Source organism: Thermomonas sp. (assembly GCF_029945965.1).
In the GTDB taxonomy this organism is placed as follows: Bacteria; Pseudomonadota; Gammaproteobacteria; order Xanthomonadales; family Xanthomonadaceae; genus Thermomonas.
The window spans coordinates 1038106-1095776 of the sequence record NZ_JAQSDO010000015.1 but is presented as its reverse complement, the minus strand read 5'-3'; the positions used below and the strand labels follow the sequence as shown (position 1 = coordinate 1095776).

Genomic DNA, 57671 nt, shown 5'->3' with positions numbered 1-57671 from the left:
ACAAACCGGCCAACGTGCGTCCTGCTGAAATGATGCGACTCAATACCTCGATCGCAACGAAGGCTGCCGCGGACCAAAGCAACCTGGGCGCATTGACCGGTGACATTGCAGGCTTCCCGAATGGTCGTCGCCCGGGTGATGACGTGGTCGATATCGAACTGCGCGTCGCGATGGGTGCGTTGCTGCCGAAGGCTGATGCACCGTCCAACGACCTGCCATATACCGATGGCGCGATTGTCAGTGCCAGCGAGTTCCGCAATAGCTTCCCGTACCTCAACACGCCGATCCCGGGTTCGCCGAACAAGTCGGACGAAGCAGCCGCCAAGGTGGCTGCCAAGTAAGCGCCGGCAGATCGGGAGCAATGTCGTGAGGACAGGGATGTCGCTTGGCTCGCAGCACCGGCAGCAGATTTGCTGCCGGTTGCTGCGTTCCAGTTCGAAGATGCCGAACAAATTGTGGAGCTTCATGGTCCTGATCGCCTTGCTGGCGATCGCGATGCCCGCAGCCGCGCAACGCCCGCCGCGAGTGGTGCCGGATCGCGGCGATGCACTGGTAGGCAAACTACCGCGTGGCTATTCCAAGCTCGAACCCATCGCAACTGATGCAACGACTGCCGGCACGATTGATGGATCCGGCGTAGGCCAGCATAAGTCCGCCAAGTCTGCGGATCTGACGCGCATCGGTACGCTACTCGAAGCAGCCTCCATGACCGGCGATACGCGCCTGGTGGCGCGCGCCGACGCCTTGTTATTGCGACAACCCGTTGGCGATGGCAACCCCAACCTGCTTCGCTTGCGTGCGTACAGTGCGCAGCACAAACATGATTTTTCCGGCGCAATTCGCTTGCTCGATGCGTTGGTTGCAGTGGATCCACGCAATGCCGGCGCGCGTTTGTCGCGCGCCGAAATCCAACTGGTCCAGGGCCGCATCCACAAGGCGCGTACGGATTGCCGCGCGCTGGCACTGGGCGTGGATGCCGATACTGGTCTGCTATGCGCCGCATCACTGGCGCTGCGCACCGGTGAATACGCTGCAGCCGCCAGCTTGCTGGACCGCTTGCTGGGCGAATTTCCGCCTGCCGATCCCCGCCGTGCGTTCGCGCTGCTGGCGCGTGCGGAAGTGGCCAGTCGTGCGGGTGAAACCAATGCCGATACCCGCTATCAACAAGCCCTTGCTGCAAGCCCGGGCGACATTCGAACGCGGGTGTCCTATGCCCGCCACCTGCGCCGGGTTGGTCGCGATGCTGAAGTAGAGCAGGTACTTGCTGGCAGTGAACAGAGCGACACCGCGCAACTGCAACGCACGCTTGCAGCGATGGCAGCCAAGCGTTCGGACGCGCAGGCGCTGGTCGCTGCACAGGCGCGCCGCTATGCAATGGCGCACGAACTGGGCAGCCAGCCTGAAATGCGCGACGAGGCGGAGTTCCTGCTCGTGTTGAAGGGACAACCTCGCGAAGCCCTGGCACTGGCGTTGCGCAACTTCGAGCAGCAACGCGATTTCGAAGACGTCGACATCCTGGTGCGTGCGGCTGATACGGCGAGAGAGCCCGCTGCACTCGATGGCTTGCATGCCTGGCAGAAGGCACAAGGCTTGGCATCGTCGAATGCACCACGCAAAGCGATTGAGGCAAAGCGATGAAGCGCACGCCGCCGAAGTGCGCAGCATGGCTGCTGCTCGCGAGCTTGCTCGTATCACTGCCGGTACTGGCGCATACGCTGTCGGTATCGCATGTGGACATCGTGGTGCCGGCCGACGGTTCCGAACCGCAGATCGAGCTTGATCTCGCCATCCGCGATCTCGCCTTGTCGCTGCCGCTGGACGCCAACCACGACGAGCGCGTGACCTGGGATGAATTGCAGGCGATTCGGGAACCGCTGTACGCGATGGTGAAAAGCGGCCTGGCGGTCAGCAGTGGCTCGGCGCCATGCACCTTGCAACCGCAATTGCTGGCGACTCGCCAATATGACGATGGCGCGTATGCCACGGTCGTGATGCGTGCCGACTGTCCTTCAGCCAGTGACCTGAAGGTTCGCTACGGACTGCTGTTCGATGTCGACCCGCAGCATCGCGCGCTGGTGACCTTTCACAACGGCGGCAAGGATGGCACCGGGATTGCGAGCGCCGATGCGCGCGACATCGAGATTGGCTCCGGGCCGGCCAGCCGCAGCAATCCGTTCTTGCAGTTCCTGCGCGAAGGCATCCATCACATCCTGATCGGTTACGACCATCTCGCCTTCTTGCTGTCGTTGTTGTTACCTGCTGCTTTGCTATGGCGTGATCGCCAGTGGCAGCCATCGCCCGGTATTCGGCATTCGCTGGGGCATGTGCTGGGCATCGTCACGGCATTCACGCTGGCACATTCGATCACCCTGACACTGGCTGCGCTGGGCTGGATCACCCCGGCTTCGCGCTGGGTCGAAGCAGCAATCGCAGCCAGCGTGCTGCTGGCCGCGCTCAACAATGTGTGGCCAGTGGTGACCCAACGTGTATGGCTGGTGGGCTTCGGCTTCGGACTGGTGCATGGCTTCGGTTTTGCCGGGGCGTTGTCCGAACTGGGCCTGCCCACCGGCGCGCGCCTGGCATCGTTGGTGGGCTTCAACCTGGGCGTCGAAATCGGCCAGATGGCGGTGGTGGCGTTGGTGCTGCCATTGTTGTTGCTGGTACGCCGCAAGCGCTGGTATGCCCAGACGACGATGCCACTGCTGTCGTTGGCGATTGCCGGGCTTGCAGCTTGGTGGCTGTGGGTACGCCTGCGCGGCTAGGCGCAGGTGCGCAGCGCTCAGTGCCACTGTTCAGTGCTCGCGGCTCAGTGCCCGCCGCCGGGAGGCGCGCCGGCCTTGGCCCCGAACGGTGGTTTGGCGATCCAGACGAACGCGATCACGCACAGGAAGATGATCCCGAGCAGGTGGAAGATCTCGTTGAAGCCGATCTGCAGCGCCTGCTGCGAAATCATCCGGTCGAGCACGTAGGCGCCGCGCTGGAGGTCGCCTGCGCCATAGCGCGTGAGCGTTTCCAGCATCGAGGGATCCGTCGCGCCGATGTGTTCGGTGAGTTGCGCGTGGTGCACGGCGGTTCGCTCCGACCAGGCATAAATGGTCAGGGAGGCAGCGAAGCTGCCTCCGAGCGTGCGTACGAAGGTCATCAGGCCAGATCCCGCGGAGATCTCGTGCGGCTCGAGATCCGACAGCAGGATCTGCAATATGGGCATGAAGAACAACGCGACGCCGAGCCCCTGCAGCAACTGCACATAGGCCACATGCTCGAAATCCACGTCGAGGTTGAAATGCGAGCGCATGAAGCTGGTGCCAGCCATCACGATGAAGGCGAGCGTGGCCAGCATGCGCAGGTCGAACTTGCCTGCGTATTTGCCAATCAGCGGCGCCAGGATGACCGGCAGGAAACCGATCGGCGCGGTGGCGAAACCCGCCCAGATCGCGGTGTAGCCGAGATTTCGCTGCAACCATAGCGGTACCAGGATGCTGACGCTGAAGAAGGCGGAGTAGGCCATCACCATCGCAATGGTGCCGGCAGCGAAATTGCGATGCCGGAACAGGCGTAGGTTGACGATGGGATCCTTGTCGGTCAGTTCCCAGATGATGAAGACGGTTAGCGAAATCGCCGCGACAATCGCGAGGACTACGATCAGCGGCGAGCGGAACCAGTCCTCGTCGTTGCCCAGGTCAAGCATGATCTGCAGCGCACCGACGCCCAGGACCAAAGTCGTCAGGCCGATGTAATCCATCTTCGGCGTTTCGATTTTTTCCGGGCGTCCCTTGAGCTGCGCACCGACCACGAAGCTGGCGAAGATACCCAGTGGGATGTTGATGAAGAAGATCCATTCCCAGCTGTAGTTGTCGGTGATCCAGCCACCCAGGATCGGCCCGGCGATCGGCGCCACCACCGTCACCATGGCCAGCAGGGCAATGGCCTGCCCGCGCCTGGCGGGCGGATAAATCGACAGCAGCAACGCCTGGGTGACCGGGTACATCGGACCGGCGACCAAGCCTTGCAGTGCACGCGCCGCGACCAGCAAGCCCATGCTGTGGGCCAGCCCGCACAGGAACGAGGCGATCACGAACGCCAACGTCGAGACCATGAACAGCTTGCGCTCGCCGAAGCGGCGCGCCAGCCAGCCGGTCAGCGGCAGGGCAATCGCAGTGCTGACCGCGAACGAGGTGATTACCCATGTCGCCTGGTTGGCGCTGCCGCCCAGGTTGCCGGAGATCGCCGGCAACGACACGTTGGCAATCGTGGTGTCGAGCACCTGCATGAAGCTGGCCAAGGCCAGCCCGAAGGTGGTCAGGGCGATATTCGGCGGCGCGAAGGCCAGGCCGTCGGCGCGGGGTGCTGGCGCCGCGGGCGCAGTGGCTGGAGTGCTGGACATGACCGGCTGAGTTCCCGTCAGTTCCCGCTAGTTCCGGCGCGGCGCGTTCCCAGGTTGTCGCTGATGATGCGGTCGATCACCGCATCGGCATCCTTCAACTGCTTGGCATACGCAGTCGTGGTCAGCATCGGCGTGGATGCAGCGGCGGTCGGCAACAGGCCATGCCCGGCGTCGTGCAGGTTGACGTCGACGCTCATCGACAGGCCCAGGCGCAGCGGATGCTCCTGCAGTTCCTTCTTGTCCAGCGCGACGCGCACCGGCACGCGCTGCACGATCTTGATCCAGTTGCCGCTGGCGTTCTGCGCCGGCAGGATCGAGAACGCGCTGCCGGTGCCCATGCCCAGGCTTTCAAGCGTGCCGTGGAAAGTCACGTCCTTGCCGTACAGCTCGGAGTGCAGTTCCACCGGCTGGCCCAGGCGCAGCTGGCGCAGCTGGTTTTCCTTGAAGTTGGCATCCACCCAGACTTCGTCGAGTGGAATGATTGCCATCAGGGGAGTGCCGGGGGCAATGCGTTGGCCCAGTTGCACATTGCGCTTGGCGATGTAGCCCGAGATCGGCGCAATGATCGTATTGCGCTGCTTGTTGAGTAATGCCGCACGCAGTTGCGCCGCTGCGGCCATCACCTGCGGGTTGCCCTTCAGCTCGCTGTTGTCGATCAGCACACGGTTACGTGAGGTCTGTTCGCGCGCACCGGACAGCCCGGCCTGCGCTGCGGCCAGTTGCGCCTTGGCGTGGGCAAGTTCTTCCGCGGACACGGCGCCGCTGGCGACCAGTCCGGCACGGCGATTCACGTCTGCTTGCGCCTGTGTGAGTGCAACTTCGCGGGCGGCGATGTCGGCCTGGCCGGCATCCACCGCGCGATAGATCCCGCGCACCTGGCGCACTGCGCCTGCAAGGTTGGCCACCGCCTGTGCGTAGGCGACCTCGGCATCGCTGGCATCGAAGCTGACCAGGGTCTGCCCGGCCTCCACGCGCATGCCGTCCTCGGCATGGATGTCGATCACGGTGCCGCCGGTCTGTGGGGTTACCGTCACCACGTTGCCCTGCACGTAGGCATCGTCGGTCACTTCGTGCCAGCGGCCGACCATGAAGTAGTAGGCCAGCCAACCGATACCGGCCAGCACCACCACGGCCAGCACGATCAGCAACGCGCGCTTGCGCTTGCTCTTCGGCGGCTTCAGTGAACTTTGCGAAACGGGCAACGGAGCGCCGGCGCCGGTCGAGGTATTGGGTGTGATTTCAGTGGTCATGTCGGAGTCACTTCGTTGCAGTGGTATTCGGAGCGTCGACGGAAAGACCGCCGCCGAGCGCCTGGTCGAGATCAATGGCAGCTGTGCGGCGCTTGGCGTTCAGTGCCGCCAGTTGCTGATCCAGTTGCAGCAGCGGGCGTTGTGCGGCGAGCACATCGAGTTGCGTCGCCAGCCCGGCGCGGTAACGCTGCTGGACCAGCGCATGCGCCTTGCCGGCGGTGTCGCGCGCCTGTTGTGTGGTCACGATTTGCGCACCCAGTGCACGGGCCGCTTGTATCGCGTCAGTGACCTCATGGATCGCACCCAGCAGCGTCTGGTTGTAGCTGGCCACGGCGAGGTCGTAATCGGCATTGGTGGCCATCAATTGATTGCGCAGGCGACCGCCTTCGAAGATCGGCAAGGTCAGGCCAGGGCCGCCATTGACCAGCAGCGCATTGCTGCCGAACAGGTCGCCCAGGTTGCCGGCCGCGAGGCCGACCATCATGCTGAGATTGATCGTGGGATAGAACGCAGCTTTACTGGCGTCGATGCCATGCGCTGCTGCTTCCACCCGCCAGCGCGCGGCCACGATGTCGGCGCGGCGTGCCAGCAGATCGCTGGACAGTAGCGAAGGCAGGCTGATGTCGGGCGTTGCCAGTTTCGGGCGGTCGATCTGCAACCCGCGATCGGGGCCAGCGCCTGCAAGTGCGGCGAGGGCATTGCGCAGCGCATCGATCTGCTGCTGGGCGGCCTGCGCCTGCTGTTTCGCGGATGCCGATGTGCTGCGGTTCTGGTTGAGCGCGATGGTGTTGTCCAGGCCGGCCTTGATCCGTTGCTGGTTGAGCGCGATCAGCGCCTCGGCGCGCGTGGTTTCGGCATTGGCGGCATCCAGCGTATCGAACGCCTGCGCCAGTGCGACATAGGTGCGAGCGATGTTGGCCGCCAGCGTGAGCCGCGCGGCCTGCGCATCGACCTCGCTGGCGCGCGCATTGCCAATCGCGGCCTGCCATTTCGACTTGTCAACGCCCCACAGGTCGGGGTTGTACTTCAGGCTCAGGGTGAGCAGGTTGGCAACGCTGAACTTGCCGCCGATATCCCGACCGGCAAGCGTTTCCGGAATCTGCAAGGCGAGCACCTGCGCGCCTGCACCAAGGATTGGTTTTCGCATTGCATCGGCCAGCCCTGACTGGGCCAGCGCTTTGCGGGTGCGCGCGTCTGCAGCGTCGATCGCGGGGGATGCTGCCAGCGCTTCGCCAATCAGTGCATCCAGTTGCGGATCACCAAGCGTGGTCCACCAACGGTCATCTGGCCATGCGGCACCACCGACATTGACCTTGCCGAGCGCGGCGCTGGCGGACAGTGAGTCGGAGTCGCGCAACTGTGACTGCGTGGTGAGTGCCTCGGTGCTGGCGCATGACGACAACACGAAGGCGCAGGCCGCGATCAAGGCAAGGCGGCGGGGAATGGAGTATCGAAACATGGCTCAGTCCGTGGACGAAGTGAGGTTGTCGCGCACGCGTTCCAGCAGCGCGGTCAGGGTGTTGCGTTCGTGGTCGCTGAGGCCGGCCAGCGCGGTATCGCGCACGCGCATCCCGCACTGGTCGATGTCGCGCCAGATGCTGCGGCCGGCATCGGTAAGGTGGATATGCAGGGCACGGCGGTCGCTGGGATCGGCTTCGCGGGCGACCATGCCCTTGGTTTCGAGCTTGTCGAGCAATCGAGTCATCGCACCCGGATTCAATTCGGCGGCGCGGGCGAGGTCGCTGGCGCCGGCAGTGCCTTCGGCCAGCTTCTTCAGGGTGATGTACTGGCTGAAGGTCAGGTCATGGCCGCTGCGGGCCAGTTCGTCGGCCATCCGCGCCCACATGGCATCGCGGACCTGGCGGAACAGCAGGCCGAGGGTCGAACCGGTGCAGGGGGCAAGGGAGGGGACAGACGTTTGCATGGGGCGTATTTTGCTAGCCCATGCAATAGTTGTCAATGCAATTATTGCAACTGTAAACGTATTCGGCCGTGCATCAGGCGATCAGCCGACCCGATGGAGAATCAGCTCCAGCACGAACTTGCTGCCGAAGAATGCCAGGATCAGCAACGCCATCGCCGCCAGTGTCCAGCGCACGGCAGTAATACCGCGCCAGCCGAACCGCCAGCGGCCCAGCAGCAATGCCCCGAAGGCCAGCCACGACAATACGCTGAGCACGGTCTTGTGCACCAGGTGCTGGGCCAGCAGGTTGTCGACGAACAGCACGCCGGTAAGCAGGGTGCCGCCGAGCAGGACGAAGCCGACCGCAATCGTGCGGAACAGCAGCATCTCGAGTTCCGTCAGCGGCGGCAGTGCGCGCAGCCAACGGTGGAACTCGCGGCGGCGCAACGCGCGTTCTTGAAGCCACAGGAAGACCGCCAGCAATGCCGCAACAGCAAGTGTCGCGTAGGCCAGCAGGGCCAGCCAGGCATGCAGCAGCAGGCGCCAGTCCAGTGGTTCGGGTTGGGTGGCATGGCCGTAGAGCGCATAAACCAGAAGCGCCAACGCCGCCAGCGGGAATACCACTACGCCCAATGCGCGCATGCGCCCCGAAGCGCCGACGATCGCGGTCTGCGTGCTCATGCCCAGCCCGACCAGCGATAGCGCGGCGAAGAAGTGCAGGTCGGTCACGCCGCTCGCGCGCCACGCCAGGTAATGGGTCAATCCGTGCAGGAGCAGCGCCAGGTTGGCCGGGCCCAGCCAGCCGCGCGTGCTGGCCGTGCCATCGCGCTGGACGGCAATCATCAGCCAGCCGGTAGCCAGCAGGTATGACGCGACGGCGATGAGAACGATTGTCATCGAATCAGTGTCGCACAAAGGTCAAAGGCAAGCTGGGCAGGGGGCGCACGCTATACTTCGTGATCCGCAACGCACGCATCGCAGGCTGTCCGCATCATGTTCGAATCCCTGACTCAACGACTGTCCGGCACCGTCGAACGCCTGCGTGGCCGCGGCCGCCTGACCGACTCAAACATCAGCGAGGCCGTGCGCGAGGTGCGCATCGCCCTGCTGGAAGCGGACGTGGCGTTGCCAGTGGTGCAGGCGCTGATCCAGCGTATCAAGGTGCGCGCAGTCGGCCAGGAAGTCATGCGCTCGCTTACGCCCGGCCAGGTGTTGGTGCGGATCGTGCGTGACGAGCTGACAGCGGTAATGGGTTCGCAGGCGTCGGAGTTGAACCTCAACGTGCCGGCGCCAGCGGTGATCCTGATGGCGGGCCTGCAGGGTGCGGGCAAGACCACGACAGTCGCCAAGCTGGCCAAGCACCTCAAGGACAAGCGCAAGAAGAAAGTCATGGTGGTCAGCGCCGACGTCTACCGTCCGGCCGCGATCGAGCAGTTGCAAACCCTGGCCGGCCAGGTCGATGCGATGTTCTTCCCGTCAGATGTGTCGCAAAAGCCAGTAGCCATCGTCAAGGCCGCGATCAATGCCGCGCGCAAGTCGTTCGTCGATGTGCTGATCGTCGATACCGCCGGCCGCACCAGCATTGACGAGGCCATGATGGCCGAGATCAAGGCGCTGCATGCCGCAGTCAATCCGGTCGAGACCCTGTTCGTGGTCGATTCAATGACCGGCCAGGATGCGGCGGTCACCGCAAAGCACTTCGGCGAAGCGTTGCCGCTGACCGGCGTGGTGCTGACCAAGACTGACGGCGATGCGCGTGGTGGTGCTGCGCTGAGCGTGCGCTATATCACCGGCAAGCCGATCAAGTTCATTGGCACCGGCGAGAAGACCGACGGCCTGGACGTGTTCCATCCCGAGCGCATCGCCAGTCGCATCCTCGACATGGGTGACGTGTTGTCGCTGGTCGAGCAGGTCGAGCAGGGCGTCGACCAGGACAAGGCCAGGAAGCTCGCGGAGAAAGTCGCCAAGGGCAAGAAGTTCGACCTCAACGACATGCGCGACCAGCTTGAGCAGATGCAGAACATGGGCGGCCTGTCCGGGTTGATGGACAAGCTGCCCGGCGTCGGCGCGTTGCCCGATCACGTCAAGCAGCAGGTCACCGGCAAGGAAGTGCCGCGGATGATCGCGATCATCAACTCGATGACCAAGAAGGAACGTCGCAACCCGGAACTGCTCAAGGGCTCCCGGCGCGCACGCGTGGCGCGCGGCAGCGGCCTGACCCCGGCCGACGTCAACAAGATGCTCAAGCAGTACCAGCAGATGGAAAAGATGATGGGCAAGCTGGGTCGTGGCGGCATGAAGGGGATGATGCGCGGGCTGAGCGGGATGATGGGAGGCCGCGGCGGCATGCCGCCGATGCGCTGATCGTTGCGCTGCAGCGCCGTTTCCGCGGTGTTACCGCTGCAGTAGACCATGAGGGCGTGGACCCGTCGGCCCCCGTATTCTTGGATACATGACCGGAGGCATCCGATGCATCAGCGCCTGGATTACCAACGGGCCTCGCCCGAAGCCTTCAAGGCCATGCTCCACACCGAGCAGCAGATCCATGCGAGTGGTCTCGAAGAATCACTGCTGGAATTGGTCAAGTCCCTTGCCTCGCAGATCAACGGCTGCGCCTGGTGCCTGGACATGCACACAAAGGATGCACGCGCGCATGGCGAGGCCGAGCAGCGCCTGTACCTGCTTCCGGTCTGGCGCGATGCGCCGTGTTACAGCGATCGTGAGCGCGCCGCGCTGGCGTGGACCGAAGCCGTCACCCGGATCGCCACGCATGAGGTTTCCGATGCGGTGTACACCGAGGTGTGTGTGCATTTCGATGAGAAATCGCTGGTCGATCTGACCCTGGCGATCATTGCGATCAACGGCTGGAACCGGATGAACGTGGCCTTCCGCACGGAGGTTGGCAATTACGTCAGTCCTCACACGGCAAAGCGCTGAAGCACCACGACCCGGGGGGCGCATATGGCAAGCATTGGCGAGGGGATCCGTTTCAACACGTCAGTGGTGAAAGGGTTCGTCACGTTTTCGCAGGTCGTTGGCTGGGCTCTTGTGCTGGTATCGCTGGCAATACTGGCCACCTGGATTAGCGGCGTGGGTCCGTTGCTAGGACTCGTGCAGGCGCACGCAGGTACACATGCGGGCGCAGCTTTTGCCTTCATGCTTGCCGGCTGCGCACTGCTGCTCGGCCAGCGCGCGCCGCGTGCCAGCGTCGCCCTGTCGCTGCTGCTGATGGTGCTCGGCGGTACCGGTTTGTTGGAATTTGCCATTGGCCAAGATGTCGTGATCTGGGGCTGGCTCGACGCGCTGCTGCCGGATTGGCTGGGCAGGCCCATAGGCCGCATGACGGATATTGCTGCAGTGTCCTTCACCTTGCTGGGTGGGGTGGGTGCAGCAGTGGTGATCGGGCGGGCGGTTTGGTTACGCGAGGCCTGCGCACTTGCGGTCATCGTGATCGCCATGGCCACCAGCGCTTCCTACGGTCTGGTGCTGGCAGGCGATAGTACAATCCTGTTGCGCCAGCTGCCGATCATGACCGCAGCCCAGTTTCTGCTGCTTTCGTTGGCATGGATGGCATCCGTCCCGACCACCGGCCTGACCCGCATTGCTGTTGCCGATAGCCTGGGTGGTGCATTTGCGCGTCGCTTGATCCTTCCCGCGCTGCTGCTGCCGTTGCTGTTGACCTTCCTGTTCAAGGCGGTGGAATCGCAGTTGGGGATGTCGGAATCGATGGCGCTTGCGCTGGCCTCGGTTGCGACCGGTGGTGTGGTGACGGTAATGATCATGTGGGTGGCGTTCCTGTTGGACCGCAGCGAGCGTCAGCGGCGCACCGTGCATGTCCTGCGCGAAGATGCCAGAACCGACGCGCTGACCGGGCTCGCCAACCGGCGAAAGTTCGACACGACCTTGGCGCATGCCCTGCAGGACAAGGGCGAGGGTGCATTGGTGCTGCTGATGCTCGACATCGACCATTTCAAGAAATTCAACGACAGTTTCGGCCATCAGGCGGGCGATGAGGTCCTGCGCGAAACCGGCAGGTTGCTGAGCGAGGTGGTGCGCACTCAGGACCTGGCGGCACGCTACGGTGGCGAGGAGTTCGTGATCGTGCTGCCGCACAGCGACGTGTTGACTGCCGAACATGTGGGTCAACGCATCCTTGCTGCATTTCACAGCCACGAGTGGCTGCATCGGGCAGTAACGGTCAGCATTGGCGCTGCCGTTGCCGAGCCGGATGACGGCCCGGAAGACCTGGTGCGCCGCGCCGACGAAGCGCTCTACCACAGCAAGCAGGAAGGCCGCGATCGCCTCACGTTTGCAATGGAGCAGGCCGGGTAAGCACATCCATCGGCATGACGACCGTGCGCAGGGTGTGTTGCCTCTGGATTAAACGGCACTGATGCAAGCAGCGGCCGAGTCATTGGCCCAGGGTGCTGAATCTCGTTATACTTATCTGCTTACCCGGCCATTCCGGCCGCTGGGCAACACCGAGAAAACTGCAATGGTCAAGATTCGCCTTACCCGTGGCGGCGCCAAGAAGCGCCCCTTCTACCACATCATCGTCACCGACAGCCGCAGCGCCCGTGATGGCCGCAACATCGAGCGCGTGGGTTTTTACAACCCCGTCGCCACCGGTGGCGAGAAGCGCGTCGAGCTCAACGTCGAGCGCGTCAAGCACTGGCTGGACAATGGTGCGCAGCTGACCGACAAGGTTGCTGACCTGTACAAGCAGGCCGCCAAGGCCGCCTGATGACGCTGCCGCCCGATCTGGGCGGCGCGCTCTGCCAATGAACGCACCGGACACCAGCCAGCGGATGATCACCGTAGGCCGGTTGCACGGTGCATTTGGCGTGCGTGGCGAACAGAAGCTGGAAAGCTTCACCGACCCGGCTCACGCCATTTCCCGTTACCAGCCCTGGATGTTGCGTGATGCTCATGGCAACACGCGTTCGTGTGAAGGCGTGCAGGTGCGCGTTGGCGGCAAGGGCTTGATCGCGACGATGCCCGGTATTGATGATCGCGATGCCGCCGATGCCTTGCACGGCACCGACGTGCTGGTGCCGCGTTCGGCATTGCCAGCGCCGGCGCCCGGCGAGTACTACTGGGTCGACCTCGAAGGCCTGCGCGTGGTGAATGTGGAGGGCATCGTGTTCGGCACCGTTTCGCACCTGTTTTCGACCGGCGCCAACGACGTGCTGGTGGTGCAGGGCGAGCGCGACAGGATGATCCCGTTCCTGACCCCGGACTATGTGAAGTCGGTGGATTTCGATGCCGGCCTGGTCACGGTCGACTGGGACGCCGATTTTTAACTCCCTCTTCCTCTCCCGCTGCGGCGCCCGTAGGGTGTGCAGGGCTGAGAGGGTTGGGGTGAGGGTGGCAAACATGCGTTTCGACATCATCAGCCTGTTCCCCGAATTCGTTGCGCAAGTCGCCGCGCATGGCGTGGTCGGGCGTGCCGGTGAGCGTGGCCTGCTGTCGATCCACGGCTGGAACCCGCGTGACCATGCCGAAGGCAGTTATCGGCGTGTGGACGATCGTCCATTCGGCGGTGGTCCCGGCATGGTGATGCTGGTCGATCCGCTTCGCGCGGCGATCCAGGCGGCGCGCGATGCCGATCCCGCGCTGGCCAAAGTCATATACCTCAGTCCACAAGGCACGCGCCTGACCCAGGCCAAGGTCCGTGAGCTTGCTGCGCTGCCGCGTCTGGTTCTGTTGTGCGGTCGCTACGAGGGCGTGGACGAGCGCCTGATCCAGGCTGAGGTTGACGAGGAACTGTCGATCGGCGATTACGTGCTTTCCGGTGGAGAACTGGCCGCGGCGGTGCTGATCGATGCCGTCGCACGGCTGCAGGACGGCGCCCTGAACGATGCCGAGTCCGCGCTGCAGGACAGTTTCGAAGGTGATGGAATGCTGGATTGCCCGCATTACACGCGCCCGGTCGAGCATGAACTGGGCGCCGTGCCCGAAGTGCTGCTGTCGGGTAACCATGCGCACATCGCTCGCTGGCGCCGAATGCAGTCGCTTGGCCGCACCTGGCTGCGGCGCCCGGACCTGCTGGACGAGGCGGGCCTGTCGAAGGCGGATCGCGCGTTGCTGGGTGAGTTCCGCGAGCATTTCGTGGATGCGCTGGAAGACTCCAGCGAAGATGCCTAAGCCTATCGCCGCATGTAGGTGCCTACCCATGTAGGGAAAATTGTCGTTATAATGTGCGGCTTGGCTTCACCTATGCTCCACGAAGCGTGCTCCACCAATGCCATGACGCGGGTCCACGTGCACTCGCGCATACAACTACTCCAACAGGCGCGTGCGACTGCACGCAAGAAAGGTGCTCCATGAACAAGCCATCGATCCACACCCTGGTCCAGGAATTCGAATCCGCGCAGGTTACGCGTGAGATGCCGGTCTTCGGCCCGGGCGACACCGTCATCGTCAACGTCAAGGTCAAGGAAGGCACACGCGAGCGCGTACAGGCCTATGAAGGCGTGGTGATCGGCAAGAAGAATGCCGGCCTCAACTCCGCGTTCACCGTGCGCAAGATCTCGCATGGCTTCGGCGTCGAGCGCGTGTTCCAGACCCACAGCGCCACGATCGACTCGGTCACGGTCAAGCGCCGCGGCGACGTCCGTGCCGCCAAGCTCTATTACCTGCGGGGCCTGGAAGGCAAGAAGGCGCGCATCAAGGAAGACCTGGCCGGCAACGCGAAGGCCAAGGCTGCCGCGATTGCAGCTGCAGCCGCCGAAGCAGCCGCCGCACCCGCTGCCGAGTAAGGTCAACGCGGGCGCCGCGCACAGCGGCCACTCGTGCAGCCACCGCATCGGCCACCCTAACGGTCACCTTAGGGTGGCCGTTTTAGTTTCGTCGTGGCCGTTTGCGTTTCTGGCAGGATCCATCCATGCAACCTGACACTTCAGTACCGAGCGTACGTCTGGATCTGTGGCTGTGGGCGGCACGCTTCTTCAAGACGCGTGCGCTGGCCAAGCACGCCATCGAAACTGGCAAGGTTGATGTCGGTGGCCAGCGCGCGAAGCCATCGCGCGGCGTTCGCGTTGGCGATGCGTTGCTTATTGTGCGTGGCGAAGCACGCTTCGAAGCCGAAGTGATTGCGCTCAGCGATATGCGTGGATCGGCCAGCATCGCGCAAGGCCTGTATCGCGAATCCGATGCATCGCGGCTCGCGCGCGAGCAGGCGCGTGCCTTGCGTGCAGCGGAGCGCGCCGGCTTTCGCGCGCCGGAGACCAAGCCGGACAAGCGTGCCCGGCGTTTGATTCGCGCGCTTGGCGACCTCGACTCACTCTGACGCGAAGCACTTCGCGGGCTATTGCTGCATGGCCGTGGCAAGTGCCTGCAACGCTGCGGCAACACCTGCGCCGTAGGCAGGATCAGCCTTGCTGCAATTGTCGATGTGGCGCTGCTTGATGAAGTCCGGCGCATCGCCCATCGCGCGTGCAGTGTTGTCGAACAGCACTTGTTGCTGCGCCGGCGTCATCAACCGGAACAGGTCTCCGGGCTGCTTGTAGTAGTCGGCATCGTCTTCGCGGAAATCCCAGTGGTCTGCATTGCCGCTGATCTTCAGCGGCGGCTCGCGGTACTGCGGCTGTTCCTGCCACTGGTGGAAACTGTTGGGTTCGTAGTGCGGCAGGCTGCCGTAGTTACCGTCCACGCGGCCGATACCGTCGCGGTGGTTGCTGTGCACCGGGCAACGCGCGGCATTGACGGGTATCTGCTGGTAATTGGTACCCAGCCGGTAACGCTGCGCATCGGCATAGTTGAACAGGCGCGCCTGCAGCATCCGGTCGGGGGACACGCCAATGCCAGGCACCAGGTTGCCGGGTGCGAACGCGCTTTGCTCGACGTCGGCGAAAAAGTTCGCAGGATTGCGGTTGAGCTCGAATTCGCCCACCTCGATCAGCGGGTAGTCCTTGTGCGGCCACACCTTGGTCAGGTCGAACGGATGGTAGGGCGACGTCTCCGCGGCGGCCTCGGGCATGACCTGCACGTACATCGTCCACTTCGGGAAGTCGCCGCGCTCGATGGCATCGAACAGATCGCGCTGATTACTCTCGCGGTCGTGGCCCACGATGGCCGCGGCCTCGGCATCAGTGAGGTTCCTGATGCCCTGTTTGGTGCGGAAATGGAACTTCACCCAGAAACGCTCGTCGTTTGCATTCCAGAAACTATAGGTGTGCGAACTGAAACCATGCATGTGGCGGTAACTGGCGGGGATGCCGCGATCACTCATGACGATGGTGACCTGGTGCAGCGCCTCGGGCAGCAGTGTCCACCAGTCCCAGTTGTTGGTGGCTGAGCGTAGGTTGGTGCGTGGATCGCGCTTGACGACCTTGTTGAGGTCGGGGAACTTGAGCGGATCGCGGATGAAGAACACCGGGGTATTGTTGCCCACCATGTCCCAGTTGCCTTCCTCGGTGTAGAACTTCAGCGCAAAACCACGAATGTCGCGCTCGGCATCGGCCGCGCCACGCTCGCCGGCCACGGTGGTGAAGCGGGCGAACATCTCGGTTTGCTTGCCAACCGAGTCGAAAATTTTCGCGCGTGTGTATTTCGAAATATCATGGGTCACGGTGAAGGTCCCAAACGCGCCGGAACCCTTGGCATGCATGCGCCGCTCGGGGATCACTTCGCGCACGAAGTTTGCGAGCTTCTCGTTAAGCCAGACGTCTTGCGACAACAGCGGACCGCGCGGGCCAGCAGTGAGACTGTTCTGGTTGTCGGGCACCGGAGCGCCGAAGTCGGTGGTCAGATGGGTCGGCTTGGACGTATCGGACGACTTGCTCATTGCGGGGGCTCCGGGTGGGGTTAAGGACCCTACTCTAGGAGCTTTGATCGGGGCAGGGAAATCGATTGATGGGATCGCAGCGATTGCATTTCGCTATTGACGCAAAAGACCGTTTGCGTGCTCCCACAGCGGCAGCTTTCAAGCCACTGGCGGCCCATCGACACGCCGGCTCCAGTCCTCCACCATGCATTGTTGCAGGCGGCGTTCGACCAGCTTGCGCCACGACGGCACCAGCGGCAGCTGCAACGCAGGTTCCAGTGCCGCAGGGTCAAGCACGCGTTCGAACAGCATTGTATTGAGACGGCGTAGCGACCAGTCCGGATACGGGCGGGCATGCAACTCAAGCATATCTCCGACCGTGGTGACGCCCGCCTGCAGCACGCGGTAATACCAGCCAGTGCGGCCTGTGCTTTGAACCCGGCGCGCCATGTCTGGCACATCGAAGCGGTCGTTGAGCTTCCAGCACGGCTGGCGGCCCTGGCTGACTTCCAGCAGTGCACCTCCCAGTGTGAACTGGTCGCCGATGCACACATCGTTCTCATCCAGCCCACGCGTGCTGATGTTCTCGCCGAATGCACCGGGTGCCTGCAGCAGCGGCAGCGATCCAAGGTCTTCCTGCCATCGCGCGTAATGCTCGAACGCGTAGTGGTGTACCGCCTTGTCCGGCCCGCCGTGGACGCGTGGATCGCCCTGTTCATCGCCACTCAAGCCAAGCTCGCCGATGTGCACACTGCCGCTGCGTACATGTTTGTCGATGCCGCTGAAACTACCAGCGCGTGTATAGGGTTTGGCGTAGCCGGTCAGCAGTGCATCCACGCGTACGCTGAGAGAAGCCGTCATCCCAGCGCCTTTAGTCGATACAGCGCTTCCAGCGCCTGCTTGGGCGTCAACTCATCCGGATCGAGTGCGGCGAGCGCATCCAGCGCGGCGGAGCTGGGCGTAAACAGGCCGATCTGTTGCGGCGCATCCATCGCCTGCGCGGTCATCGGCGTCGATGGTGCATCACGGTTGTGGCGTTCCAGTTCGGCCAGACGTGCGTGTGCTTGGCGCACCACCGCCTGTGGCAGTCCTGCCAATGCAGCGACCTGCAGGCCGAAGCTGCGATCCGCTGGCCCGTCCTTGACCGCATGCATGAACACCAGGGTTTCGTTGCCCGCGCCATCGCGATGCTCGACTGCATCCAGATGCACGTTGGCGATTCCGCTACCGGGTTCCGCGAGTGTGGTGAGTTCGAAATAATGTGTGGCGAACAAAGTGTGGCTGCGATTTACGGATGCGAGGTGGCGCGCGCACGCGTCGGCCAATGCAAGCCCGTCATACGTCGAAGTGCCGCGCCCGATTTCGTCCATCAGCACCAGCGACTGCTCGGTGGCGTGATGCAGGATATAACTGGTCTCGCTCATCTCGACCATGAAGGTCGATTGCCCGCGGGCAAGGTCATCGCCGGCGCCGATGCGGGTCAGGATGCGGTCAATCGGGCCGATCACCGCGCGCATGGCGGGCACGAAACTGCCGATATGCGCCAGCAGCACGATCAAGGCGTTCTGGCGCATGTAGGTGCTCTTGCCGCCCATGTTCGGGCCGGTCACCACGTACATCCGCGTGCGTGCATCGAACAACAGGTCGTTCGGTTCGAACGGTGCATCGCGAAGCGCTTCGACGACAGGATGACGTCCGCGTTCGATGTGGATGCCGGGTTCGTCTACAAGTTTTGGCGCATTCCAGTCCAGTGTCTGCGCGCGTTCGCCGAAGCCGGCTAGTACGTCGAGTTCGCTCAGCGCCGATGCGCAGCGACGCAGCGGTTCCAGTGATTCGTTGAGTGCATCCAGCAGGCCTTCGTACAGCAGTTTCTCGCGCGAAAGTGCGCGTTCGCGCGCGGACAGTACTTTGTCCTCAAATCCTTTCAGTTCCTCGGTGATATAACGCTCGGCGCCGGTCAGGGTTTGCCTGCGCGTGTAATGCACGGGTGCCTTGCCACTCTGGCCCTTGCTGATTTCCAGGAAATAGCCGTGCACGCGGTTGTAGCCGACCTTGAGCGTGGGGATGCCGGTGGCGACGCGTTCGCGTGCTTCCAGGTCGATCAGGAACTGGTCGGCATTGCTGGACAGGTTGCGGAGTTCGTCCAACTCGGCGTCGTAACCTTCGGCGAAGATGCCGCCGTCGCGGGCCATGACCGGTGGCTGTTCAACCACTGCGGTGCGCAGCAGGTGCGCGTCGGCAGCGTGCTCGCCGAGTTCGTCGGCCAGCGCCTGCAGACGTGGGGAATCCAGTGGCGCCAAAATTTTGCGCAGGGCAGGGAGCATGGCCAGCCCATCGCGCAGCGTAGACAGGTCGCGCGGGCGCGCGCTGCGCAATGCGATCCGAGACAGGATGCGTTCCAGGTCGCCGAGTGCGCGGAATTCGCTACGCAACGTATCGCCGGCGCGCGCATCGATCAGTGTCGTCACCGCATGGTGACGTTCGCCGAGTACGCGGCGGTCGCGCAACGGCCGGTGCAACCAGCGGCGCAACAGGCGTCCGCCCATCGGGGTGATGGTGGAGTCGAGCACGCCCAGCAGCGTCGCCTTGAGGTCGCCATCAACGCGGGTGTCAAGTTCAAGATGGCGGCGAGTGGCCGCGTTCATCGCAATCGCTTCGTCGGACTGTTCCAGCGAAATCGCGCGCAGGTGTGGCAGTCGTTGCTTCTGGGTTTCCTCGATGTAGCCCAGTAGCGCGGCAGCTGCCGCAATCGCCCCGGGCTTGTCGTCGATGCCGAATGCGGTCAGGTCATGCACTGCGAAAAACTGCAGCAACTGGCGGCGACCACTATCGGCATCGAACAGCCACGGCGCACGTCGGCGCAGGCCGCGCGCTTCCAGCACTGCTGGCGGCCAGCCGTCCTCATCGGCAATCAACACTTCCGCCGGTTGCAGGCGCGCGAGTTCAGCGTCCAGTGCATCCTCGCCATCGACTTCATTGGCGCGCAGGCGGCCGCTGGCGAGGTCGGCCCATGCGAGGCCGTAACCTTGCTTGTTGCGACTGATTGCCAGCAGCAGGGTGTCGCGGCGTTCGTCCAGCAATGCTTCATCGGTCACCGTGCCGGGAGTGACGATTCGCACCACCTTGCGTTCGACTAGTCCCTTGCTGGTGGCCGGATCGCCAATCTGTTCGCAAATGGCGACTGACTCGCCCAGCGCCACGAGCCGTGCCAGATAGCCTTCGGCGGCATGGTGAGGCACCCCTGCCATCGGGATCGGCTGGCCGGCGGATGAGCCGCGCTGGGTCAGGGTGATGTCGAGCAGCCTGGCGGCCTTGCGCGCATCGTCATGGAACAGTTCGTAGAAGTCGCCCATCCGGAAAAACAGCAACACATCCGGGTGTTCCGCCTTGGCGGCGAAGAACTGGCGCATGAGTGGCGTATGCAGCTCCCCGCCTGAATCGGAAGCTTGGCCGGGATTCGGGCTTGATTTCGTGACGTGTGGCAAGCGTATCGCTCGGCTTGGTGAAAGCGGCCCAGTCTAGGGCAAGCTGTCAGCGGAAGCTGCCTGGTTACCAATGTTCAGACGGGAAAGCCGTGCGTCTTGCGGACCCGGTATTCATGGTGGATCAGGGCGATCACCACCGCGTCCAGCCCGGTCAGCAGCAGTAGCCAAATCGAATGGGTGAAGCTGTATCGGTACAGCTGGTAGGCGATGAAAGCGCCCAGCACCCCCATAGACACCGGATAGGACCACATCTTGCGACGCAGCAGGCCGGCCACCAGCACGATCTTGATCAGCCCATGGACGATGAGATAAACACTCGCGAACGACTGCGTACCGGGATTCCAGCCCAAGGTGCTGGCTTGCAGCAGGTTGGCAAGCCAGTCATGCGGATCCTCCGACAGTTCCGGCGTGGTCCACCGCAACACGAAAGAGGTGAGCGTTGCCCGGCTGGCGGCCAACAGCAAGCCGCCGGCCGCCACCTGGCCCAGTCCGACCAACCCCTTGATCCAGATGCTGATGAGGAAAACATCATGTAACGCCTTTTCTTCGCGCGCTGTGGTCATTCATAGGCTCCGGCCAAGGCACCGATTACACCAGAGCCGGTGTTAACTGGCGTGGAAGCTACAATTGCCTACGCTCGCGCAACAAGGACGAAGAAGTGGACCTGCAAGCCGATTTGGAAGTCGCGGTGCGCTGCCGCGGGCTTACCAAGTCCTACGGCGAGGAGGGCGCGCGCACGCGGGCACTGCGTGGCGTCGATCTGGATATACGTCGCGGCGAGCTGCTGCTGCTGGTCGGACCATCGGGCTGCGGCAAGACCACGCTGGTGTCGATCATCACCGCGATCCTGGACCAGGACGATGGCCAGTGCGAAGTGCTGGGCCAGGACCTGCTGCACATGCACGCCGACGCGCGCACGCGGTTTCGCGGTCGCAACATCGGCTTCGTGTTCCAGGCGTTCAACCTGTTGCCGTCGCTCAGCGCCGTGGACAACGTCAGCATTCCGCTGCTGCTCGCCGGTACCCCGAGGGAGCAGGCCCGGGCCCGCGCGAGGGACTTGCTGGGATCGGTTGGGCTGGCTGAACGCGCCAATGCCCTGCCGCCGAAGCTCAGTGGCGGCCAGCAACAGCGCGTCGCCATCGCCCGCGCATTGGTGCACGATCCGGCTTTGATTGTCTGCGACGAGCCAACCAGCAGCCTGGATCAGGAGACCGGTCACGCGATGATGACGCTGCTGCGCGACAAGGTACGTAATCCGCAACGGGCCTTGATCGTGGTGACCCATGACAACCGCATTTTTGAATTTGCCGACCGCATCGCGCGGATGGAAGACGGTGTGATTGTCGATATAGCCGACGGCCAGGGACGGGCGCCATGAAGCGGGCTTACATCCTCATTGGGCTGGCCCTGCTCGGGTTGCTGATCGGAGCGTGGGTCGTGGTCGACAGCAATCGCAGCCCGACCCCGGTGCCACCGGCGGTCGCTGCGGTGCGGGCACCGTTCGCCGCGTACGTGGCCGGATCCGGGATCACCGAGATCGGGCGGGGCAACATCGCCGTGGCCACCACTGTGCCAGGCGTGGTGCAGGCGTTGTACGTCAAGGTCGGCGATCGCGTGGCGCGCGGCGATCCCTTGTTCAGCATCGACGACCGCGATCTGCAGGCGCGCCTCGGTGTCGAGCAGGCTCGAGTGGCCGAGGCGAGCGCGGCCTTGGAAAAGCCGCAGCACAAATTGCGCCGATTCAGTGCGCTGCAGCAGCGCGCTGCCGGGGTGATCAGCGCCCAGATGATGAGCGAGCTGCGCGATGACGTGGACGCGGCGCGCACGGCGCTCGACGCGGCGAGGGCAGTGGTCGAGCAGTCCCGCGTGGCCATCGAACGCCTGACGGTGCGGGCGCCCGCCAACGGCGAGATCCTCCAGGTCAACATTCGAGCCGGCGAATACGCTGCAGCCGATGCGCGGGCTACGCCACCAATGCTGATGGGTGACAGCGCGCGGATGTACTTGCGGGTGGACATCGACGAAAGCGACGCCTGGCGGGTACGGCCCGAGGCCCTCGCAATGGCTTACGTGCGCGGTAACCCGACGTTGACGACGCCGCTGCATTTCGAATACATCGAGCCTTATGTGACGCCCAGGACATCGTTGACCGGGCAGGCCACCGAGCGTGTTGACGTGCGCGTGCTGCAGGTCGTTTACAGCTTCGCGCGCACGGCATTGCCGGTGTACGTCGGCCAGCAGATGGATGTCTTCATCCAGGCGTTGCCGCAGCAGCAACCTGCGCCGGAAAGGTAGGCGCGCTGATGCTCCGGATCGGGCTGCAGATGCTGTTCGCCGACCGGGCCAAGTTCATTGGCCTGCTGTTCGGGATTGTCTTCACCTCGTTCCTGGTGACCTTTGCCGCCTCGTTTTTCAGTGGCTTCCTGACCCACGGATTTTCACTGATCACCGAGAATGCACAGGCCGATGTCTGGGTCATGGATCCTGCAGTGGCGTCGGTCGAACAGACCATCAACCTGCCTGGCTCGGCGTTGCTTCGGGTGCGCAGCGTCGACGGCGTGGCGCTTGCCGCACCACTGCTGCTAGGCAGCACCCAGGCGCGTTTCGCCAATGGGCGTTTCCAGTCGTTCCAGGTGATCGGCGTGGACGATGCGACCCTGCAGGGCGCGCCGCTGGTCGCAGGCCGGCCGCCGTTCGCGCTGCACGAAGCCAACACCGTCGTGGTCGATGCTGGCGGCACGTCCGGCAAACTGGGAACGCCGCTCTCCGCCGTTGACCAGTGGCCGCATGATGGCGTGCACCTGGACGTGCCGACGCGCGAAATCGGCAGTGGTGACGAGCTGCTGGCAAACGACCACATGCTCCGCGTGGTGGGTCATTCGCAGACGCTGCCGAGGTTCCCGGTACGTCCGCTGCTGTACACCACGATCTCGACTGCCGAGCGGATACTGCCGCCAGAGCGCACGCAGGTGACTTTTGTGATGGCACACGCGGCTGCAGGCGTGTCGTCAGGAGCGCTGGCAGAACGGATCCGTCAACGTACCGGGCTACGCGCGCGTTCGGCGGCGGATTTCAAGTCCGATACGGTGCGTTGGTTCCTCATCAATTCCGAAGACGTTGGCGATGTCACCACGATGCTGGTGCTGGCGATGACGGTAGGCTTCGGCGTGACCGGGGTGATGTTGTACATGTTCACCTACGAACACCAGCGGCAGTACGCCGTGCTCAAGGCGATGGGGGCATCGTCGCGAACGTTGTTGTCGATGGTGCTGGTTCAGGCGCTTGCCTGTGCGCTGCTGGGCGCCGGCCTGGGAATCGGCCTGTGCGGCCTGGTCGGCGAAGCGGTGATGCCGTCGGGGTTCCCGTTCCGGATGATGTGGTTCACACCCTTCATCGGCGTGCTAGGGGTGGCGTTGGTCAGCGTAGCCGCCGCGGCGATCAGCGCCTGGCCGATCCTGAAATTGCAGCCGGCCGTGGTGTTTGCCGGTCGTTGAAGCACAAGCCAGACCACATCGCCTTCACGGGACTCAAGCAAGCCCAGTTTGCAGGCCAGCGAGCTGATGTCGGTCCCCTGAAGCTCCCGCCTTGTGCGGGCTTGGCTCACTTATGTAGTCGAGCCGCCAACTGAAATCTGTCCGCACCGGTTGCATACGCAACCGTGCGGTTGTGTGTTAGCTTTTAGTGAACGCGGTCAAACAAACCGCGCTCGCGATGCCAACCCCCACGTGGCACGCGCCTAGGCTAACGATGGTCCCGCACATGCGGTGGCCTTGATTTTTTTTGGTGTTCATTTCGAGGGGGAAATCATGCAACGCAAGCAACTGCAACCCAAGCCGCTCGCTGTCGCACTTGTTACCGCAATGATGTCGATGGTGGCCATGCCCGCTCTTGCACAAGACGGAAGCAAACAGGACAAGCAGCGGCAAGAAGCCAAGACCCTCGACACGATGGTGGTCACTGCGCAGAAACGCGAAGAGGCCATGCAGGACGTGCCGATCATGGTCACCTCACTGTCTGACCAGGCCTTGCAGGACGCCGGCGTGCGTGACATCAAGGACCTGCAGATGCTGGTGCCCGGTCTGACCGTGACCAGTACCCAGAGCGAGGCGATCACCACCGCGCGTATCCGCGGAATCGGCACGGTGGGCGACAACGTCGGCCTGGAGTCCTCGGTTGGCGTGGTGATCGACGGCGTGTATCGGGCCCGCAACAGCGTCGGCTTCGGCGACCTTGGTGAATTAGAGCGGATCGAAGTCCTGAAGGGACCGCAGGGAACAGTGTTCGGCAAGAACACCTCAGCCGGCGTCATCAATGTCATTACCCGCCGCCCGAACTTCGTACGTAGTGCGGATTTTGAAATCACCGGCGGCAACTACGGCGCGCTGGGGTTGTCCGCGTCGTTCAACACCCCGGTCGGCGAACATGCCGCCTTCCGTATCTTCGCCACTCAGCGCGATCGCGATGGCTGGATGACGGTGCATACCGGCAGTGGCCCGCGTACCAACAAGAAGGACTACGACCAGGACTACAGCTCGGTGCGCGCGCAGTGGCGGATCGTGCCGAACGACGACCTCGACATCAATTTCATCGCCGACTACACTCGGCGCAACGAGAACTGCTGCACCGCGGTCACCTTGGTCCACGGTGCCACGTCGCCTCTGATTGATGCGCTTGCATCGGATACCGGCCTCGCGCCGGTGGCTGATCCGTTCGCACGGCAGGCCTGGAGCAACCGCGATACCACCCAGAAGATCCAGGACAAGGGCCTGAGCGGCGAGGTCAACTGGACTACGCCATGGTTCAGTAACGCGACCCTGACCTCGATCACCGCCGCGCGTGACTGGCAAGCGATCAATGGCCTGGATTTTGATTACTCCTCCGCCGACATCCTGTATCGCCAAGGGACCAAGGATGAGTCCTTCACCGGCTTCAAGCAGTTCAGTCAGGAGTTCCGCCTGACCGGCTCTACTGAAAAGGTCGACTGGATGGTCGGGCTGTTCTATGCCAATGAAGATCTGAACCGCAACGACTCTTACCGCTTCGGTACCGGGTACGAGGCTTACCTGTCCACCCTGGTCGGGCAGAAAGTGCTGGCCGGCGTGCAAGCCAAACTTCCGGCAGGATGGGTCAATCAAGCGAATCCCGCGACGTTCCTGTCACAGGTGAGTGGCAAGCCCTATGGCACCAACTACAGCGGCTTGGGCGCACTTGATCGTTACAAGCAGAATTCCAAGAGCCTTGCCCTGTTCACCAACAACACCTGGCACGCCAGCGAGGCACTGGACCTGACCCTGGGCCTGCGCTACACGCAGGAAGACAAGACACTTAGCGCGCTTTACAGCAATCCCAACGGCAGCATCGGCTGCGGCAACACGTTGGCCAATCCGGGTGCCAGGGTCGGCGCGGCACTTGCGGCGCGCATTCCCAATTTTGGACTGCTGACCCCGGCAACCCAGGCGGCGCTGATTGGTGCAGTCACGCCGGACATCGTGGGCTTCATGTGCCTGCCATGGGCCAATGCATTGCACAACGGTCGCAGCACCAACCAGAAGCGCAATGAATCGGAATGGTCCGGTACCGTGAAAGCAGCCTACCGCTGGAACCCGAGCGTGATGACCTACGCCTCAGCCGCGCGCGGCTACAAGGCCGGCGGCTTCAACCTGGATCGCGTGCAGTCCGCCAATGGCCTGTCGAGTGCCGGTGCCGGTATCGCCCCGGTCAATGACACGTCATTCCCCGGTGAATTCGTCGACAGCTACGAGCTCGGCACCAAAACCACCTGGGCCGGCGGCAACCTGCTGCTCAATGCGACCCTGTTCCACCAGACCTTCAGCGATTTCCAGCTCAACAGCTTCCTGGGCACCAGCTTCGTGGTGCGTTCGATCCCCAAGGCGGTATCAAAGGGCATCGACACCGAGATCCTGTGGCAGCCGGCATCGGTCAAAGGCCTGATGTTGCAGGGCGGCATGACTTACGCGGACACGACCTACGGCGATGCGCGCCCGACTGCGGAATTCCAGACCACACCGGTGCTGGGTCCGTTGTACAAGCTGCCCGGCAGCCAGGCCAGCTTTGCACCCAAGTGGTCGACAACAGGTGCGGTGACCTATGAGTGGGATTTCGCCAACAGCCTGATGGGCCGCTTCAACATCGGTGCCAAGTACATGTCGGAGTTCAACACCGGCTCCGACCTCGACGTCGAGAAGCAGCAGGGTGCCTACACCGTGGTCAATGCGCGCATCGGCTTCGGTTCGCGCGACCGCAAATGGATGCTGGAGCTGTGGGGCCTGAACGTGTTCGACAAAAACTATATCCAGGTTGGATTCGACGGGCCGCTGCAAGCAGTGGGTTCGCCCTTGCCCAATGCGCAACACGCGGCTTCGGATCCATTGAACACGTACAACGCCTTCCTGGGCGCGCCCGCGACCTATGGCTTGACCTTGCGCATGCGATTCTGATCTGAATCGACGTACTACAACCGGCCCGCATCGCGGGCCGGTTTCGTTTTCGGGCCGCATGCGTTACAACGCCTGCAGAATCCCATCCGGACGGCCAATGATCACGCCCACTGATGTTGAGCTCGATGCCCTGGCCAATGCCACCGGCACCCTCCTGCAAGCCGCGCGGCAAATGCTGGTGACCGCGGAGAGTTGCACTGGCGGTTGGATTGCCAAGGCAGTCACTGATGTCGCGGGTTCCTCGACATGGTTTGATTGTGGACTTGTGGCTTACAGCTACGAGGCCAAGCAGGCCTTGTTGGGTGTGCAGCCGCAGACACTGGAAACCCATGGCGCAGTCAGCCGCGAAACCGTGGTGGAAATGGTTTCCGGCGCGCTGGTGCATTCCGGCGCAACGATCGCGGTCGCAGTAACGGGGATCGCTGGCCCGGGTGGTGGTACCGAGGACAAGCCGGTCGGTACGGTCTGGATCGGCTGGAAGCGTCGCGGCGGCTACCCGCGCGCAGAACTATTCCTGTTTGAAGGCGATCGCGATGCGGTGCGCCGGCAGACCGTGGCGGCGGCCTTGCGTGGGCTGGAGCACAAGTTGGGCGATTAGGGCAGCGCCATCAATATGAACGTTGACAGGTCAAAGTGTTAGTAGTAATACTACTAACCATGAGCCTGACCGATACCCAACGCGCCATCCACGCCTTCATCGCCGACCGCATCGAAGCGGAAGGTGTCCCTCCATCGCAATCGGAAATCGCCCGTGCCTTCGGCTTCAGCGGGGTGCGCGCGGCGCAATACCACCTGGAGGCACTGGAAGCTGCTGGTGTGGTCGAGCGCACGCCCGGCCGCGCGCGCGGCCTGCGCCTGCTGCAGTTCCCGGACACGCCCCGGCAGCTGCCGCTGCCTGCCGATGACGATGCACTGCGCCTGCCGGTGTTGGGGCAGGTTGCGGCCGGCGTCCCGATCGGTGCCGATATCGGTTCCGAGCAGGTCGTGCTGATGGACCGCACCTTCTTTTCACCGGCGCCGGATTACCTGCTCCGGGTCAAGGGCGATTCGATGCGCGACGAGGGCATCTTCGACGGCGACCTGATCGGTGTGCATCGCACCTCCGATGCACGAAATGGACAAATAGTCATCGCGCGGATCGACGACGAGATCACGGTCAAGCTGCTCAAGATCGGGCAGGGGCGCATCCGGTTGCTGCCGCGCAACCCGGACTACAGCCCGATCGAGGTACAGCCTGGCCAGGACTTTGCGATCGAAGGTCTGTACTGCGGCCTGGTGCGGCCCAACCCATGACCGGACTTCCTGCATGTCGATTGCCTGCTTCATCCCAGTTGCGCGCGGGGGATTTCCTGATGCCGCCTGGTGATCGCAACTGCCATCGTCCATGCAAGGCGCGCAGCGTCGCAGTCCATGCGACCCAGCCCGCCTAACCTGCGTCCAGACCAGACGACTTACCCAAGTAATTCACCCAAAAATATTCCACCTTGAGGACCAACACCATGGATGAGAACAAGAAGCGCGCGCTTGCGGCGGCCCTGGGCCAGATCGAGAAGCAGTTCGGCAAGGGCTCGGTGATGCGCATGGGCGATCACGCGGTCGAGGCGGTGGAAACCATTGGTACCGGTTCGCTGATGCTGGACATCGCGCTGGGCATTGGCGGGCTGCCGAAGGGGCGGGTCGTCGAGATCTACGGGCCGGAGTCCTCCGGCAAGACCACGCTAACCCTGCAGACCATTGCCGAGTGCCAGAAAGCCGGCGGCACCTGCGCGTTCATCGATGCCGAGCATGCGCTGGATCCAACCTACGCGCAGAAACTCGGCGTCAACCTGGATGAGCTCTATCTGTCGCAGCCGGACACCGGCGAGCAGGCGCTGGAAATCGCCGACATGCTGGTACGCTCCAACGCGGTGGACATGGTGGTCATCGACTCGGTGGCCGCGCTCACCCCGCGGGCTGAAATCGAAGGCGAGATGGGCGACCAGCTGCCAGGCTTGCAGGCCCGCCTCATGAGCCAGGCCCTGCGCAAGCTGACGGGCAACATCAAGCGCAGTAACACCATGGTGTTCTTCGTCAACCAGTTGCGCCACAAGATTGGCGCGATGATGCCCGGCCAGAGCCCGGAAGTGACCACCGGCGGCAACGCACTGAAGTTCTATGCCTCGGTGCGGCTGGATATCCGCCGCATCGGCAGCATCAAGAAAGGCGACGAGATCATCGGCAACCAGACCCGGATCAAGGTGGTCAAGAACAAGCTGGCGCCGCCGTTCAAGCAGGTCATCACCGAGATCCTGTATGGCGAGGGCATCAGCCGCGAAGGCGAGCTGATCGAGATGGGCGTGGACGCCAAGCTGGTAGAAAAGGCCGGCGCCTGGTACAGCTACGACGGCGAACGTATCGGCCAGGGCAAGGAAAACGCGCGGACCTACCTCAAGGAGAACCCGGCCCAGGCCCAGAAGCTTGAAGCCGCCCTGCGTGCGCAGCTCGTGCCGGCAGAAGCGCCGCGCGAGGAGGTCGAAACCGAGTCCGAGGCGGAGTCCGAGGCCGTGGGCAACGCCACAAGCAAGAGCGCTGGCAAGACCAAGGGCGACTGATGCAACCGGACAAAGGCGATGCTGCGGTGTCCTCGTCAGCGCCGTCGCGTCGCCGCCGTCCGGAGCTGTCGCCGACCCAACGCGCGCTGGGTCTGTTGACCCGGCGCGAGCATTCCAAACAGGAACTCGCGCGCAAGCTCACCAGCCGCGGTGTCGAGCCCAATGATGCACGGGCGGTGATCGACAAGCTTGCCAACGCAGGTTGGCAAAACGATGCACGATTTGCCGAGTTGCTGGTGCGTAGTCGTGCCAATACCGGCTACGGACCGGTGCGGATGCGCGCCGAGCTGGCCACCCACGCGCTGTCGGCGGAGATTATCTCCTCTGCACTGGAAGCATTTGAAGGTGATTGGTCGGACAACGCCAGGGATCTGTTGCGGCGCAGGCATCCTGCTGCCCTGAGCGGGAATCGGGCTGCCCAGCGCAAGGCGGCGGAGTTCCTGCTGCGCCGTGGTTTCGGGATGGATCAGGTCAGGGCCGCATTGCAGGCGTGCCCCTATGAGAGAGCCTGACGAATGAGACCAAGCGGGCTGTAAACTGGGAGGATTGGGTTGCCAACTCGGTTTCGCGTCCGCATGGTGATGGGAACGCGGCGCAGTTGTGCGCTCGCCTGAACCAGATACCGCATGAATATCACCCCCAAAAAAACGACGTCCGACATACGCCGGGATTTCCTCGAGTTCTTTGCTTCCAAGGGCCACACCATCGTGCCGTCGGCGCCACTGGTGCCGGGCAACGATCCCACCCTGATGTTCACCAATTCCGGGATGGTCCAGTTCAAGGACGTGTTCCTGGGTGCGGAGAAGCGCAGCTATGTGCGTGCCGCTGACGTGCAGCGTTGTCTGCGCGCTGGCGGCAAGCATAACGACCTCGATCAGGTCGGCTACACCGCTCGCCACCACACGTTCTTCGAAATGCTCGGCAACTGGTCGTTCGGTGACTACTTCAAGAAGGATGCGATTGCCTGGGCCTGGGAACTGCTGACCCAGGTCTGGAAGCTGCCACCCGAGCGCCTGCTGGTCACGATCTACCAGGACGACGACGAAGCGTTCGAGATCTGGCATCGCGACATCGGCCTGCCGCCTGAGCGCATCATCCGCATCGGCGACAACAAGGGCGCGCCATACGCTTCCGACAATTTCTGGCAGATGGCTGACACCGGCCCGTGCGGTCCGTGCAGCGAGATCTTCTACGACCATGGTCCGGAACACGCAGGCGGTCCGCCGGGCTCGCCGGACGAGGACGGTGATCGCTATATCGAAATCTGGAACAACGTCTTCATGCAGTTCGACCGCCAACCCGACGGCACTCTCGTGCCTTTGCCGGCGCCCTGCGTGGATACCGGCATGGGTCTGGAACGGATCACCGCCGTGCTGCAGCACGTGCACAGCAACTATGAGATCGACCTGTTCGACACCCTGATCTGCAAGGCGTCCGAGCTGACTGCGACGCCAGATCTGCAGAACAAGTCGCTGCGGGTGATTGCCGACCATATCCGCGCCTGCGCATTCCTGATCGTTGATGGCGTGCTACCCAGCAACGAGGGCCGCGGCTATGTGCTGCGCCGGATCATCCGCCGTGCACTGCGCCATGGCTGGATGCTGGGCGTGCGCGAACCGTTCTTCCACAAATTGGTCGGAACGCTAGACGGCTTGATGGGCGATGCCTACCCGGTGTTGCGCGAAGGTCGGGCCACCGCCGAGCGCGCGTTGAAAGCCGAAGAAGAGCGCTTCGCCGAAACCCTGGATTCGGGCATGCGCATCTTCAATGACCTTGCCGACCGCAGCAGTGGAACGATCCCGGGCGTTGATGCCTTCCGTCTCTACGATACCTACGGGTTCCCGCTCGACCTCACCCAGGACATGGCGCGCGAGCGCGGGATGTCGGTGGACGTCGGTGGTTTCGATGCGGCGATGGCGCAACAGAAGGAGACCGCGCGCGCGGCCGGCAAGTTCGGCGGCGGCACACAGTTGCCGGCAGACCTGGTCGCAAAGCTGACGCCCACGAAATTCCTGGGTTACGCATCGCTCGATGCGGCTGACCTGAGCGTGCTCGCCTTGCTGAAGGATGGTCGTCCGGTGGATGCGATCGAGGCGGGCGACGATGCCATCGTGATCCTCGACGCGACGCCGTTCTATGCCGAGTCAGGTGGCCAGGTTGGCGATACCGGCGAACTTCGTGGCGCGCTGGAGGCTCAGGGCGTGGGCTTCGACGTTATCGATACCCTCAAGCTGGCCGGCCAGTTCTTCGGCCACGTTGGCAAGCTGACGTCTGGAACGCTGAAGCGAGGCGATCAACTGACCGGTGCAGTGGACGCCACGCGCCGCGCGGCCACCATACTCAACCACAGCGCCACCCACCTGATGCACGCTGCGCTGCGTGACGTGCTGGGCAACCATGTGCAGCAGAAGGGCTCGCTGGTTGCACCAGATCGGCTGCGCTTCGATTTCTCGCATTCCCAGCCGATGACGTCCGCCGAACTCGCCGAGATAGAGCGCCGGGTCAACGCCGAGGTGCGTGCGAACCATGCGGGTGAAGTGCATGAGATGGCGATGCAGGAAGCCCTGGATTTCGGTGCGCTGGCGCTATTTGGCGAGAAATATGGCGAGCACGTCCGCGTGCTGCGGTTCGGGCCGACCTCAACTGAACTGTGCGGCGGCACCCATGTCGGCCGTACTGGCGATATCGGCCTGTTCAAGATCATTTCCGAAGGCGGCGTGTCGGCAGGCGTGCGCCGGATCGAGGCGGTGACCGGGCAGGGTGCGCTGGATCACGTTGCCGAGGAGGAGCGTAGGCTTGGCGAAGCCGCGGCGCTGCTGGGTGCACAGACCGGCGAGGTTGGCGACAAGTTGCGCGCCATGCTGGACAAGCAAAAGAAGCTGGAGCGCGAACTGGAGGCCATGAAAGCCAAGGCAGCATCCGGCGCCACCAGCGACCTGGCTGGCCAGGCCCAGGACGTGGCTGGGATCAAGGTGCTGGCCACGCGCCTGGAAGGGTTCGACGCCAAGGCCCTGCGTGATGCCATGGATAGGCTCAAACAGCAGTTGGGCAATGCGGTCATCGTGCTGGCCGGCACCAACGCCGGCAAGGCGGCCCTGGTGGCCGGCGTTAGCGGCAATGCGCTTGGCAAGATCAAGGCGGGTGAACTTCTTGCCGATGTGGCTGGTCGCATCAATGGCAAGGGTGGTGGGCGCGCCGACATGGCGCAGGGCGGGGGCGACGATGGCCCCGAACTGGTCGCTGCATTGTCCGCCGTGACCGGTTGGGTGCACGAACACTTGACGGGAACGTGCCCCAGCCGCTTGTGAAAACTGAATGAAGGCCCGTATGATCGGGACGATTGGATGCATCCCGCATCCCTGTGCAGGACGCGCAGCGGAGCGGTCGTTAGCGACAGGGGAGTTGCAAGATGCTGATCCTTACTCGGCGAGTAGGTGAAACATTGATGATCGGTGATGCCATTACCGTCACGGTACTGGGTGTCAAAGGCAACCAGGTCCGGATCGGCATTACTGCGCCGAAGGACGTGTCCGTGCATCGCGAAGAGATCTACCAGCGCATCCAGAATGCGGACGAGTCAGAAAAAAAGGGTAGTAGTGCCGAATGAGGTTTGCCGGATCACGGCGTTGCCTGTATTCTGCGCGACTCGCGATTACGCCTTCGGAGACTTGCCCGAGAGGCTGAAGGGGCTCCCCTGCTAAGGGAGTATGGGGTCAAAAACTCCATCGAGGGTTCGAATCCCTCAGTCTCCGCCATCGAAGTGAAATCGCGAGATGTTGTTGCAAGATGTTGTTGGTGATTTGCGTTGACGGCAATTGTGCCGCCAACGCATAATTGCGCTCTTGCGCCCGTAGCTCAGTTGGATAGAGCACCAGGCTACGAACTTGGGGGTCGGGAGTTCGAATCTCTCCGGGCGCACCAATTGCAAAAAGGCCGATGGAACTCCATCGGCCTTTTTCTTTTTAGCCACTTCTGTTGTATTGGCTGAGAACGGGAACATCGGCATTGCTACACTCCGCCGATGCTTGTCCCCAGTCGCACCAAGAAAAAGACCAAGGCGACCTCGCTGGACATCGCCCATCGGGCCGGGGTCTCGCAGGCCACGGTGTCGCGGGTGCTGCGCGGCAGCCCGCTGGTCAACGCCGAAACCCGCAAGCGGGTCGAAGAGGCGGTGCGGGAACTCAACTACAAGGTCGACCGGCATGCCTCGAGCCTGCGCACCCAGCGTGCTGGCACGCTGGCGCTGTTGCTATTCGAGGATCCGACCCCGGACGATTCGCACATCAACCCGTTCTTCCTGTCGATGCTGGGTTCGATCACCCGCGCCTGCGCCAAGCACGGTCATGACTTGCTGGTCTCCTTCCAGCAGTTGTCGGACGACTGGCATGCCGATTACGAAGACAGCATGAAGGCCGATGGCCTGATTCTGCTCGGCTACGGCGACTACCTGGCCTACGAGAGCAAGCTGGCGCATCTAGTCGCTCAGGGCACGCATTTCGTCCGCTGGGGCGCGGTCCTGCAAGGCCAGCCCGGCATTTCGATCGGTTGCGACAACGCGCAAGGTGGAGCGTTGGTGGCCCGACACCTGGTCGAATGCGGGCGCAGGAAGATCGCATTCCTTGGCGATGCATCTACCCATTACCCCGAATTTTTCGCGCGCTATTGTGGTTGCGATGCCGTGCTGCGCGAGTCCGGGCTGCGCATCAATCCTGCGCTGCAGGTCAACGCCGCGAGCACCGAACAAGCCGGTTACGAGGCCGCGAAGATCCTGATCGGACGCGAGCTTGCCTTCGATGCGATCTTCGCCGCCAGCGACCTGATCGCGATCGGTGCCATGCATGCATTGAAGGAACATGGCCTGCGCGTGCCAGAAGACGTGGCGGTGGTTGGCTTCGACGGCACGCCGATGGCGCGTTTCTCCAACCCGCCGCTGACCACGGTGGTGCAGGACACCTCGATGGCCGGCGAGCTTCTGGTTGCATCCCTATTACAGCTGGTTCGCGACGAACCGGCCAAAAGCATTACCTTGGCGCCGACCTTGCAGATCCGCCAGTCCAGCCGCGCTTGAGGCTAAGTCGCGCGCTGCGTGCCTTGCATTGCCTCATCGCGCGCTTTGCGCGCCTTCCAGGGTCTTAACGCGTACGCCGCGCGCCGGCCATCGCGGTATCCAAGGCCCGGCGCAAACCCGGATCGGTGACCGGCGTGTCGAGCAGGAACACCTGCACGCCATGCGCGGGCACATCGGCTTCGAGCGCGCCGCCGGATCCGACCGTCATCTGTCGATCATCAAATGCAGAACGCCACTGCCCCGGTTGCAGCTTGTCACTGACGTTGAAGTGCTGGCTGGCATCGCCCTTGTTGAGCAGTACCAGTGCAACCTGGTGCACGCCGTCGTGCTGGTAGACGCGGTAGAACGCGGCGCGATCACCGTGCAGTTCGAGGTTGAGCTGCAAGCCGCGTTGCAGCGCGGGCGATGCCTGACGCACCCTGGCGATGCGGGCGAGTGCGGCGTGGATCGGATGTGACTTCGCGACCTGGATGCCTTCGGTGCCGAAGTAATTGCGATTGCCGGAATGCTCGGCGGCGCCGCGTTCGAATGCAATCTCCGAACCGTAATAGATCACCGGGATCCCGCGCGCAGTGAACAGCCAGTTGTGCGCATCGATGAAGCCGTTGTCGCTGGCATTCATGCGTGCCATGTCGTGGTTGTCGTAGAACGTCATCAGCTCATACGGGTTCGCATATGGCCCGCCGATGAGATGCAGCGGCTCGACGAGTGCCGCGTAGTCACTGCCGGGTGTTTCGAAGGTTGTGGCAATGGCTTTCTTCAGCGGGAAGTCGAGCACGCTGACGCCTGCATTCTGTGGCCAGGTATGTTCGGCGATCTTTTTGGCGTCGTAGTCGAAGGCTTCGCCGAACATGAAGAAGCCCGGATGTTTCGCACGGATGCGCTGTACGAAGGAATGCCAGTAGGCATGCGGCATCCACGGGATGGTGTCGATGCGGAACGCGGCTGCGCCCTGGTCTATCCATTGCGAATACGCGCCGACGAAATACTCCAGCACTGCCGGGTTGTTTTCGTTGATGTCGGACAATTGAGCCAGCCCGCCGCCGGTGTTGTACCAGGCGTGTAACGGGTTATGCGTGGGGTCTAGCTTGGCCGGCGGCAGATCCTGGTGATCAGCAAGCAGTGTCCAGTTCGCGTCGTAGATCTTGCCGAACTTGGGCTGGTCCTTCGGCATGGTGTAGGCCGGCGAGCCATGGTTGCAGACGATATCCAGAACGATATCCAACCCATGCCCGCGCATGGCGCTGGTGAAGCCGCGGAAGTCCAGTCCGGGCGAGGGCAGGTGCTCATCGAGCACGTAGAAATTGTCGCCCCAGTAGCCGTGGAAGCCGGTCTTGCCGCGGTCTGTGAAACTGCCGCCCCATTTCACCGGATCGCCGCCGGTGAAGGCTTCGTCCGGGTTGTCGACGATGGGCGTGACCCAGACCGCGCCAAAGCCCATGTCGCGGATGTAGTCGGCGTTGTCGACAATGCCCTTGAAGTCGCCACCCAGGTAGCCGACGTTGGCGTGCTTGCCCGCGGGTGCGCCGGGCACCGGCCGGTCGAAGGTGAAGAACGCCGGCCCCTTTGATTTTCCCTGGTCGCGCTGGTCGTTGGCTGGATCGCCATTGACGAAGCGATCGGTCAGCACGAAATACACCGCATCGCGCGCGAACGGCTCCAGCGTGCCGTAGTAGTCCGCCGTGGCGGCTATGTGGGGTGATGGCGTGCGGGCGTTGCTTGTACTGCAGCCGGCCATGGAGCCGAAGATGGCAATCGAGATGCCAAAGGTGAGCAGGCAAGGTGTGATGCGCATCGTCATCTCCTCAGTAGGCAACATCGGTGCCGGGTTCGCGTACGCGCAACACGCACAGACCGGCAATGATCAGGCTGATGCCACCAATCGCCAGCGCGTTGATCGGATGTCCGCCGAGAAAGGTTTTCAGCAGCAGGCCAAGCAGGCTGGCCGCGACCAGTTGCGGAATCACGATGAAGAAATTGAAGATGCCCATGTAGATGCCCATCTTCCCGGCGGGCACGCTGTCCGACAGCAGCGCATACGGCAGCGACAGGATCGAGGCCCAGGCAAAACCTACCCCGACCATCGACAACATCAGCATGTGCGGGTCGCGGATCCACAACATCGATAGCAGTCCCAGGCCGCCCAGCGTGGTGTTGAACAAGTGGCTCAAGCGCAATCCCCACTTGCGCACCATCACCGGGATCACGATCGCGGCCAGCGCTGCGAAGCCGTTGTAGCCGGCGAACAATACGCCGACCCAGTTCGCGCCTTCGTTGTAGGCGACCGATGCGGTGTCGGTGCTGTCGAAGTGGACTTCAGTGACCGCGGCGGTGGTGTAGATCCACATCGCGAACAGTGCGAACCACGAAAAAAATTGCACCACCGCGAGCTGGCGCATGGTGGTCGGCATCGCATGCATGTCATGCATGATCGTGGCGAACATGCCGTGTCCACGCGCGATGCCGCTTGCCAGAAGGGCCAGGCCATACGCGGCGATACCGCCGGCCAGGATGTAGAGCTGCTTGTCCAGTTCGAACTGCCGGATCGCGAACACCGCGAACAAGCCGACGAGCAGGCAGCCGATGCCGAGCGTGTTGCGGTTGACCGGCTGCAGCGGCGGCGTGCGAGCCGGTGTGTCCGGTTGGCAATCATCGAAGCTGGCCAGCTGTTGCGGCGAATATTCGCGCGTGCGCAGCACCGTCCAGCCGATCGCCGCCAGCAGCACAACGCCACCGGCGTAGAACGCGTAGCGCACCGTGTCCGGCACATGGCCGGGCTCCGCGGTATTCGCAACCCCGACTTTTTCCAGCAGGAATGGCAGCATGCTGGCGACCACCGAACCGACGCCGATGAAGAAACTTTGCATCGCATACCCGCTTGGTCGTTGCGCGGGCGAGAGCTGGTCACCGACGAAGGCGCGGAACGGTTCCATCGAAATATTGATCGACGCGTCCAGCACCCACAGCATGCCGGCGGCGATCCACAATACCGGCACGTTCGGGAATGCGAACAGGGCCAGCGAGGCAAGCACCGCGCCAACCAGGAAATACGGGCGGCGGCGGCCGAGCCCGGTCCATGTGCGATCCGACAGGTAGCCGATGATCGGCTGCACGATCAGCCCGGTCAGCGGCGCTGCGATCCACAACATCGGGATGTCGTCCATGCTCGCGCCGAGCGTCTGGAAGATTCGACTGACATTGGCGTTCTGCAGCGCGAATCCGAACTGGATACCGAGGAAGCCGAAGCACATGTTCCAGATCTGCCAGAACGACAGTTGCGGCTTTTGGGTCAGCGTGGTCGACGCCATTGTTGCCTCGCATGCAGGTGACGGTTCAGTGCCCGGAGTGTGCCGCAGTGACGCAGCCCACGCGTGATGCAGCGCGGCAATAAACGTGTCGTTTCGGCATATCACGCGGATGTAAACGTATTCACCGCACACGCACGGGGCAATCACGCCGCAAGTGACACCAGGCGCGGCATATTCGTGGCTGGTTGCAGGAATGCCCGGGGCGGGAATGACTTCGAAAAGATGGTGGCGCGGCGCTGTCGTGTACCAGATATATCCACGCAGTTTCCTCGACACCAATGCCGATGGTGTCGGCGACCTGCCGGGTATCGTCAACAGGCTGGGTTACGTCGCCAGCCTTGGCGTGGACGCGATCTGGATCTCGCCATTCTTCAAGTCGCCGATGGCGGACTTCGGTTACGACATCGCCGACTATCGCGATGTCGACCCGCTGTTCGGCAGCCTGGACGATTTCGATCAATTGCTGGCGAAGGCGCATGCGCTGGGCCTGAAGGTGATGATCGACCAGGTGGTCAGCCACTGCTCAGAAGCGCATTCATGGTTCCAGGAAAGCCGCGAGAACCGCGATAACCCGAAGGCCGACTGGTTCGTATGGGCCGATGCGAAAGCCGACGGCGCGCCACCCAACAACTGGCTATCGCTGTTCGGTGGCGTGGCCTGGAAGTGGGAACCGCGGCGCGGCCAGTACTACCTGCACAACTTCCTGTCGTCACAGCCGGACCTGAATTTCCATAACCCGGACGTGCAGGCCGCGCAGCTCGACAACGTGAAGTTCTGGCTGGATCGTGGCGTGGATGGCTTCCGCCTGGATGCGATCAACTTCTGCTTCCATGACGCGCAACTGCGCGACAATCCGCCCAAGCCGCCGGAACTACGCGTGGGCCGGGGCTTCAGCCCCGACAATCCATATGCCTTCCAGTACCACCATTACAACAACACGCAGCCAGAGAACCTGAAGTTCCTCGAAGACCTGCGAGCATTGCTGGATCGCTATCCCGACATCGGTGCACTCGGCGAAATCTCCTCCGAAGATTCATTGGCGACCACTGCCGAATACTGCAACGACCAGCGCCTGCACATGGGCTACAGTTTCGAATTGTTGACCGAGAATTGCAGTGGCGCCTACATCCGCTCGACCGTGGAAGCGCTGGAAGCGCGCATGACCGAAGGCTGGCCATGCTGGGCGATTTCCAACCACGATGTGCAACGCGCGGTGACGCGCTGGGGTGGCGCGCAGGCAAGTGACGCGCTGGCCGCGCAGCTCGTCGCATTGGTCTGTTCGCTGCGTGGCTCCGTCTGCCTGTACCAGGGCGAGGAACTCGGGCTGCCGGAAGCCGACGTGCCCTTTGAAGCGCTGCAGGATCCCTACGGCAAAGTGTTCTGGCCGAGCTTCAAGGGCCGCGACGGTTGCCGCACGCCGATGCCCTGGGATGGCTCCGACCACGCCGGCTTCAGCGATGCGACGCCATGGCTGCCGGTTCCGGAAGCGCACCATGAACGCAACGTGGCTTTGCAGGATGTTCGCGAAGACTCCGTCCTCAATGCGGTGCGCGCATTCCTGCACTGGCGCAAGACGCAGCCGGTGCTGGTGACCGGTTCGATTGCGTTCCTTGACGCGCCGGAGCCATTGCTGGCGTTCGTGCGTGAGCAGGATGGCCTGCGCCTGCTGGTCGCCTTCAATCTGTCGGCGGATCGCATCGCGTGGCAGCCACCCGCCATCACGGCGATGCTGGATGTACCAGGCGTCACACCGGCTGCAGTGGGCGATGGCGCCCTGGATTTTCCTCCGCACGCGGTCGCTTACGCCTCGCTCGCGTGAAAGGCCAAGGTGGGTTGGCGATGCTTGTGAACCATCAAGGGGACAGAGAATGATGCGACTGATGCTTGCGCTGCTGGCAGCACTGCCCTTGTTCGCGCATGCCGGGCAGCTGGCGCAGGTGGCCTCACCGGATGGCCGCAACGTCGTGCAACTCGACATCAATGGCGAAGGACGCCTGGCCTATCGCGTACTGCGCGACGGGAAACCCGTCATCGACGATTCGCGCCTGGGCATCCAGCTGCGCAACGGTCGCGAACTGCTGCGCAACCTCAAGCTCGACGCGCAGGCAAGCAGCAGCTTCGACGAGACCTGGGAACAGCCTTGGGGCGAGCGTCGCTTCATCCGCAACCACTACAACGAATTGCGCACGACATTGGTCGAGACCGACCGCGACCATCGTCGCTTCGACGTGGTGTTCCGCGTATATGACGATGGCCTCGGCTTTCGTTATGAAGTACCGCAGCAGACTGCTTTGCAGCGCGCCGAGATCGAGGACGAGTTCACCGAATTCGCGATCGTGCGGCCGGCGATTGCATGGTGGATCCCGGCTGGCGAATGGAACCGCTACGAGTACCTGTACAACCACACGCCGCTGGTGGAGGTGTCGCAGGCACATACGCCGATTACCATGCGTACCGCCGATGGCCTGCATCTGTCGATCCATGAAGCGGCCTTGGTCGATTACGCCGGCATGTGGCTGCGCCGCAGCGATGGCCAGCGCCTGCGTGCACACCTGTCACCTGGTGGTGTGCAGGGCGCGAGCGTGGTTGTCAGCACACCGTTCAAGACGCCGTGGCGAACGATCCAGATCAGCGAGAGTGCTGGCGGACTGGTGGAATCCAGCCTGATCCTCAACCTCAACGAACCCAACAAGCTGGGCGACGTGAGCTGGTTCAAGCCGGCGAAATACGTGGGCGTGTGGTGGTCGCTGCACCTGGACACCCAATCCTGGGCAACCGGAACCAAACATGGCGCGACCACTGAAAACACCAAACGCTACATCGACTTCGCCGCCGCCAATGGCTTTCGCGGCGTGCTGGTGGAAGGCTGGAACGTCGGCTGGGATGGCGACTGGTTCGCCAATGGCTGGGGCTTCGATTTCCGCAAGGCGACCCCGGACTTCGACATCGAAGCACTTTCGAAATATGCGGCATCGAAAGGCGTGCACCTGATTGGTCACCACGAAACCGGATGCGCGGTCAGTCATTACGAACGCCAGCTGGCCGAAGCGCTGGACCTGGATCAGCGCCTGGGCATCGACGTGGTCAAGAGCGGCTACGTCTGTGACGCTGGCCAGATCGAACGGCAAGACAGTCCGGATGGTCCGGTGACCCGCGAATGGCACGACGGTCAATGGATGAGCAACCATCACCTGCATGTCGTGCAGGAAGCCGCCAAGCGCCACATCGCGATCAATCCACATGAGCCGATCAAGGACACCGGGCTGCGCCGGACGTACCCGAACTGGGTCTCACGCGAAGGTGCGCGTGGGATGGAATACAACGCCTGGGGCGATCCGCCCAACCCGCCGGAACATGAGATCAACCTGGTATTCACCCGCATGCTTGCGGGCCCGATGGATTACACGCCCGGCGTGCTTAGTCTCACCGGTCGAGGCGGCAAGGAAATCCAGAGCACGCTTGCGCGCCAGCTGGCGCTCTACGTGACCTTGTACAGCCCGATCCAGATGGCAGCAGACCTGCCCGAGCATTACGCCCAGCACCTGGATGCGTTCCAGTTCATCAAGGACGTACCGACCGACTGGTTCGACACCCGCGTGCTCAATGGCGAAGTGGGCGAGTTCGTCACCATCGCGCGCAAGGATCGCAACAGCGCGCAATGGTTCCTTGGCGCGATGAGCGACCGCAACCCGCGCACGCTCAAGGTGCCGCTGGATTTCCTGGATGCCGGCACGCGTTATCGCGCCGAGATCTACCGTGACGGCGAAGGTGCCGACTGGCATGGCGATGCGCGCTTCCGGTTCAAGCGCGAAACACGCGAGGTCACCCGCAAGGATGTGCTCGATCTTTGGCTGGCCGGGGGAGGTGGGCAGGCGATCCGGTTCGTGCCATTGGAGCACTGAGTTGTGTCAGTGGTTCGCGCAGCGTCAGTAACTGTTCTGCTTGTGCCGCATCACATGTGCGTGCTGTTGTTGTTGAGTAATGCTGATCATATGTAGAGACACCTTCAGCGCCGTGGCGCGTGCTGCGATGCTTGATTCGATGTGGGACATCCGAGAGACATTGTGCGCCGCCGCATTTCAATGCGGATGTGCGGTCTCGGCCTGACCACGCCTGTTTCCTGCACCTGGCGACATTCATGAGAGTGAGTGTTGGCGGGGTTTTTGGAGTGTCATTAACGAAATTGTCATGAATACGTATGCAGGCATCCCATGCGGCGAGAGTCCGCGACTACCATCGTCTGCGTTCGCATGATGGCTGCACACGGTGCATGCACTTGCGATGGAGCGGAAGGCAATCACCTTCCGACCACCTAACCATTCCTGGAGGGGAAAATGGTGCATTTGAAGCGGAACCTGTTGAGCGTGGCGCTGGCCTCGGCGACGATGATGTTGATGGCCCAGGCGCATGCGCAGACCGCGCCAACCACCGACAAGGCCGAGCAGGCTGCGGCTGCGAAGAAGAAGGCGGAAGCTGTCAAGAACCTGGACAAGGTGGTGGTGACAGGTATCCGCGGCGGCATCGAGCGCGCCATCGATACCAAGAAGAACGCGACCTCGATCGTCGAGGCGGTATCTGCCGAAGACATCGGCAAATTGCCCGATATCAGCATCGCCGAATCCATTGCGCGCCTGCCGGGACTGGCTGCACAACGCGTTGCCGGTCGCGCCCAGGTGATCAGCGTGCGTGGTCTGTCGCCCGACTTCGCGACAACCTTGCTCAACGGCCGCGAACTGGTCAGCACCGGCGACAACCGCAGCGTCGAGTTCGATCAGTACCCGTCCGAGTTGATGGCTGGCGTCACTGTCTACAAGACCCCGGATGCCGCACTTATCGGGCAGGGCCTGTCGGGCACGCTGGACATGCGCACCGTGCGTCCGCTGGATTACGACAAGCCGGTGGTCGCACTCAGTGGCCGCCTATCGCGCAATTCGCTGGGATCGGCGGCGAATGCCGATGCCAATGGCAACCGCTTCAACCTGAGCTATATCGGCCAGTCTGCAGACCGCAAGGTCGGCTACTCGATCGGCTACTCGCATTCGGATACGCCGATCCAGGAAAACCAGGTCGGCCTGTACGAACCATGGCAGCAGATCGGCAATGGCTGGCGCCCGGGCGTAGCGGCCGGGACGTTCTACTCGGACGGCATCAAGGCCCTTCGCCGCACTGGCTACACCAAGCGCGATGGCATCATGGGTTCGCTGGAGTTCCGTCCGTCAGATGCCTGGATCAGCACGATTGATGCCTTCCATTCAGAAGACAAACAGGAATCGACCGCCAACCAGTTCGAGGTCAACCTCGGCGACTACAACGGTGGTTACGGCCGGATCAACGTCACCAATACGCAGGTCAACAGCAACAACACCTTTACTGGTGGCACAGCAGCGAACCTGTATCCGCTGGTGCGCGGCATGTACAACAAGCGCAAGGACACGATCAACTCACTCGCCTGGAAGAATGAATACTTCGTGGGCCGTGCAAAGCTCGTGGCCGATGTCAGCTGGTCCAAGGCGGATCGCAACGAGCTGAGCCTTGAGAACAATACCCAGCTGACTCCAGCACCGCAGTTGGATACGCTAAACCTGATGTACTCCAGCGGTGGGTTCTCGCAACTCAATCCGGGTCGTGATTATTCCGATGCAAGCAAGCTGCTCCTGCGCGGGACGATTTACGGATCCGGCTATGGCAAGACCCCGCGGGTCGCGGATGAAATGACCAGTGTCCGGCTGGGTGCCACTTTCCCGGCACCTGAAGGCATGGCTTGGCTGTCCGACATCGACGTTGGCCTTAACTATGCCGACCGCAGCAAGGCCAAGCGCCAGCCGGAAGGAAATATCAATGTCGGTGCGCAGGGCGACACCGCCATTGGTTCTGAATTCCAGTACGGGCTGGTCGACCTTGGCTTCGCCGGCGTCGGGATGATTCCGTCGTGGAATGTGCCTGGCGCGGTGGCCAAGTACATGACCTTCAATCCGGTCGAGAACCTGAACTACCTGATTCCGAAGGCCTGGACGGTCGATGAGAAGATCACCACCGGTTACCTGCGCGCCAACATCGATACCGATTGGGGCTCGGTGCCAGTGCGCGGCAATATCGGCTTCCAGATCCAGAGTGTTGACCAGTCCTCGGCGTCCAACTACTGGGATGGTTCGCGGCCAGCCGGCCAGGAAGTCCAGCCGATCAACCTTGGCAAGAAGTACACGGACGTGCTGCCCAGCCTGAACCTGGCGTTCTCGCTCAGTAATGACCAGACACTGCGCTTCGCGCTGGCCAAGCAGGTTGCACGGCCGCGCGTGGATCAGTTGCGTTCCTCGCTTGAATTTGGTGTCGACACCAGCAAGCCGATCCCGGTGCCGGGTGCGGGTGGCGGCAACCCGATGCTTGATCCGTGGAAGGCCAATGCACTGGATATTTCCTACGAGAAGTATTTCGGTACCAAGGCGTATGTCGCCGCAGCGGTGTTCTACAAGGACCTGACCAGTTATATCTATACCCAGACCCGCGATGGTTACGACTTCACCAATCTGCTGCAGGGCTATGTGCTGCCGCCGGGTATCACCACCCCACCGCAGACCACCGGCAACTACACCGCGCCATACAACGGCCAAGGTGGCAAGTTGCAGGGCCTGGAGCTGACTGCATCGCTTCCGTTCAACCTGTGGTGGCAGGCGCTGGATGGATTCGGTATCGTCGCCAGCGCCAGCTTCACCGACAGCAACATCAAGATCCGTGATCCGGAAAGCGCGTCCAGCGTGGGCGGCGGTGATATCTCGTTGCCGGGCCTGTCCAAGAGCGTCTACAACTTCACCGCCTACTACGAGCGCAATGGCTTCGAAGCGCGCATCAACAACCGCCGGCGTTCTGATTTCATCGGCGAGATCGGCAACTTCGATGGTGCCCGCACCCTGCGTTACGTAGTGGGTGAGAACCAGACCGATGCGCAAATCGGTTACAGCTTCGGAGAGGGCAGCTGGAAAGGTTTGGGCTTGCAGTTGCAGGTCAGCAACCTGACCGATTCCTCCTACCGTACGTATGCGGGTACCAAGGATCGCCCGCTGGAGAATATCAAGTGGGGCCGCACGGTCCTGCTGGGCGTGAGCTACAAGTTTTGACTGTTGTGAATTAGTCGTAGCGAACGATGCATTGATGTGACCCCTGCCCCTGCCTGTCCTCCCAGGCAGGGGCTTTTTTTGTCCTTAGCTATGCGTGGAGTAGGTGGATGCAAACCAATATGCTGCAACTGGCGGTATTCCTGGGCTTGACCCTGCTGGTCGCGCTGGCGACCTGGTGGCGCTATCGCCGCGAAGGCAAGAGTGGCGATAGCGCGCAGGACTTCTTCCTCGCTGGCAAGCACCTGAGTTGGCCCTTCATCGCCGGTTCGCTGCTGCTGACCAATATCAGCGCCGAACAAATCGTCGGCATGAATGGCGCGCAGAATCTGTTGCAGGTGTGGTGGGAATTCGGCGCGGCAGTCGGCCTGCTGGTGTTGGCAAAAGTGCTGGTGCCGATGTATTACAAATACAACTGCACCACCACCACCGAGTTGCTTGAAAAGCGGATGCCGGGTGGCGCCGGACTGCGACGCACGGTGTCGGTGCTGTTCCTGCTGGGCTACATGTTCATCCTGTTGCCGATGGTGCTGTACACCGGCGCGCGCTTCATGCAGTCGCTGTTCCAGCCAGACCTTTCGATCCTCACTATCTCAGTGATGTTCGCACTCGCAGGGCTGGCCTATGCCGCGCTTGGCGGGCTGCGTGCGATCGCGATTTCCGACACCTACATGGGCGTCGTGTTGCTGGTGATGGGAGGCCTCGTCACGTGGTTCGCGCTTGAGCGAATTGGCTGGGATTTCTCGGGCATTCCTGCCGAGCGCCTGACGTTATGGGGTGGGCCGGACTCGGATATCCCGTGGCCGACATTGTTGACCGGCATGGTCTTCGCGCATATTTTCTACTGGGGCACCAACATGCTGATCGCGCAGCGCGCGATGGCGGCGAAGAGTGTGCGCGAGGCGCAGAAGGGCATCTACGCGGCAGCAGCGCTGAAGTTCCTGACACCGTTCATCGTGATCCTGCCCGGAATCATCGCGTTCAAATTGTATGGTGATATCAACGACGACGCCTATGGCCGCCTGGTCGGCGATGTGCTGCCGCCATGGCTGTCGGGTGCGTTTGCAGCGGCGATGACAGGTGCGGTGTTGTCCAGCTACAACGCCGGCCTCAACTCGGCGGCGGCGCTGTACACGGTCGACCTGCACCTGCCGCTGGTGAATCCGAAGGCGGACGGCAAGCGCATCGGCCAGACCGTGCAGGTGGTCTTCATGCTGGTGTCGCTGGCGCTGGTGCCGCTGTACCAGAATGCCAAGAGCATTATTGGTACCTTGCAACAGTTGAACGGCTTGTATTCGATGCCGGTGCTGGCCGCGTTCATCGTGGCGATCTTCGTCCGCGGTGCGAACGTCCGTGCATTGCGCATCGCGCTGCTGTTCGGTGTCGCGCTATACGCAGTATTTACCTTTGCATGGACGCCGCTGCACTACTTGCACCTGATGTTCATCACCTTGGTGTCGACCATTGCGGTTGCGGTGGTATTGAGCAGGATGATGGGTGGCAAAATCGGCCTCAGGACAAGCAACTGAGCCCGTTCTATTCGTAGAGCGGGGCTTGCCCCGCTGCTCTTGGGTGTGGGGCAAGCCCCACACCTACGGTTTACGGCGTGGCGCGGAGCACTAAAGCGGGATTTAGCGCGTCAGCGCCGATGCCTCGCGGGCGAGGTCGCCGATTCGTGTCCAGTCGCGTGCGGCCAGCGCAGCGGCGGGGACCATCCACGAACCACCGACACAGGCGACGTTCGACAGTGCCAGGTAGGCCGGCGCCTTGGCAACATCGATACCGCCAGTCGGGCAGAACCGCACGTTCGCGAACGGACTCCCCAGACCACGCAGGGCGGCGATGCCGCCGCTGGATTCGGCCGGGAAGAACTTGAAGCGCTGCCATCCGTGTTCCAAGCCACGCATCAGTTCACTGGCAGTCGCAATACCGGGAATCAATGGCACCGGGTTGGCCGCGGCTTCGCGGTAGAGCGTGTCGGTGGCACCCGGCGAGATCGCGAAACGCGCGCCTGCTGCGGCCACGGCATCCAGGTCCTTGCCGGACAGAACCGTGCCTGCGCCGACACAGGCGCCCGGCAATTCGCGAGTGATCAATGCAATCGCTTCCAGCGCACAAGACGTGCGCAAGGTGATCTCGAGCACCGGTAGGCCATTGCTGGCGAGTGCGCGTGCCAGCGGCAGCGCATCGTCGAGGTTGATGATCGTCAGTACCGGAATCACCGGCGCCAGTGCGAAAACTGCATCGACGCGTACGTTGCGGGTTTGGGTGTCGCTCATGACGGAACTCATGGGTGTTGACTCACAGGGTTGAACTCAGAGGTCGCTGGCGCGCAGCGCGGTGGCGGCGCCTAGCAGGCCGGGATTCGGGTGGTTGATCACATGGATCGGCACGGATTCAAGCAAGGTCGCCATGCGCCCCTTGGCCAGGAAGCGTTCGCGGAACGCGCTGCTGCGCAGGAATGGGATGAACCTTGGCACGATGCCGCCGGCGATCACTACCGTGTGTGCGCCATGCACCAACGCGCAATCGCCGGCGACGCTGCCAAGCACCGCGCAGAAGCGTGCAAGCGTGCGTCGTGCAGCGAGGTCATGGCCTTCGAGTGCGGCCGCCACGATCTCCGGGGGTTCGCGCAGCTGCGGATTCAGCAACGAAGTTTCACCCGGAGCCGGCACATGCGACGGCTGCACCGCACTGGCACCGCGCAACACCACGTCGATCTCCGAAAGGCCCGTGCCGCACAACATGCGCTCGGTCGACGTGCGTCCATGTTTGGCGGTGAGCCATTGCGCAATTGCACGCTCCTCATCGCCGATCGGCGCGAAGCTGACGTGGCCGCCTTCGGTTTCGACTGCGCGCCAGCCATGCTTCCGTGAGCCGATGAGAAGTGCCACGCCGAGCCCGGTACCCGGCCCCAACACGGTGATCGGCCCGCGCAAGGGCGCTACCGGATCGCCGTGCAAGGTAGTGAGGTGTTCGCGGTCCAGTGTCGGGATCGCCCAGGCGACCGCACCGAAATCGTTGATCATGCGCAGTTCGTACAGGTCCAGCCGTGCCTGCAGTTCGCTGCGGCTGAACGACCATGCGCGATTGGTTAGCCGGATCTCGTCGCTGCCGACCGGGCAGGCCACCGCCAGCGCCGCACGTGCGGGCTTGGCACCCGTGCTGGCCAGGTAGTGCTCGACCGCGTGTTGCATGCTGGCGAAGTCGGCATTGCGCAGCGACTGCGCCTGTTGCAGTTCAACCCGCGGCGAGGCCAGGTCGGTCAGCGCGAACCGCGCATTGGTTCCGCCAATATCTCCAACCAGCGCGAGCGAGTTTTCACCCACGCACACTCTCCTCTGCGGTGCCTTCGTCAAGGCTGTCCTCTTCGACAAAAAGGGTGCATGCACCTTGTTCGGCCGGACTCACTTGACGGCGCAGCATCCCGAACAGTTCGCGACCATGGCCGACGTGATTGGCCGCGACTGCGATGGGTGCGTGGGGGCGGCTGTTCCATTCACCCGCATCCACGAGCGCATCCATCGTGCCGGCTTCGGCGTCGATGCGGATGAGGTCGCCTTCGCACAGCTTGGCCAACGCACCAGCAGCCGCTGCTTCGGGGGTGACATGGATTGCCGCCAGCACCTTGCCGGACGCGCCCGACATCCGACCATCGGTCAGCAAGGCGACGCGTTGGCCGCGATCCTGCAATGCCGCCAGCGTCGGGGTGAGCTTGTGCAATTCCGGCATACCGTTTGCGCGCGGTCCCTGGCCACGCACGACCGCAACGAAATCGCCATGCAACTTGTCTGACTTGAACGCGTCGAGCAACGCATCCTGCGATTCGAAGATGCGTGCGGGTGCTTCAATACTGCGGAATTCAGTAGCGACCGCAGAGATCTTGACCACTGCGCGGCCCAGGTTGCCTGCAAGCCGGTGCAGGCCGCCCTCGCTGTCGAACGGTGCGGCGACGCCGCGCACCACGTCTGTGTCCAGTGACTGCAGTGGCGGTTCGGACCAGCGCAGTGACATGCCATCCAGTTCCGGTTGCATCGCCTGCTGGTGCAGGTCGCCGCCATGCACGCAAGCGATGTCGGGATGCAGCAGGCCAGCATCGATCAGTTCGCGGATCACCACACCCAAGCCGCCCGCGGCGTGGAAATGGTTCACGTCGGCGGGGCCGTTCGGATACACGCGCGCCAGCAGCGGCGTGGCCCTGGACAATTCGTCCAGGTCGTCCCAGTCGATCAGCAGACCGGCGGCGCGGGCCATCGCGACCAAGTGCAGGGCATGATTGGTGGAGCCGCCGGTCGCGGCCAGACCAACCATTGCATTGACGATGGCCTTTTCGTCGATGGTGCGGGCCAGCGGCCGGTAGTCGCTGCCAAGCGCGGTGATGCGCAGCGCTTGTTCGGCGGCCGCGACGGTCAGGGCATCGCGCAGCGGCGTACCTGGCGGGATGAACGCGCTGCCCTGCATGTGCAGGCCCATCACCTCCATCAACATCTGGTTGGAATTGGCGGTGCCATAAAACGTGCAGGTACCGGGGCTGTGATAAGACGCGGCTTCGGCGTCAAGCAGATCATCGCGGCTGGCCTGGCCCAATGCATGACGTTGGCGGACTTCGGCTTTCTGCTTGTTCGGCAGACCCGATGGCATCGGCCCGGCGGGCACGAAGATCACCGGCAAATGACCGAAGCTGAGTGCGCCGATCAGCAGTCCTGGCACGATCTTGTCGCACACGCCCAGGCACAGCACGGCATCGAACATCTCGTGCGATAGCGAGATCGCGGTGGACATCGCGATCACGTCGCGCGAGAACAGCGACAGCTCCATCCCGGCGCGACCTTGGGTGACGCCATCGCACATCGCCGGCACACCACCGGCGACCTGCGCACTGCCACCTGCATTGCGCGCAGCCATGCGGATCAGCGACGGGTAATGCTCCATCGGCTGGTGCGCCGACAGCATGTCGTTGTAGGCAGTGACAATCCCGATGTTGCCGCCGCTGCCGGTGCGCAGCATGTGTTTGTCCGTGCCGGACGCGGCGAAGCCATGTGCGATGTTGCCGCAGGAAAGTTCACGACGTGCCGGGCCGTGTTTGCTGGCGGCATCCATCCGTGCCAAGTAATCGCCTCGCAGTCGTTTGCTGCGTTCGGCGATGCGGTTGGTGACGCGTTCTACGGTGGGGTGTAAGGACATCAAGGACTCCAGTGAATCTGCACGCAATGGTCGCTGGCGTGCAAAAGCGCTGCAACCGGATATTTGCCAGCAGGGCATGCGTCGACCGCGTCCTGGTGCTGCGCCTGACGCAACACGCGGCGTTTATCGTCACCGGTAATGACCAAATGGACTGCGCTGGCGCGCAGCAGCCGCGGCAGGGTCAGGCTGATCCGGGCGAATGGGGCCTCGGGTGGCAACGGATCGGGCAGGGTAGCGATCGCATCGGTTTGCGAATCAAGCGCCAGGCCTTCCGCCAGGTTGTCGGCGCCGGGGAACAACGAGGCGAAATGACCGTCTGCACCCATGCCAAGCAGCACGGCATCGAAGGGTTGCTGGTTCAGCGCGAGCATCGCGCGGGTTTGCTTAAGTGACGCCTGCACGTCGCCGTCCTCGCGGGTCAACGGATTTACCACGATGCCGGCATGTCCGGCGAATGCCGCGCGCAGTGCGGTGGCATTGCAGGCGGGATGCGTGTGCGGCACGCAGCGTTCGTCGGTAGTTATCACCGTCAGGGACGCGGAGGGCAGCGCTGCGGCCAGTGCCGCATAGATCGGCAGCGGCGTGCGGCCACCGGCCAGTGCCAACCATGCACTGCGATGTTCGCGGGTTGCGTGGTTGCAGGTATCAATCAACGTGTCCACGAGATGCGCAACGAGCGCATCGCTGCTGGCGTGGTCGTGTTCGATCCAGGGCATTGTCCATAGCCTCCTATTCGCGCCAGCTCTGGCCGTTGCGTTCGATCAGAGACACCGCCGCACTGGGTCCCCAAGTGCCGGCCGGGTAGAGCCTGGGCATGGTTGCGCCGGCGCGCCAGCCGTCGAGGATCGCATCGACCCACTGCCATGCAGCCTCGGTTTCGTCGCGGCGAACGAAAAGCGTGCCGTTGCCCTCGATCGCATCCAGGTACAGACGCTCGTAGGCCAGGCGCTTGCGCGAAGCGGCGAATTCCGTATGGAAATCCAGGTCCAGCGCAACCTGCGACAGGCGCAGGCCGGAACGGTCAAGGCCCGGCGTCTTGCTCATCAGCTGCAGTTCGATCCGTTCCTCTGGCTGCAGCCTGATCAACAAGCCATTCGGGCGCATGTCGCCGGCAGCGGCGCCGCCGAAGATCGAATGCGGCACTTTTCGGAATTGCAGGTAGATCTCGGTGCAGCGCGATGGCATGCGCTTGCCGGTGCGCAGGTAAAACGGCACCCCGGACCAGCGCCAGTTGTCGACATGTGCACGCATCGCAACGAAGGTTTCGGTGCTACTGGCACGGCCGAGTTCGGCGGCATAACTGGGCACGGCGACGCCGTCGATCGCACCGGCGCCGTATTGGCCGGCCACGAATTCGGTGGCAACCTCATCGCGACCGATCGCGCGCAGCGAACGCAGTACCTTGATTTTTTCGTTGCGCATCGCGGTGGGTTCGAACTGCGCCGGAGGTTCCATCGCCACCAGGCACAGCAGTTGCAGCAGATGATTTTGCAGCATGTCGCGCAGCGCGCCTGAGTCGTCGTAATAGTCGCCGCGACCTTCCACCCCAACGGTTTCGGCAACCGTGATCTGCACTTGCTCGATGTGGCGCGCGTTCCATTGCGGCTCGAACAATGCATTGCCGAAGCGCAGCGCAATGAGGTTCTGCACGCCTTCCTTGCCGAGGTAGTGGTCGACGCGATAGACGCGGTCTTCGTCGAACACTTCGGCCACGCCGTCGTTGATCGCCTCGGCACTGGTCAGGTTCTTGCCGATGGGTTTTTCCAGCATCACCCGGGTGCCTGCGCCCGCGGCGCCATGCGCGCCCAGTGCGTGGCAGGCCGGGACATAGAAGCGTGGCGCGGTACTAAGGTGGTAGAGCACATCGCCGTTGCGCAACGCGTTGACGCGTTCGGCCAGCGTGGCCATCGAGGCGTCGTCGTTCACGCTCGCGGGGCAGTAGTCGAGCCGATCCAGCAGGCCACGCACCGCTGCGTCGTTGCGCTCGGCCGCGGGGACGCGTTCGGCGATGGCGTTCGCGACTTGGCCAGCGAACGCCTCGCGGTCCAGCTCACTTCGGGCGGTGCCGAGGATGCGCAGGTCCGGTGGGAGCAAGCCCTCGGCCTGCAGGCTGTAGAGCGAGGGCAACAGCATCCGCTGGGCGAGGTCGCCAGTGGCGCCGAAAATGGTCAATAGCGAAGCGGGTGCAGCAGGCATCACGCATGCGTTCCGGGCGGGGTCGCCTGCAGCTTAATACGCCGTGCCGTATGCCGCCGGGTGCATTCGATTTCACGCATGCGGTACGGCCGTCACCGCAGGATTGGCGCCAGCACCCGGCAATACGCATAGGTATGTCGGGGATCCGCCCGTAGAATTGATGTTTTCCCGCAAGGCGCATTCCATGACCCGTCCTTCTTCGCTGGATCGCGAGCAGTTGCTGGCCTGCGGCCGTGGCGAGATGTTTGGTGCCGGTAACGCGCAATTACCCGCGCCGCCGATGTTGATGTTCGACCGCATCACGCATATTTCCGAAGAGGGCGGCGGCAATGGCAAGGGCTTCATTCGCGCCGAACTCGACATCAATCCCGAACTCTGGTTCTTCGGCTGCCATTTCCTCGGCGATCCGGTGATGCCAGGCTGCCTGGGCGTGGATGCGATGTGGCAACTCACCGGCTTCTTCCTGCCGTGGCTGGGCGAACCCGGGCGCGGGCGTGCGCTGGGTGCGGGCGAGATCAAGTTCACCGGACAGGTGATGCCCGATGCCAAGGTGGTCAGCTACGAAATCGACATCCGCCGGGTCATGCGCGGCCGCCTGAAAATGGTGATCGCCGACGGCCGGACCCTGGTTGACGGCACCGAGATCTACACGGCGAAGGACATGCGGGTCGGCCTGTTTCAGGCCACGGAGGTGGTATGAGCAACAACACGAGCCAGCGCGTTGTCGTCACCGGCATGGGCATCGTGTCCTGCCTGGGCAACGATGCAGCCAGCGTGACCGCGTCGCTGCGCGAAAGCCGCAGCGGCATCAGTTTCCGGCAAGACCAGGCGGATCTGGGCCTGCGCGCGCAGGTCGCCGGCGTGCCCACGATCGACCTGGATGCGCTGATTGATCGCAAGCAGAAACGCTTCATGGGCGATGCCGCGGCCTACGCCTGCGTGGCGATGGCCCAGGCAGTCGCCGATGCTGGCCTGGATCCCGCGGCGCTCAGCGATCCGCGGATCGGCGTGATCGCCGGTTCCGGTGGTGGTTCGCCGAAGTGGCAGATCGAAACCGCCGACCTGCTGCGCGCCAAGGGCGTGCGCAAGATCGGTCCGTACATGGTGCCGCGCACGATGTGTTCGACGGTGTCCGCGGCGCTGGCAACGGTGTATTCGATCAAGGGCGTCAGCTATTCGCTGTCCGCGGCGTGCGCGACATCGGCGCATTGCATCGGCGCAGCTGCAGACATGATCCGGCATGGCGCGCAGGACATCGTGTTCGCCGGCGGCGGCGAGGAAGTGCACTGGGGCATGACCAGCCAGTTTGATGCGATGGGTGCATTGTCCACCCACTTCAACGAGACGCCGCAGACCGCGTCGCGTCCCTACGATGCCAATCGCGACGGCTTTGTGATTGCTGCTGGCGGCGGCATGCTGGTGCTCGAAGAGTACGAGCATGCGCTGGCACGTGGTGCACGCATCCATGCCGAGTTGCTCGGCTATGGCGTGACCAGCGACGGCGCAGACATGGTGGCGCCGAGCGGCGAGGGCGCAGTGCGTTGCATGCGCATGGCGATGGAAGGGCTTGATGCTCCCATCGATTACCTCAACACGCATGGCACCTCGACTCCGTTGGGCGACGTAACTGAGCTGGAAGCGGTGCGTGCGGCATTCGGCGATTCGATTCCGCCGTTGTCTTCGACCAAGGCACTCAGCGGGCATTCGCTGGGTGCAGCCAGCGTGCACGAGGCGATCTACTGCCTGCTTATGCTGCAGGAAGGCTTCATCGCCGGCTCGGCCAACATTGAAGAACTCGACCCGCGCTGTGCAGGATTTCCCATCGTGCGCGAGAGCCGCGATGCCGACTTGCGCATGGTGATGTCCAACAGCTTCGGCTTCGGCGGCACCAATGCCGCGTTGGTGTTCGGACGGGTCTAGGTAGTTGCGGGCGTGGTATTTTCACGCGCGATAGGTTCGGCCGCAGTGGTGCCAGCTAGCCACGCCGCGACGGCATCGGGGTGTTTCATCCACGCGTAATGGTCGGCCGCCGCGCCGACCTGTTGCATGGAGAAGTGTGCTTCAGTGACGCGCGCCCGGGCCAGTTTCGACAACAGGAAGCGGAGCGAGCTGGGTGGCGCCATCCAGTCGTCTGAAAGCGTTATCGCGCGCACGTTGCCGTTGAATGCCGACAGTGCCTGTTCGATGTCTTCCTCGAGGCCTGCTGCCGCGTAGCGGCCGAGCAGTGCGGTGCGCGCCCAATCCGTCATGACGCCGGCGGCTTCATTTCCGCCAAACCCGATCCTGCGACCAGGCAGGAAACCATTGCGTTGTGCCAGCCATTGCAGGAAACGCACGGTTGGCGGCAGCCACCAGCGCATCGGTCGCGGGAAAGCGCGCCAGTAAGGTGCGCCACTCGCGACCAGCCATACATCTTGGATGGTGTCAGGAACCAGCGCGGCGTGCATGCAGGCCATCTGCCCACCAAGGCTGTGTCCACCCACCAAGCGTGGCAGTCCGTTTGCGTGGGCCTCCACAGTGGTGGCACTTGCGTTGATGTCCTCCAGCAGTTCGCGATAGCCCCAGTCGATCCCGCCACCGGCACGCACATTGCTGCTGCCATGGCCGCGCCATTCGTGCAGGAACACTGCGACGCCATGTGCCGCCAACGCCTCCGCGAACGGAATGTAGTGGCGTGCGGTGATGCCAAGCGCCGGCAGCCACAACATGCTTGCGCGTGGCGCATCGGGGATCCGCACGATCAGTTCGGCCTGATGGCCATCGTGTGAGCAGACAGCAAGTTCCAGCGCCTGCATCATCCACGGTTCCACGGCGAGGCGCCGAAATGGTCGAGTACCACCACGTCGCCCTTGCCGGGGCGATAACCGCGCCTGAGCGCGTCGGCGACATAGTCGATCGCCGCTTCGCAGGCGGCCGCCGGCGACAGTCCCAGGCACAGGTTGGCGGCAATCGCGGAAGCCAGTGTGCAGCCGGTGCCATGGCCTTCCAGCGGCAACCGGTCATGCTGGTATTGCCTATTGAGCGGGGCATCCATGTTCGCATCGACATAGCGATCAACCACGATGTCGCCTTCGTCCAGGTGCGCGCCCTTGAGCAGTACCGCGCGCGCACCCAGCTCGAGTAGTGCGCGCGCGGCATCGTCGGCGGCATCGGCATTTTCGATGCGGTGGCCCAGCAGCAGTTCGGCCTCCGGGATATTCGGCGTCAGCACCGTTGCCATTGGCAGCAGTCGTGTACGCAGCGCATGCAGCGCATCGTCTTCCAGAAGTTTTGCGCCGGACGTCGCGACCATCACTGGATCCAGCACGATGCAGGCTGGCGCATGGAATTCCAGCGCATCGGCGACTGCATGTATGACCTCGGCATTGGCCAGCATGCCCAGCTTTACCGCGCCGATGTTGAAATCGTCGAAGCAAGTATCAATTTGCGCGCGCAGGAACGCGACCGGTGGCACATGCACGGCGGTGACGCCGCGGGTGTGCTGCGCCGTCAATGCAGCGATCGCGGACAGCCCGTGTACGCCGAACGCGGCAAAGGTGCGCAGGTCGGCCTGGATGCCGGCGCCGCCGCCGGAATCGCTGCCGGCAATGGTTAGCGCACATGGCGGTGGTGTTTTGCTCATCGGAATATTTGTAGCAAGTGGACCGGACGTTGGCGGGGCTTGCCCAGGCTGCTTGCGGACATGGCGGCCACGTCGCTCAAGCTGCCTTGCCGATCGCTGCCGCAAGGATGCCTTGTAGCAGGGCTGTCGGGGTCGGCGGACAGCCGCGGATCGTCACATCCACCGGGATCACGTTGGCCACTTTGCCGAGGCTGGCGTAACTCTCCCCGAAGATTCCGCCGCAGGCCGCGCAATCGCCGATTGCGATGACCCGTTTCGGATCGGGCATGGCGGCGTGGGTGCGGCGCAGCGCCTCGGCCATGTTGGCACCCATCGGGCCGGTGACCAGCAGCACGTCGGCATGGCGCGGGCTGGCGACGAATTTGATGCCCAGGCCTTCGAGGTTGTAGTAGGGGTTGCCCAGTGCCTGCAACTCCAGTTCGCAAGCATTGCATGAGCCGGCATCCACAAAGCGCAGACACAGCGCGCGACCGAACACTTTCCAGATTTCGTCGTGCAGCATGTCTGGCGAACACAGCGTGGTATCCGCTGGCGGTGCGGGTTCGCTGACCAGCCCGATCCGGGCGATGTGCCGGAGCGTCTTCAGCATCGTGATGTTCGTTCGTGCATGCAGCGCCTCACAGGTCCACCCCACTGTAGGACAGGTTGAAGGATTTGTTGATCAGCGGGAAATCCGGAACGATGTTGTCGATGGCTGCGTGTTCGATCACCTGCCAGTTTTGCCAGGATGGATCGTGTGGATGGCAGCGAAGGATGCGGCCGTCAACGTCGGCACGCACGGCGACGAACACCGGCCCGCGCCAGCCTTCGACACCACCGATCCCGAAACCGTCGCCTTCCACATCGCCCAGTGGCACCAAAGTCGCTCCGGATGGCAGGGTTTCCAGCAGTTTCCGGCACAGCCGCAACGATTCGAACACCTCGGCGAAACGCACTGCCACGCGTGCCGCCACATCGCCCTGGCCGAACACGGCCGGTGCCACGTCCAGCTCGGGGTAGGGCACTACCGGCAAGTCCAGCCGCCAGTCGCGGCGGAAGCCGGTTGCGCGTGCGGCCATGCCGATCACGCCCAGTCGCTCGACTAGTGCCGGATTGATCCGACCGGTGTCGCGAAAACGGTCCTGCAGGCCTGAGTGGTTGGCGTAGATCTCGTGCAAGGTGTGCACTTCGGGTTCGAGTGCCGCGATCGATGCCAACAGTTCATCGCGGGCCTGATCGGACAGATCGCAGCGGCAACCGCCCGGAACGATGGCATCCATCGGATAGCGGGCGCCAAATGCGCTCGCGTTCGCGCGCAGCAGGTTCTCCTTCAGCCGGGAGAACTGGCTCAGGCCAAAAGCGAAGCCGCCATCGTTGCCGAGCGCACCCAGGTCGCCAAGATGGTTTGCGATGCGCTCGCGTTCCAGCAGCAGTGCGCGCAAGGCACTCGCTCGTGCCGGCACCGGGGTCGCGGTCAGCGATTCAGCCGCCATCGCAAACGCCCAGGCATAGGCAGCGGCGCTGTCTCCCGATACCCGCGCGGCCAACCGCACCGCATCGGCCAGAGCCATCGATTCGAAGCGTTTTTCGATCCCCTTGTGGGCATAACCCAGGCGCGGTTCCAGGCGCAGCACCTTTTCGCCCACCACGGAAAAGCGGAAATGCCCGGGTTCAATAATGCCCGCATGCACCGGGCCAACCGCGATTTCGTGAACGCCGTCGCCGGTGACCCGGACAAACTGATAGGCGTCATTGCCGCGCTCGATTTCGTCGTCGCCAGGTTGCGGACAGCGCAGCGGAAAAGTGGGCTGCGGCCAATGTCCGTGCCACAGCCAGCCGCGTGGATCGCCGCCGCTGGCGCGGATGCCGAGCAGATCGAAGTTGGCGCGTTGCAGGTGGTCGGCGACCGGAAAAATCATGCTCAGGTCGGGATGCACAGGGTTGTCGGCAGGCAGCGGCAGTTGTGCGACCAGCAGGCCATCGTCGTCCTGCAGGGCAACCAGCAGCGCAAATCCGCCCTCGTGCGCGCGTCTGTCCTCGCCCCACAGGCTCAACATATGGCCGCCATCGTCGCGCACGGTATGGCACAGGGTGATCAGGTGTTCGTCATCGAGCGTGCAGTGGCGCGCCGGCAACTCGCCGGCGATGGTCTGCAGTGCAATGCCGAGATCGGCATAGGGCATGACGGTGCTCATCCGATCAACTCCGCCGCCAGCCGGTACCAGTTGGCCAGTGCCGGTGGAATGTACAAGCCAAGGCAAAGCACGAGGCCGAGGTGGGCAAACACCGGCACCAGCGCCGGCGAATGTGGTAATCGCTTGAGATTGGTTTCGCCGAAGACCATCGACTGGACGCGGGTGAAGATTG

The 57671-nt window shown here is 63.1% G+C and carries 49 protein-coding genes and 2 tRNA genes (2 of these 51 only partly in view); 30 read left to right on the top strand and 21 right to left on the bottom strand.

The window, feature by feature from the left end; translation table 11 throughout:
- From PSV05_RS11325 to PSV05_RS11315, 3 genes are all read left to right on the top strand, one after another.
- A protein-coding gene (locus PSV05_RS11325; RefSeq protein ID WP_300065160.1) for a DUF4331 domain-containing protein crosses the window boundary here: on the top strand, positions 1-341 show its final stretch. 1084 nt of this gene lie to the left of the window's left edge; only the last 341 of its 1425 coding nucleotides appear in the window; the start codon falls outside the window, past its left edge; it ends in the stop codon at positions 339-341.
- Between the two features lie 100 nt (positions 342-441).
- Positions 442-1638: a hypothetical protein gene (locus PSV05_RS11320; RefSeq protein ID WP_300065158.1), complete on the top strand. Its 1197-nt coding sequence runs from the start codon at positions 442-444 to the stop codon at positions 1636-1638.
- Complete coding sequence (locus tag PSV05_RS11315; RefSeq protein WP_300065156.1) at positions 1635-2762, top strand: HupE/UreJ family protein; 1128 nt, start codon at positions 1635-1637, stop codon at positions 2760-2762. The genes PSV05_RS11320 and PSV05_RS11315 overlap by 4 nt, the downstream gene beginning before the upstream one ends.
- 44 nt (positions 2763-2806) lie before the next feature.
- Here PSV05_RS11315 and PSV05_RS11310 read toward each other — a convergent pair whose 3' ends face one another.
- The 5 genes from PSV05_RS11310 to ccsA form a co-directional block, all read right to left on the bottom strand.
- On the bottom strand, positions 2807-4384 hold the full coding sequence (locus tag PSV05_RS11310) for a DHA2 family efflux MFS transporter permease subunit (RefSeq protein WP_300065154.1): 1578 nt from the start codon (positions 4382-4384) through the stop codon (positions 2807-2809).
- A gap of 17 nt (positions 4385-4401) precedes the next feature.
- A complete protein-coding gene (locus PSV05_RS11305) occupies positions 4402-5634 on the bottom strand; it encodes an efflux RND transporter periplasmic adaptor subunit (RefSeq protein WP_300065152.1) in 1233 nt (410 codons plus the stop codon).
- Between the two features lie 7 nt (positions 5635-5641).
- Positions 5642-7093, bottom strand: a complete 1452-nt coding sequence (locus tag PSV05_RS11300) for an efflux transporter outer membrane subunit (protein WP_300065150.1) — start codon at positions 7091-7093, stop codon at positions 5642-5644.
- A gap of 3 nt (positions 7094-7096) precedes the next feature.
- On the bottom strand, positions 7097-7558 hold the full coding sequence (locus tag PSV05_RS11295) for a MarR family transcriptional regulator (RefSeq protein ID WP_300065148.1): 462 nt from the start codon (positions 7556-7558) through the stop codon (positions 7097-7099).
- 81 nt (positions 7559-7639) lie between these two features.
- A complete protein-coding gene (gene ccsA, locus PSV05_RS11290; protein ID WP_300065146.1) occupies positions 7640-8434 on the bottom strand; it encodes a cytochrome c biogenesis protein CcsA in 795 nt (264 codons plus the stop codon).
- Positions 8435-8530: 96 nt separating this feature from the next.
- Here ccsA and ffh point away from each other — a divergent pair, with 96 nt between their 5' ends.
- The 8 genes from ffh to PSV05_RS11250 all read left to right on the top strand — a co-directional run bounded on the left by ffh (position 8531) and on the right by PSV05_RS11250 (position 14828).
- Complete coding sequence (gene ffh / locus PSV05_RS11285; protein WP_300065144.1) at positions 8531-9901, top strand: signal recognition particle protein; 1371 nt, start codon at positions 8531-8533, stop codon at positions 9899-9901.
- Positions 9902-10006: 105 nt separating this feature from the next.
- A complete protein-coding gene (locus PSV05_RS11280; RefSeq protein WP_300065142.1) occupies positions 10007-10474 on the top strand; it encodes a carboxymuconolactone decarboxylase family protein in 468 nt (155 codons plus the stop codon).
- A gap of 24 nt (positions 10475-10498) precedes the next feature.
- Positions 10499-11869: a GGDEF domain-containing protein gene (locus tag PSV05_RS11275; protein ID WP_300065140.1), complete on the top strand. Its 1371-nt coding sequence runs from the start codon at positions 10499-10501 to the stop codon at positions 11867-11869.
- A gap of 163 nt (positions 11870-12032) precedes the next feature.
- The gene (rpsP, locus tag PSV05_RS11270; protein ID WP_300065490.1) at positions 12033-12281 is read left to right on the top strand and encodes a 30S ribosomal protein S16; all 249 of its coding nucleotides are present in this window, start codon (positions 12033-12035) and stop codon (positions 12279-12281) included.
- A gap of 37 nt (positions 12282-12318) precedes the next feature.
- Positions 12319-12840 carry a ribosome maturation factor RimM gene (gene rimM, locus PSV05_RS11265; protein ID WP_300065138.1) on the top strand — a complete coding sequence of 174 codons (522 nt, stop codon included), beginning with the start codon at positions 12319-12321 and terminating at the stop codon, positions 12838-12840.
- Positions 12841-12913: 73 nt separating this feature from the next.
- A complete protein-coding gene (trmD, locus tag PSV05_RS11260) occupies positions 12914-13684 on the top strand; it encodes a tRNA (guanosine(37)-N1)-methyltransferase TrmD (protein ID WP_300065136.1) in 771 nt (256 codons plus the stop codon).
- Positions 13685-13863: 179 nt separating this feature from the next.
- A complete protein-coding gene (gene rplS / locus PSV05_RS11255) occupies positions 13864-14298 on the top strand; it encodes a 50S ribosomal protein L19 (RefSeq protein WP_300065134.1) in 435 nt (144 codons plus the stop codon).
- Between the two features lie 125 nt (positions 14299-14423).
- Complete coding sequence (locus PSV05_RS11250) at positions 14424-14828, top strand: RNA-binding S4 domain-containing protein (RefSeq protein ID WP_300065132.1); 405 nt, start codon at positions 14424-14426, stop codon at positions 14826-14828.
- 18 nt (positions 14829-14846) lie between these two features.
- Here the strand turns inward: PSV05_RS11250 and PSV05_RS11245 are convergent, their stop codons facing one another.
- The 4 genes from PSV05_RS11245 to PSV05_RS11230 all read right to left on the bottom strand — a co-directional run bounded on the left by PSV05_RS11245 (position 14847) and on the right by PSV05_RS11230 (position 20352).
- Positions 14847-16325, bottom strand: coding sequence for a catalase (locus PSV05_RS11245; protein ID WP_300065130.1), 1479 nt, complete (start codon positions 16323-16325; stop codon positions 14847-14849).
- 138 nt (positions 16326-16463) lie between these two features.
- Entirely contained in the window at positions 16464-17165 is a 702-nt protein-coding gene (locus PSV05_RS11240) for an MOSC domain-containing protein (RefSeq protein ID WP_300065129.1), read from the bottom strand.
- On the bottom strand, positions 17162-19714 hold the full coding sequence (gene mutS / locus PSV05_RS11235) for a DNA mismatch repair protein MutS (RefSeq protein WP_300065127.1): 2553 nt from the start codon (positions 19712-19714) through the stop codon (positions 17162-17164). Before mutS ends, PSV05_RS11240 begins: the two co-directional genes overlap by 4 nt.
- Positions 19715-19863: 149 nt before the next feature.
- Positions 19864-20352, bottom strand: coding sequence for a DUF2127 domain-containing protein (locus PSV05_RS11230; protein ID WP_300065125.1), 489 nt, complete (start codon positions 20350-20352; stop codon positions 19864-19866).
- A gap of 95 nt (positions 20353-20447) precedes the next feature.
- Between PSV05_RS11230 and PSV05_RS11225 the strand changes: the two genes are divergently transcribed.
- From PSV05_RS11225 to PSV05_RS11165, 13 genes are all read left to right on the top strand, one after another.
- Complete coding sequence (locus PSV05_RS11225; protein ID WP_300065123.1) at positions 20448-21167, top strand: ABC transporter ATP-binding protein; 720 nt, start codon at positions 20448-20450, stop codon at positions 21165-21167.
- Positions 21164-22084: an efflux RND transporter periplasmic adaptor subunit gene (locus PSV05_RS11220; RefSeq protein ID WP_300065121.1), complete on the top strand. Its 921-nt coding sequence runs from the start codon at positions 21164-21166 to the stop codon at positions 22082-22084. Before PSV05_RS11225 ends, PSV05_RS11220 begins: the two co-directional genes overlap by 4 nt.
- 8 nt (positions 22085-22092) lie before the next feature.
- Positions 22093-23283 carry an ABC transporter permease gene (locus tag PSV05_RS11215; RefSeq protein WP_300065119.1) on the top strand — a complete coding sequence of 397 codons (1191 nt, stop codon included), beginning with the start codon at positions 22093-22095 and terminating at the stop codon, positions 23281-23283.
- 312 nt (positions 23284-23595) lie between these two features.
- A complete protein-coding gene (locus PSV05_RS11210) occupies positions 23596-26247 on the top strand; it encodes a TonB-dependent receptor (RefSeq protein WP_300065117.1) in 2652 nt (883 codons plus the stop codon).
- 97 nt (positions 26248-26344) lie between these two features.
- Positions 26345-26845: a CinA family protein gene (locus PSV05_RS11205; protein ID WP_300065115.1), complete on the top strand. Its 501-nt coding sequence runs from the start codon at positions 26345-26347 to the stop codon at positions 26843-26845.
- A 59-nt stretch (positions 26846-26904) separates the two neighbouring features.
- On the top strand, positions 26905-27540 hold the full coding sequence (lexA, locus tag PSV05_RS11200; protein WP_300065113.1) for a transcriptional repressor LexA: 636 nt from the start codon (positions 26905-26907) through the stop codon (positions 27538-27540).
- A 206-nt stretch (positions 27541-27746) separates the two neighbouring features.
- Positions 27747-28838: a recombinase RecA gene (gene recA / locus PSV05_RS11195; RefSeq protein ID WP_300065111.1), complete on the top strand. Its 1092-nt coding sequence runs from the start codon at positions 27747-27749 to the stop codon at positions 28836-28838.
- The gene (locus PSV05_RS11190) at positions 28838-29350 is read left to right on the top strand and encodes a regulatory protein RecX (RefSeq protein ID WP_300065110.1); all 513 of its coding nucleotides are present in this window, start codon (positions 28838-28840) and stop codon (positions 29348-29350) included. The genes recA and PSV05_RS11190 overlap by 1 nt, the downstream gene beginning before the upstream one ends.
- Before the next feature lie 114 nt (positions 29351-29464).
- Positions 29465-32146, top strand: coding sequence for an alanine--tRNA ligase (gene alaS, locus PSV05_RS11185; protein WP_300065108.1), 2682 nt, complete (start codon positions 29465-29467; stop codon positions 32144-32146).
- 101 nt (positions 32147-32247) lie between these two features.
- Positions 32248-32445: a carbon storage regulator CsrA gene (gene csrA / locus PSV05_RS11180; RefSeq protein ID WP_300065106.1), complete on the top strand. Its 198-nt coding sequence runs from the start codon at positions 32248-32250 to the stop codon at positions 32443-32445.
- A 55-nt stretch (positions 32446-32500) separates the two neighbouring features.
- A tRNA-Ser gene (locus PSV05_RS11175) sits at positions 32501-32593 on the top strand.
- Between the two features lie 89 nt (positions 32594-32682).
- Positions 32683-32759, top strand: a tRNA-Arg gene (locus PSV05_RS11170).
- 100 nt (positions 32760-32859) lie between these two features.
- Positions 32860-33906 (top strand): LacI family DNA-binding transcriptional regulator, encoded by a 1047-nt coding sequence (locus PSV05_RS11165; RefSeq protein ID WP_300065104.1) that lies wholly within the window; start codon positions 32860-32862, stop codon positions 33904-33906.
- A 64-nt stretch (positions 33907-33970) separates the two neighbouring features.
- On the opposite strand, the gene PSV05_RS11160 is transcribed toward PSV05_RS11165, so the two are convergent.
- Both PSV05_RS11160 and PSV05_RS11155 read right to left on the bottom strand, forming a co-directional pair.
- A complete protein-coding gene (locus PSV05_RS11160; RefSeq protein WP_300065488.1) occupies positions 33971-35644 on the bottom strand; it encodes an alpha-amylase family glycosyl hydrolase in 1674 nt (557 codons plus the stop codon).
- A 67-nt stretch (positions 35645-35711) separates the two neighbouring features.
- Positions 35712-37214: an MFS transporter gene (locus PSV05_RS11155; RefSeq protein WP_300065102.1), complete on the bottom strand. Its 1503-nt coding sequence runs from the start codon at positions 37212-37214 to the stop codon at positions 35712-35714.
- A 208-nt stretch (positions 37215-37422) separates the two neighbouring features.
- On the opposite strand from PSV05_RS11155, the gene PSV05_RS11150 reads away from it, so the two are divergent.
- The 4 genes from PSV05_RS11150 (at position 37423) to PSV05_RS11135 (ending at position 45852) form a co-directional block, all read left to right on the top strand.
- Positions 37423-39033: an alpha-glucosidase gene (locus tag PSV05_RS11150; protein ID WP_300065100.1), complete on the top strand. Its 1611-nt coding sequence runs from the start codon at positions 37423-37425 to the stop codon at positions 39031-39033.
- 49 nt (positions 39034-39082) lie between these two features.
- Complete coding sequence (locus tag PSV05_RS11145) at positions 39083-41116, top strand: glycoside hydrolase family 97 protein (protein ID WP_300065098.1); 2034 nt, start codon at positions 39083-39085, stop codon at positions 41114-41116.
- Between the two features lie 432 nt (positions 41117-41548).
- Positions 41549-44326, top strand: coding sequence for a TonB-dependent receptor (locus tag PSV05_RS11140; RefSeq protein ID WP_300065096.1), 2778 nt, complete (start codon positions 41549-41551; stop codon positions 44324-44326).
- Positions 44327-44433: 107 nt separating this feature from the next.
- A complete protein-coding gene (locus tag PSV05_RS11135; protein ID WP_300065094.1) occupies positions 44434-45852 on the top strand; it encodes an SLC5 family protein in 1419 nt (472 codons plus the stop codon).
- A 102-nt stretch (positions 45853-45954) separates the two neighbouring features.
- On the opposite strand, the gene eda is transcribed toward PSV05_RS11135, so the two are convergent.
- Genes eda through zwf form a run of 5 tightly spaced genes read right to left on the bottom strand, consistent with a single transcriptional unit; the run spans position 45955 to position 51703 of the window.
- Positions 45955-46602: a bifunctional 4-hydroxy-2-oxoglutarate aldolase/2-dehydro-3-deoxy-phosphogluconate aldolase gene (gene eda, locus PSV05_RS11130; RefSeq protein WP_300065092.1), complete on the bottom strand. Its 648-nt coding sequence runs from the start codon at positions 46600-46602 to the stop codon at positions 45955-45957.
- 36 nt (positions 46603-46638) lie between these two features.
- Entirely contained in the window at positions 46639-47652 is a 1014-nt protein-coding gene (glk, locus tag PSV05_RS11125; RefSeq protein WP_300065090.1) for a glucokinase, read from the bottom strand.
- On the bottom strand, positions 47645-49507 hold the full coding sequence (gene edd, locus PSV05_RS11120) for a phosphogluconate dehydratase (protein WP_300065088.1): 1863 nt from the start codon (positions 49505-49507) through the stop codon (positions 47645-47647). The genes glk and edd overlap by 8 nt, the downstream gene beginning before the upstream one ends.
- Positions 49507-50223, bottom strand: coding sequence for a 6-phosphogluconolactonase (gene pgl / locus PSV05_RS11115; RefSeq protein WP_300065086.1), 717 nt, complete (start codon positions 50221-50223; stop codon positions 49507-49509). The genes edd and pgl overlap by 1 nt, the downstream gene beginning before the upstream one ends.
- A gap of 13 nt (positions 50224-50236) precedes the next feature.
- Positions 50237-51703, bottom strand: coding sequence for a glucose-6-phosphate dehydrogenase (gene zwf / locus PSV05_RS11110; protein ID WP_300065084.1), 1467 nt, complete (start codon positions 51701-51703; stop codon positions 50237-50239).
- Between the two features lie 184 nt (positions 51704-51887).
- On the opposite strand from zwf, the gene fabA reads away from it, so the two are divergent.
- Together fabA and fabB are read left to right on the top strand one after the other, a co-directional pair.
- Positions 51888-52403, top strand: coding sequence for a 3-hydroxyacyl-[acyl-carrier-protein] dehydratase FabA (gene fabA, locus PSV05_RS11105; protein ID WP_300065082.1), 516 nt, complete (start codon positions 51888-51890; stop codon positions 52401-52403).
- Entirely contained in the window at positions 52400-53623 is a 1224-nt protein-coding gene (fabB, locus tag PSV05_RS11100; RefSeq protein WP_300065080.1) for a beta-ketoacyl-ACP synthase I, read from the top strand. Before fabA ends, fabB begins: the two co-directional genes overlap by 4 nt.
- Here the strand turns inward: fabB and PSV05_RS11095 are convergent.
- The 5 genes from PSV05_RS11095 to PSV05_RS11075 all read right to left on the bottom strand — a co-directional run.
- Entirely contained in the window at positions 53620-54501 is an 882-nt protein-coding gene (locus PSV05_RS11095) for an alpha/beta fold hydrolase (protein ID WP_300065078.1), read from the bottom strand. The genes fabB and PSV05_RS11095 overlap by 4 nt on opposite strands.
- Positions 54498-55325 (bottom strand): bifunctional hydroxymethylpyrimidine kinase/phosphomethylpyrimidine kinase, encoded by an 828-nt coding sequence (gene thiD / locus PSV05_RS11090; RefSeq protein ID WP_300065076.1) that lies wholly within the window; start codon positions 55323-55325, stop codon positions 54498-54500. Before thiD ends, PSV05_RS11095 begins: the two co-directional genes overlap by 4 nt.
- 76 nt (positions 55326-55401) lie before the next feature.
- Entirely contained in the window at positions 55402-55914 is a 513-nt protein-coding gene (nuoB, locus tag PSV05_RS11085) for an NADH-quinone oxidoreductase subunit NuoB (RefSeq protein ID WP_300065074.1), read from the bottom strand.
- Between the two features lie 28 nt (positions 55915-55942).
- Positions 55943-57499 carry an NADH-quinone oxidoreductase subunit C gene (locus PSV05_RS11080; protein WP_300065072.1) on the bottom strand — a complete coding sequence of 519 codons (1557 nt, stop codon included), beginning with the start codon at positions 57497-57499 and terminating at the stop codon, positions 55943-55945.
- Positions 57496-57671, bottom strand: the 3' end of a protein-coding gene (locus tag PSV05_RS11075; protein ID WP_300065070.1) for a hydrogenase 4 subunit F. Its footprint extends 1276 nt past the window's final position; only the last 176 of its 1452 coding nucleotides appear in the window; its start codon lies off the right edge, out of view; its stop codon occupies positions 57496-57498. Before PSV05_RS11075 ends, PSV05_RS11080 begins: the two co-directional genes overlap by 4 nt.

What these genes read in the sequence shown, in the direction of transcription:
- PSV05_RS11320 (WP_300065158.1), top strand. Translation starts at nt 442, where the DNA reads ATGCCGAACAAATTGTGGAGCTTCATGGTCCTGATCGCCTTGCTGGCG.
- PSV05_RS11315 (WP_300065156.1), top strand. Translation starts at nt 1,635, where the DNA reads ATGAAGCGCACGCCGCCGAAGTGCGCAGCATGGCTGCTGCTCGCGAGC.
- PSV05_RS11310 (WP_300065154.1), bottom strand. Translation starts at nt 4,384, where the DNA reads ATGTCCAGCACTCCAGCCACTGCGCCCGCGGCGCCAGCACCCCGCGCC.
- PSV05_RS11305 (WP_300065152.1), bottom strand. Translation starts at nt 5,634, where the DNA reads ATGACCACTGAAATCACACCCAATACCTCGACCGGCGCCGGCGCTCCG.
- PSV05_RS11300 (WP_300065150.1), bottom strand. Translation starts at nt 7,093, where the DNA reads ATGTTTCGATACTCCATTCCCCGCCGCCTTGCCTTGATCGCGGCCTGC.
- PSV05_RS11295 (WP_300065148.1), bottom strand. Translation starts at nt 7,558, where the DNA reads ATGCAAACGTCTGTCCCCTCCCTTGCCCCCTGCACCGGTTCGACCCTC.
- ccsA (WP_300065146.1), bottom strand. Translation starts at nt 8,434, where the DNA reads ATGACAATCGTTCTCATCGCCGTCGCGTCATACCTGCTGGCTACCGGC.
- ffh (WP_300065144.1), top strand. Translation starts at nt 8,531, where the DNA reads ATGTTCGAATCCCTGACTCAACGACTGTCCGGCACCGTCGAACGCCTG.
- PSV05_RS11280 (WP_300065142.1), top strand. Translation starts at nt 10,007, where the DNA reads ATGCATCAGCGCCTGGATTACCAACGGGCCTCGCCCGAAGCCTTCAAG.
- PSV05_RS11275 (WP_300065140.1), top strand. Translation starts at nt 10,499, where the DNA reads ATGGCAAGCATTGGCGAGGGGATCCGTTTCAACACGTCAGTGGTGAAA.
- rpsP (WP_300065490.1), top strand. Translation starts at nt 12,033, where the DNA reads ATGGTCAAGATTCGCCTTACCCGTGGCGGCGCCAAGAAGCGCCCCTTC.
- rimM (WP_300065138.1), top strand. Translation starts at nt 12,319, where the DNA reads ATGAACGCACCGGACACCAGCCAGCGGATGATCACCGTAGGCCGGTTG.
- trmD (WP_300065136.1), top strand. Translation starts at nt 12,914, where the DNA reads ATGCGTTTCGACATCATCAGCCTGTTCCCCGAATTCGTTGCGCAAGTC.
- rplS (WP_300065134.1), top strand. Translation starts at nt 13,864, where the DNA reads ATGAACAAGCCATCGATCCACACCCTGGTCCAGGAATTCGAATCCGCG.
- PSV05_RS11250 (WP_300065132.1), top strand. Translation starts at nt 14,424, where the DNA reads ATGCAACCTGACACTTCAGTACCGAGCGTACGTCTGGATCTGTGGCTG.
- PSV05_RS11245 (WP_300065130.1), bottom strand. Translation starts at nt 16,325, where the DNA reads ATGAGCAAGTCGTCCGATACGTCCAAGCCGACCCATCTGACCACCGAC.
- PSV05_RS11240 (WP_300065129.1), bottom strand. Translation starts at nt 17,165, where the DNA reads ATGACGGCTTCTCTCAGCGTACGCGTGGATGCACTGCTGACCGGCTAC.
- mutS (WP_300065127.1), bottom strand. Translation starts at nt 19,714, where the DNA reads ATGCGCCAGTTCTTCGCCGCCAAGGCGGAACACCCGGATGTGTTGCTG.
- PSV05_RS11230 (WP_300065125.1), bottom strand. Translation starts at nt 20,352, where the DNA reads ATGACCACAGCGCGCGAAGAAAAGGCGTTACATGATGTTTTCCTCATC.
- PSV05_RS11220 (WP_300065121.1), top strand. Translation starts at nt 21,164, where the DNA reads ATGAAGCGGGCTTACATCCTCATTGGGCTGGCCCTGCTCGGGTTGCTG.
- PSV05_RS11215 (WP_300065119.1), top strand. Translation starts at nt 22,093, where the DNA reads ATGCTCCGGATCGGGCTGCAGATGCTGTTCGCCGACCGGGCCAAGTTC.
- PSV05_RS11210 (WP_300065117.1), top strand. Translation starts at nt 23,596, where the DNA reads ATGCAACGCAAGCAACTGCAACCCAAGCCGCTCGCTGTCGCACTTGTT.
- PSV05_RS11205 (WP_300065115.1), top strand. Translation starts at nt 26,345, where the DNA reads ATGATCACGCCCACTGATGTTGAGCTCGATGCCCTGGCCAATGCCACC.
- lexA (WP_300065113.1), top strand. Translation starts at nt 26,905, where the DNA reads ATGAGCCTGACCGATACCCAACGCGCCATCCACGCCTTCATCGCCGAC.
- recA (WP_300065111.1), top strand. Translation starts at nt 27,747, where the DNA reads ATGGATGAGAACAAGAAGCGCGCGCTTGCGGCGGCCCTGGGCCAGATC.
- PSV05_RS11190 (WP_300065110.1), top strand. Translation starts at nt 28,838, where the DNA reads ATGCAACCGGACAAAGGCGATGCTGCGGTGTCCTCGTCAGCGCCGTCG.
- alaS (WP_300065108.1), top strand. Translation starts at nt 29,465, where the DNA reads ATGAATATCACCCCCAAAAAAACGACGTCCGACATACGCCGGGATTTC.
- csrA (WP_300065106.1), top strand. Translation starts at nt 32,248, where the DNA reads ATGCTGATCCTTACTCGGCGAGTAGGTGAAACATTGATGATCGGTGAT.
- PSV05_RS11165 (WP_300065104.1), top strand. Translation starts at nt 32,860, where the DNA reads ATGCTTGTCCCCAGTCGCACCAAGAAAAAGACCAAGGCGACCTCGCTG.
- PSV05_RS11160 (WP_300065488.1), bottom strand. Translation starts at nt 35,644, where the DNA reads ATGGCCGGCTGCAGTACAAGCAACGCCCGCACGCCATCACCCCACATA.
- PSV05_RS11155 (WP_300065102.1), bottom strand. Translation starts at nt 37,214, where the DNA reads ATGGCGTCGACCACGCTGACCCAAAAGCCGCAACTGTCGTTCTGGCAG.
- PSV05_RS11150 (WP_300065100.1), top strand. Translation starts at nt 37,423, where the DNA reads ATGACTTCGAAAAGATGGTGGCGCGGCGCTGTCGTGTACCAGATATAT.
- PSV05_RS11145 (WP_300065098.1), top strand. Translation starts at nt 39,083, where the DNA reads ATGATGCGACTGATGCTTGCGCTGCTGGCAGCACTGCCCTTGTTCGCG.
- PSV05_RS11140 (WP_300065096.1), top strand. Translation starts at nt 41,549, where the DNA reads ATGGTGCATTTGAAGCGGAACCTGTTGAGCGTGGCGCTGGCCTCGGCG.
- PSV05_RS11135 (WP_300065094.1), top strand. Translation starts at nt 44,434, where the DNA reads ATGCAAACCAATATGCTGCAACTGGCGGTATTCCTGGGCTTGACCCTG.
- eda (WP_300065092.1), bottom strand. Translation starts at nt 46,602, where the DNA reads ATGAGCGACACCCAAACCCGCAACGTACGCGTCGATGCAGTTTTCGCA.
- edd (WP_300065088.1), bottom strand. Translation starts at nt 49,507, where the DNA reads ATGTCCTTACACCCCACCGTAGAACGCGTCACCAACCGCATCGCCGAA.
- pgl (WP_300065086.1), bottom strand. Translation starts at nt 50,223, where the DNA reads ATGCCCTGGATCGAACACGACCACGCCAGCAGCGATGCGCTCGTTGCG.
- zwf (WP_300065084.1), bottom strand. Translation starts at nt 51,703, where the DNA reads ATGCCTGCTGCACCCGCTTCGCTATTGACCATTTTCGGCGCCACTGGC.
- fabA (WP_300065082.1), top strand. Translation starts at nt 51,888, where the DNA reads ATGACCCGTCCTTCTTCGCTGGATCGCGAGCAGTTGCTGGCCTGCGGC.
- fabB (WP_300065080.1), top strand. Translation starts at nt 52,400, where the DNA reads ATGAGCAACAACACGAGCCAGCGCGTTGTCGTCACCGGCATGGGCATC.
- PSV05_RS11095 (WP_300065078.1), bottom strand. Translation starts at nt 54,501, where the DNA reads ATGATGCAGGCGCTGGAACTTGCTGTCTGCTCACACGATGGCCATCAG.
- thiD (WP_300065076.1), bottom strand. Translation starts at nt 55,325, where the DNA reads ATGAGCAAAACACCACCGCCATGTGCGCTAACCATTGCCGGCAGCGAT.
- nuoB (WP_300065074.1), bottom strand. Translation starts at nt 55,914, where the DNA reads ATGCTGAAGACGCTCCGGCACATCGCCCGGATCGGGCTGGTCAGCGAA.
- PSV05_RS11080 (WP_300065072.1), bottom strand. Translation starts at nt 57,499, where the DNA reads ATGAGCACCGTCATGCCCTATGCCGATCTCGGCATTGCACTGCAGACC.